The 57,671-nt window shown below is 69.8% G+C and carries 47 protein-coding genes and 2 pseudogenes (1 of these 49 running past the window's edge); 20 read left to right on the forward strand and 29 right to left on the reverse strand.

Features of this window, described 5'->3' with window-relative positions; translation table 11 throughout:
* Positions 1-119 precede the first annotated feature (119 nt).
* A complete protein-coding gene (locus FPZ41_RS07160; protein WP_152860244.1) occupies positions 120-1,283 on the forward strand; it encodes a serine hydrolase domain-containing protein in 1,164 nt (387 codons plus the stop codon).
* 143 nt (positions 1,284-1,426) lie between these two features.
* On the opposite strand, the gene FPZ41_RS07165 is transcribed toward FPZ41_RS07160, so the two are convergent.
* Positions 1,427-1,990 (reverse strand): snapalysin family zinc-dependent metalloprotease, encoded by a 564-nt coding sequence (locus FPZ41_RS07165; RefSeq protein ID WP_152860246.1) that lies wholly within the window; start codon positions 1,988-1,990, stop codon positions 1,427-1,429.
* A 156-nt stretch (positions 1,991-2,146) separates the two neighbouring features.
* Positions 2,147-2,518, reverse strand: a complete 372-nt coding sequence (locus FPZ41_RS07170) for an ArsR/SmtB family transcription factor (RefSeq protein WP_152860248.1) — start codon at positions 2,516-2,518, stop codon at positions 2,147-2,149.
* 274 nt (positions 2,519-2,792) lie between these two features.
* Here FPZ41_RS07170 and FPZ41_RS07175 point away from each other — a divergent pair, with 274 nt between their 5' ends.
* The 8 genes and pseudogenes from FPZ41_RS07175 (at position 2,793) to FPZ41_RS07210 (ending at position 8,086) form a co-directional block, all read left to right on the forward strand.
* Positions 2,793-4,043, forward strand: coding sequence for a sodium:proton exchanger (locus FPZ41_RS07175; protein ID WP_152860250.1), 1,251 nt, complete (start codon positions 2,793-2,795; stop codon positions 4,041-4,043).
* 114 nt (positions 4,044-4,157) lie between these two features.
* On the forward strand, positions 4,158-4,865 hold the full coding sequence (locus FPZ41_RS07180; RefSeq protein WP_322619914.1) for an inorganic diphosphatase: 708 nt from the start codon (positions 4,158-4,160) through the stop codon (positions 4,863-4,865).
* A 148-nt stretch (positions 4,866-5,013) separates the two neighbouring features.
* A complete protein-coding gene (locus FPZ41_RS07185; RefSeq protein ID WP_152860332.1) occupies positions 5,014-5,718 on the forward strand; it encodes a ThuA domain-containing protein in 705 nt (234 codons plus the stop codon).
* A 19-nt stretch (positions 5,719-5,737) separates the two neighbouring features.
* Positions 5,738-6,034 carry a hypothetical protein gene (locus FPZ41_RS07190; RefSeq protein ID WP_322619915.1) on the forward strand — a complete coding sequence of 99 codons (297 nt, stop codon included), beginning with the start codon at positions 5,738-5,740 and terminating at the stop codon, positions 6,032-6,034.
* A 185-nt stretch (positions 6,035-6,219) separates the two neighbouring features.
* The gene (locus tag FPZ41_RS07195) at positions 6,220-6,441 is read left to right on the forward strand and encodes a hypothetical protein (protein WP_152860252.1); all 222 of its coding nucleotides are present in this window, start codon (positions 6,220-6,222) and stop codon (positions 6,439-6,441) included.
* Between the two features lie 250 nt (positions 6,442-6,691).
* Positions 6,692-7,276 carry a short chain dehydrogenase gene (locus FPZ41_RS07200; RefSeq protein ID WP_152860336.1) on the forward strand — a complete coding sequence of 195 codons (585 nt, stop codon included), beginning with the start codon at positions 6,692-6,694 and terminating at the stop codon, positions 7,274-7,276.
* A 98-nt stretch (positions 7,277-7,374) separates the two neighbouring features.
* Positions 7,375-7,548, forward strand: a pseudogene (locus FPZ41_RS07205) (ThuA domain-containing protein); the annotation flags it as partial.
* Positions 7,549-7,627: 79 nt separating this feature from the next.
* Positions 7,628-8,086, forward strand: coding sequence for a PPOX class F420-dependent oxidoreductase (locus tag FPZ41_RS07210; RefSeq protein WP_152860254.1), 459 nt, complete (start codon positions 7,628-7,630; stop codon positions 8,084-8,086).
* A 22-nt stretch (positions 8,087-8,108) separates the two neighbouring features.
* On the opposite strand, the gene FPZ41_RS47990 is transcribed toward FPZ41_RS07210, so the two are convergent.
* Together FPZ41_RS47990 and FPZ41_RS47995 are read right to left on the reverse strand one after the other, a co-directional pair.
* On the reverse strand, positions 8,109-8,258 hold the full coding sequence (locus FPZ41_RS47990; RefSeq protein ID WP_228022553.1) for a hypothetical protein: 150 nt from the start codon (positions 8,256-8,258) through the stop codon (positions 8,109-8,111).
* A complete protein-coding gene (locus tag FPZ41_RS47995) occupies positions 8,255-8,545 on the reverse strand; it encodes a transposase (RefSeq protein WP_265584198.1) in 291 nt (96 codons plus the stop codon). The genes FPZ41_RS47990 and FPZ41_RS47995 overlap by 4 nt, the downstream gene beginning before the upstream one ends.
* A 37-nt stretch (positions 8,546-8,582) precedes the next feature.
* Between FPZ41_RS47995 and FPZ41_RS07220 the strand changes: the two are divergent.
* Positions 8,583-8,738, forward strand: a pseudogene (locus FPZ41_RS07220) (transposase); the annotation flags it as partial.
* Positions 8,739-8,740: 2 nt separating this feature from the next.
* On the opposite strand, the gene FPZ41_RS07225 reads toward FPZ41_RS07220, so the two are convergent.
* On the reverse strand, positions 8,741-9,409 hold the full coding sequence (locus FPZ41_RS07225; RefSeq protein ID WP_228022556.1) for a hypothetical protein: 669 nt from the start codon (positions 9,407-9,409) through the stop codon (positions 8,741-8,743).
* 691 nt (positions 9,410-10,100) lie between these two features.
* On the opposite strand from FPZ41_RS07225, the gene FPZ41_RS46930 reads away from it, so the two are divergent.
* A complete protein-coding gene (locus FPZ41_RS46930; protein ID WP_194236018.1) occupies positions 10,101-12,392 on the forward strand; it encodes a protein kinase domain-containing protein in 2,292 nt (763 codons plus the stop codon).
* 269 nt (positions 12,393-12,661) lie between these two features.
* Here the strand turns inward: FPZ41_RS46930 and FPZ41_RS07240 are convergent, their stop codons facing one another.
* The 8 genes from FPZ41_RS07240 to FPZ41_RS07275 form a co-directional block, all read right to left on the reverse strand.
* The gene (locus FPZ41_RS07240) at positions 12,662-14,851 is read right to left on the reverse strand and encodes a sulfatase (protein WP_228022558.1); all 2,190 of its coding nucleotides are present in this window, start codon (positions 14,849-14,851) and stop codon (positions 12,662-12,664) included.
* Between the two features lie 167 nt (positions 14,852-15,018).
* Positions 15,019-16,143 (reverse strand): LacI family DNA-binding transcriptional regulator, encoded by a 1,125-nt coding sequence (locus FPZ41_RS07245; RefSeq protein WP_152860260.1) that lies wholly within the window; start codon positions 16,141-16,143, stop codon positions 15,019-15,021.
* Positions 16,144-16,384: 241 nt separating this feature from the next.
* Positions 16,385-18,088: a family 43 glycosylhydrolase gene (locus FPZ41_RS07250; protein WP_152860262.1), complete on the reverse strand. Its 1,704-nt coding sequence runs from the start codon at positions 18,086-18,088 to the stop codon at positions 16,385-16,387.
* An 11-nt stretch (positions 18,089-18,099) separates the two neighbouring features.
* Positions 18,100-19,005, reverse strand: a complete 906-nt coding sequence (locus FPZ41_RS07255; RefSeq protein ID WP_152860264.1) for a carbohydrate ABC transporter permease — start codon at positions 19,003-19,005, stop codon at positions 18,100-18,102.
* 116 nt (positions 19,006-19,121) lie between these two features.
* Positions 19,122-20,006: a carbohydrate ABC transporter permease gene (locus FPZ41_RS07260; protein ID WP_152860266.1), complete on the reverse strand. Its 885-nt coding sequence runs from the start codon at positions 20,004-20,006 to the stop codon at positions 19,122-19,124.
* A gap of 10 nt (positions 20,007-20,016) precedes the next feature.
* The gene (locus FPZ41_RS07265) at positions 20,017-21,363 is read right to left on the reverse strand and encodes an extracellular solute-binding protein (protein ID WP_152860268.1); all 1,347 of its coding nucleotides are present in this window, start codon (positions 21,361-21,363) and stop codon (positions 20,017-20,019) included.
* Positions 21,364-21,741: 378 nt separating this feature from the next.
* On the reverse strand, positions 21,742-22,830 hold the full coding sequence (locus FPZ41_RS07270; protein ID WP_322619917.1) for a LacI family DNA-binding transcriptional regulator: 1,089 nt from the start codon (positions 22,828-22,830) through the stop codon (positions 21,742-21,744).
* Between the two features lie 141 nt (positions 22,831-22,971).
* Positions 22,972-23,985: a hydroxyacid dehydrogenase gene (locus tag FPZ41_RS07275; protein ID WP_152860270.1), complete on the reverse strand. Its 1,014-nt coding sequence runs from the start codon at positions 23,983-23,985 to the stop codon at positions 22,972-22,974.
* A 769-nt stretch (positions 23,986-24,754) separates the two neighbouring features.
* Here FPZ41_RS07275 and FPZ41_RS07280 point away from each other — a divergent pair.
* From FPZ41_RS07280 to FPZ41_RS07290, 3 genes are all read left to right on the forward strand, one after another.
* Entirely contained in the window at positions 24,755-26,134 is a 1,380-nt protein-coding gene (locus FPZ41_RS07280) for a glycosyl hydrolase family 28 protein (RefSeq protein WP_322619918.1), read from the forward strand.
* A 73-nt stretch (positions 26,135-26,207) separates the two neighbouring features.
* Positions 26,208-29,558, forward strand: a complete 3,351-nt coding sequence (locus FPZ41_RS07285) for an alginate lyase family protein (protein ID WP_322619919.1) — start codon at positions 26,208-26,210, stop codon at positions 29,556-29,558.
* 57 nt (positions 29,559-29,615) lie between these two features.
* Positions 29,616-30,866: an alginate lyase family protein gene (locus FPZ41_RS07290; RefSeq protein ID WP_152860274.1), complete on the forward strand. Its 1,251-nt coding sequence runs from the start codon at positions 29,616-29,618 to the stop codon at positions 30,864-30,866.
* 339 nt (positions 30,867-31,205) lie between these two features.
* Here FPZ41_RS07290 and FPZ41_RS07295 read toward each other — a convergent pair whose 3' ends face one another.
* The 4 genes from FPZ41_RS07295 to mmuM all read right to left on the reverse strand — a co-directional run bounded on the left by FPZ41_RS07295 (position 31,206) and on the right by mmuM (position 36,144).
* Entirely contained in the window at positions 31,206-32,777 is a 1,572-nt protein-coding gene (locus tag FPZ41_RS07295) for an apiosidase-like domain-containing protein (protein ID WP_152860276.1), read from the reverse strand.
* 500 nt (positions 32,778-33,277) lie between these two features.
* Positions 33,278-34,837, reverse strand: coding sequence for an amidase (locus tag FPZ41_RS07300; protein ID WP_152860278.1), 1,560 nt, complete (start codon positions 34,835-34,837; stop codon positions 33,278-33,280).
* On the reverse strand, positions 34,837-35,127 hold the full coding sequence (locus tag FPZ41_RS07305; RefSeq protein WP_152860280.1) for a hypothetical protein: 291 nt from the start codon (positions 35,125-35,127) through the stop codon (positions 34,837-34,839). The genes FPZ41_RS07300 and FPZ41_RS07305 overlap by 1 nt, the downstream gene beginning before the upstream one ends.
* Before the next feature lie 87 nt (positions 35,128-35,214).
* Complete coding sequence (gene mmuM / locus FPZ41_RS07310) at positions 35,215-36,144, reverse strand: homocysteine S-methyltransferase (protein ID WP_152860282.1); 930 nt, start codon at positions 36,142-36,144, stop codon at positions 35,215-35,217.
* Between the two features lie 299 nt (positions 36,145-36,443).
* Between mmuM and FPZ41_RS07320 the strand changes: the two genes are divergently transcribed.
* The 4 genes from FPZ41_RS07320 (at position 36,444) to FPZ41_RS07335 (ending at position 42,016) form a co-directional block, all read left to right on the forward strand.
* On the forward strand, positions 36,444-37,538 hold the full coding sequence (locus FPZ41_RS07320) for a glycoside hydrolase family 43 protein (RefSeq protein ID WP_152860284.1): 1,095 nt from the start codon (positions 36,444-36,446) through the stop codon (positions 37,536-37,538).
* A 4-nt stretch (positions 37,539-37,542) separates the two neighbouring features.
* Entirely contained in the window at positions 37,543-38,955 is a 1,413-nt protein-coding gene (locus tag FPZ41_RS07325) for an RICIN domain-containing protein (RefSeq protein WP_152860286.1), read from the forward strand.
* A gap of 117 nt (positions 38,956-39,072) precedes the next feature.
* Positions 39,073-40,116 carry a rhamnogalacturonan acetylesterase gene (locus tag FPZ41_RS07330; RefSeq protein WP_152860288.1) on the forward strand — a complete coding sequence of 348 codons (1,044 nt, stop codon included), beginning with the start codon at positions 39,073-39,075 and terminating at the stop codon, positions 40,114-40,116.
* 163 nt (positions 40,117-40,279) lie between these two features.
* On the forward strand, positions 40,280-42,016 hold the full coding sequence (locus FPZ41_RS07335; RefSeq protein WP_152860290.1) for a DUF2264 domain-containing protein: 1,737 nt from the start codon (positions 40,280-40,282) through the stop codon (positions 42,014-42,016).
* A 9-nt stretch (positions 42,017-42,025) separates the two neighbouring features.
* On the opposite strand, the gene FPZ41_RS07340 is transcribed toward FPZ41_RS07335, so the two are convergent.
* The 4 genes from FPZ41_RS07340 to FPZ41_RS07355 all read right to left on the reverse strand — a co-directional run bounded on the left by FPZ41_RS07340 (position 42,026) and on the right by FPZ41_RS07355 (position 45,237).
* Positions 42,026-42,448 carry a hypothetical protein gene (locus FPZ41_RS07340; protein ID WP_152860292.1) on the reverse strand — a complete coding sequence of 141 codons (423 nt, stop codon included), beginning with the start codon at positions 42,446-42,448 and terminating at the stop codon, positions 42,026-42,028.
* A 108-nt stretch (positions 42,449-42,556) separates the two neighbouring features.
* Positions 42,557-43,162 (reverse strand): TetR-like C-terminal domain-containing protein, encoded by a 606-nt coding sequence (locus tag FPZ41_RS07345; RefSeq protein ID WP_152860294.1) that lies wholly within the window; start codon positions 43,160-43,162, stop codon positions 42,557-42,559.
* A gap of 61 nt (positions 43,163-43,223) precedes the next feature.
* Positions 43,224-43,898 carry an alpha/beta fold hydrolase gene (locus tag FPZ41_RS07350; RefSeq protein ID WP_194236019.1) on the reverse strand — a complete coding sequence of 225 codons (675 nt, stop codon included), beginning with the start codon at positions 43,896-43,898 and terminating at the stop codon, positions 43,224-43,226.
* Positions 43,899-43,917: 19 nt separating this feature from the next.
* Positions 43,918-45,237, reverse strand: a complete 1,320-nt coding sequence (locus FPZ41_RS07355) for a jacalin-like lectin (protein WP_152860298.1) — start codon at positions 45,235-45,237, stop codon at positions 43,918-43,920.
* 260 nt (positions 45,238-45,497) lie between these two features.
* Between FPZ41_RS07355 and FPZ41_RS07360 the strand changes: the two genes are divergently transcribed.
* Together FPZ41_RS07360 and FPZ41_RS07365 are read left to right on the forward strand one after the other, a co-directional pair.
* The gene (locus FPZ41_RS07360; RefSeq protein ID WP_152860300.1) at positions 45,498-47,231 is read left to right on the forward strand and encodes a PHP domain-containing protein; all 1,734 of its coding nucleotides are present in this window, start codon (positions 45,498-45,500) and stop codon (positions 47,229-47,231) included.
* The gene (locus FPZ41_RS07365; protein ID WP_322619920.1) at positions 47,213-47,740 is read left to right on the forward strand and encodes a hypothetical protein; all 528 of its coding nucleotides are present in this window, start codon (positions 47,213-47,215) and stop codon (positions 47,738-47,740) included. Before FPZ41_RS07360 ends, FPZ41_RS07365 begins: the two co-directional genes overlap by 19 nt.
* A 25-nt stretch (positions 47,741-47,765) precedes the next feature.
* On the opposite strand, the gene FPZ41_RS07370 is transcribed toward FPZ41_RS07365, so the two are convergent.
* From FPZ41_RS07370 to FPZ41_RS07405, 8 genes are all read right to left on the reverse strand, one after another.
* On the reverse strand, positions 47,766-48,566 hold the full coding sequence (locus FPZ41_RS07370; protein ID WP_322619921.1) for an ABC transporter permease: 801 nt from the start codon (positions 48,564-48,566) through the stop codon (positions 47,766-47,768).
* A 5-nt stretch (positions 48,567-48,571) separates the two neighbouring features.
* Entirely contained in the window at positions 48,572-49,375 is an 804-nt protein-coding gene (locus FPZ41_RS07375; protein ID WP_152860302.1) for an ABC transporter permease, read from the reverse strand.
* A 1-nt stretch (position 49,376) separates the two neighbouring features.
* Complete coding sequence (locus FPZ41_RS07380) at positions 49,377-50,384, reverse strand: ABC transporter ATP-binding protein (RefSeq protein WP_322619922.1); 1,008 nt, start codon at positions 50,382-50,384, stop codon at positions 49,377-49,379.
* 130 nt (positions 50,385-50,514) lie between these two features.
* Complete coding sequence (locus FPZ41_RS07385) at positions 50,515-53,388, reverse strand: glycoside hydrolase family 2 TIM barrel-domain containing protein (protein ID WP_152860304.1); 2,874 nt, start codon at positions 53,386-53,388, stop codon at positions 50,515-50,517.
* Between the two features lie 12 nt (positions 53,389-53,400).
* Complete coding sequence (locus tag FPZ41_RS07390; RefSeq protein ID WP_322619923.1) at positions 53,401-54,294, reverse strand: carbohydrate ABC transporter permease; 894 nt, start codon at positions 54,292-54,294, stop codon at positions 53,401-53,403.
* Entirely contained in the window at positions 54,291-55,256 is a 966-nt protein-coding gene (locus tag FPZ41_RS07395; protein WP_152860306.1) for a carbohydrate ABC transporter permease, read from the reverse strand. Before FPZ41_RS07395 ends, FPZ41_RS07390 begins: the two co-directional genes overlap by 4 nt.
* Before the next feature lie 20 nt (positions 55,257-55,276).
* Positions 55,277-56,536, reverse strand: coding sequence for an ABC transporter substrate-binding protein (locus FPZ41_RS07400; RefSeq protein WP_152860308.1), 1,260 nt, complete (start codon positions 56,534-56,536; stop codon positions 55,277-55,279).
* A 205-nt stretch (positions 56,537-56,741) separates the two neighbouring features.
* Positions 56,742-57,671, reverse strand: partial view of an ROK family transcriptional regulator gene (locus FPZ41_RS07405; RefSeq protein WP_407698760.1) — the 3' portion only. 315 nt of this gene lie beyond the right edge of the window; only the last 930 of its 1,245 coding nucleotides appear in the window; the start codon falls outside the window, past its right edge; it ends in the stop codon at positions 56,742-56,744.

The following is a 57,671-nucleotide window of genomic DNA, read 5'->3' on the forward strand; positions in this document are numbered from 1 at the left end:
GGCCGGGCGGGCCGACCGATGATTTCGTGCCGTTTCGGGAGTCGTACTTCTGACAGCCGCTCGAATGGACGGATACGGGCGGATACGGATCGAGCGGGACCGAAGGGCTCAGGGGACCGATGACCAACCTGCACGACAACCTGCACCGCTTCCTGAAGAAACACGTCAGCGACGGATCAGCGCCGGGAGCGGTGGCCCTGGTGGCGCGCGGCGACCGGACCGAGGTGGAGGCGGTCGGGGTCGCCGATGTCGAGGGCACCGCCCTGATGGCGCGGGACTCGATCTTCCGTATCGCGTCGATCACCAAACCTGTCGTCGCCGCCGCGGTCATGATGCTTGTGGAGGACGGCCGGATGACGCTGGACGACCCGGTCGCGCGATGGCTGCCGGAGCTCGCGGCACCGGTCGTTGTCCGCACGCCGGCCGGTCCGGTCGACGACGTGGTCCCGGCGGCCCGGCAGATCACCGTCGCCGACCTGCTGACCTTCCGAGCGGGATACGGTTTCTCGTCCGACTTCTCACTGCCCGCGTTGCAGCCACTGTTCAGCGAGCTGAAACAGGCGCCGCCGCAGCCACAGGCCGTCGCGGCGCCGGACGAGTGGATGGCGAAGCTGTCGCGCATTCCGCTGCTGCACCAGCCGGGCGACGCGTGGCTGTACAACACCTGCTCCGACATCCAGGGCGTGCTGATCGCCAGGGTGTCGGGGCGCCCGCTGCCCGAGTTCCTGGCTGAGCGGCTGTTCGAGCCGCTTGGCATGGTCGACACCGGGTTCGAGGTACCGGCCGGGAAGCTGGACCGGTTCACCAGCTACTACCGAACCGATCCGCCGGGCGCGTTCCAACTGGTCGACGCCCCTGACGGGCAGTGGGCCCATATGCCGGCGTTTCCGTCCGGCGCGGGCGGGCTGGTGTCGACCGTCGACGACTGGTACGCGTTCGCGCGGATGCTGCTCGCCCAGGGCAGCGCCGCCGGGCGCCGTCTGCTGTCGCCCGCCTCGGTGGAGATGATGACCACCGACCATCTGACCCGGGCTCAGCGCGAGGCGGGCAGGCTGTTCCTGGAGGGGCAGGGCTGGGGTTTCGGCGGTTCGGTCGACATCGAGGCCGTCGATCCCTGGAACGTCCCGGGACGCTACGGCTGGGTCGGTGGCACAGGAACGGCGGCGCACATCACCCCGTCCACCGGCACGGTGTCCATCCTGCTCACCCAGGTCGCGATGACCGGCCCGACCCCACCGGCCCTGATGCGGGGGTTCTGGCGGTACGCGGACGGAGCGGCGTGAGCCGCCGTACGTGCTCGGCTCTCGGTGTACGCCGAAGGGGGGACTGCGGTAGGAGGCCCGCGGTAGGAGCCCGATGCGCGAACGCCCGCCTCAGGGGCGCAGGCGGGCGTTCGGTCTTCCTCATGTGTGGTGCGCGGTAGGCGTCAGTCCACGATCACCTCTGGAAGGGCCGCCGGGGCCCGGCCGACGAGCGCGCCGCCGAAGTTCCCCTCGACCTCTGCCTTTTCCGCCGCGTTCGGATAGGGGTTCGTGCACGTGGTGCCCGCGCTGGAACCGGACATCAGGCTTGTGCACGGTCCGGGCTTGCGGTCGGGGAGGCCCAGGATGTGCCCGAGTTCGTGGGACGAGATACGAATCGTGTTGTGCCCCTCGTCGACGGCCTGGCGTCCGATATAGACGGTTCCGTTGCCGAGGGTGGTGGGCAGTGCGCGCGGCCAGCCGTCGTCCGCGAGGACCCGTATGTTCGCGCGTTGCCCGGCGGCGACCGGCCGCAACTCGACGGCGTCGACACTCTCGTTCCAGATCGCCGCGCCCCGGTCGACGGCGCTCCTGAACTCCGCGGAGCCGCTGGCGTCGTAGGTGAACACACGGGCGGCCAGGGGGGTGTTCGCCGTGTCGGGGGGAGCGGCCACGGCCTGGCCGCTCGTCAGGGACAGGGACACCACGACAGCGGCTGCCAGGCCGCCGGTCAGCGTGCGGACGTACATGATCGACCTCCTTGTGGGGGAAGGGTAGTCGTGCTCATGACATTCTGGATCACTGCCCGGTGGGAGTGGTGGTGAATCCGTCAATCCGAGGTGGTTGCGGCCGTCCGGCCGGATGCCGCTCCGGCACTCACTGTCGCCTTTGCGGAGGGCGCCGTGTCACAGGGGCGGGTCGGGCGCGAGGGTGCCGTCCGGGGCGATGTGGTCGAAGATCTGGGCAATCAGCGTGAGGACGTGCGGGTCCTCGACGGTGTAGATGTGACGTCGGCCCTCCCGCCGCGCGGTGATCACTCCTGCCAGGCGGAGTTTGCTCAGGTGCTGGCTGGCGGTGGCGATGCTCAGGCCGACGCGCGTGGCGAGGGTGCCGACGTCGTAAGCGCCGTGAGTGATGAGCCATACCAGGTGGAGGCGCGGCGGACTGGCCAGGAGTGCGAAGGTTTCGGCCGCGGCGGCGAGTTGCGCTCCGGTCGGCTCGGAGTGTCGGCCGGGCAGGGGTTCAGGTGCGGCGTCGGGGGCGGGAAGGTTCGGCATGGTGACTCGTATTCTCTCTTTCTCCCTCGCCCGGGGTGCCCCTCCGGGTCTCATTTCGTTAATTGCGAAAGTATCGAATCCGTGTGATGATGGCGGCGTTCCGAAGGGGAGTAGTCCGCAAGTCCACCGGTCGACATACTGAGAACCCCAGCGTTCTCCGTCGGTGGGGCCCGCGCGCGGCGTGGGTGGGCGAGACCTTCGGCCAGTTGCTGTCTGCCTGGCCGAGACCCCTTCATCTCCGGACGAGGCAGGCCGCCGTTCGGAAGGAACGTCCATGCATGCGAAGCTGCTGCGCCCCCTGGCGCTGTGCGGCACGCTGACACTGCCCGCGCTGATCATGCGGTTCTCCGGTGTGTCCCCGGATCCTGTGGTGGGGCTGCTGCTGTTCGGTACGGCCGTCGTGGCCGCCTCGTTCGTGCTGGCCTGGGCCGCGGAGGCCGCGCAGGTCGACATCTCCGGCGGCCTGGCGATCGCGATCCTCGCGGTGATCGCCGTGCTGCCGGAGTACGCCATCGACCTCTACTTCGCCTACACCGCGGGCAGCAACCCGGACTATGTCGCGTACGCCGCGGCGAACATGACGGGCTCCAACCGTCTGCTGCTCGGTCTGGGCTGGTCGCTGGTCGTGCTCGTCGCCTTGGCAGTCGCCAGGCGCCGCACCGGCAAGACGGTCCGTGAGCTGACGCTGGAATCCGACTACAGGGTGGAACTCGGCTTCCTGGCCATCGCGTCGCTCGTCGCCTTCGTCATTCCGATGACCGGGCAGATCTCTCTGCTGCTGGGATTCGCACTGCTGGGCTTCTTCGGCTTCTATCTGTGGAAGGTCGCCCACAGTGAGGTCGAGGAGCCCGATCTGGTAGGGCCCGCGGCCGTCATCGGTGAGCTTCCCGCACGCACCCGCCGGACCCTCGTAGTGGGACTGTTCCTCTTCGCCGCCGCGGTGATTCTGGCCTGTGCGGAACCCTTCGCCCACAATCTCATCGCGACCGGGACCCGGTTGGGCATCGACGAGTTCCTGCTCGTGCAGTGGCTCGCACCGCTGGCCTCGGAGTCCCCCGAGTTCATCGTGGCGATTCTGTTCGCCGTGCGCGGCAACGGCGCCGCCGCGATCGGCACCCTGATCTCCAGCAAGGTCAACCAGTGGACCATGCTCGTCGGCAGCCTGCCTGTCGCCTACCTCCTCGGCGGAGGCGGCACGGCACTTCAGCTCGACGGACGCCAGGTGGAGGAATTCCTCCTCACCGCGACACAGACTCTGCTGGGGGTTGCGGCACTGCTCGCCCTGCGGTTCCCCCGCTGGGCGGCCTGGACGCTGCTGGGGCTGTTCGCCGTCCAGTTCGTTCTGCCCGGCCAACAGGCCCGCTACGTGCTGTGCGGCGTCTACGCGGCGATCGCCCTGGCCGCGTTCATCCGCAACCGCCGGCACATCCTGCCCACCCTGGCCGCCCCCTTCCGCGCCACACCACAAGGGGATGGCGACCAGCCACCCCGGGAGGTGACCGAACATGCCGGCGCGGCGCGTTAGCGCTGCGACGGGGAGGCGAGTTGCTGCGGGCAACTGTCATCGCATGGACGGTGATCGTTCACCACACCATGCGATGTTCCTGGATTGTCAACCATGCCGACTTAAGGACTTGTTGTGCGTAAAGCCTTTTCCCGTCCCGCAGCCCTGATCGCAGCGCCGGCAGCCGTAGCCGTCGCCCTGGGCGTGGTGGCCGTGACCGGTGCGACGGCCTCGTCGGGAGCCGCGTCGGCGGCCACGAAGGTCACGTGCTGGCCGTCGGCCGAGGGCGGGTACGTACATCCGCTGGCCTACCCGCAGCCCGCGGCCAAGGACATCCGCAAGGAGGGCTTCAACGTCGTCGTCGAAATACCCCAGGACAGCATCACCAAGTACGAGATCGATCCGGCCACCGGCCAGCTCGTCGCGGACCGCTTCATGTCGATGCCCGTGTCCTACCCCGCCAACTACGGTTCGCTGCCGCAGTCGGTGGGCGGCGACGGAGACCCGCTCGACGGGCTGGTCCTGACCCGCGAGCCCATGACACCGGGTTCGGTGATCAACGTACGGCCCATCGGCGTGCTGCGCATGGTCGACGGCGGTGAGGCCGACGAGAAGATCGTCTCCGTCCCGGTCGACGGCGTGGACCCCACCTACGCGGACATCAAGAACATCAAGGACCTGCCGAGCGCCGAACAGCAGCGCATCGAGGCGTTCTTCCGCGTCTACAAGCAGCTGCCCGAGGGCGGCAAGAAGGTCGAGCTGAACGGGTACGGCGACGCCGCCGAGGCGAGCCGCCTCGTACAGGACAGCGTGCGCAGCTACCAGTCCGAGTGCGCCGGCTGACAACTGGTGCTGGCCCCGCCCGCAGCCTGACGAGGGCAGCGGGCGGGCGTCGGCCGGGCGCCTGACTCAGCGTTCGTGCGGTCTTCGAAATTTTCGGTCCTTGGGGGTGGCAGGAGCACCGGAATAGGCTCTGCCCATGTCAGCGACCATGTCGGCCCGCATCCTGGTCTACACCCGCACGACCGCCTACCGGCACGACTCCATCCCGGCCGGCGTGGCCGCCGTAGGTGCTCTCGGCTTCGACGTCGACGCCACCGAGGACCCGGCCGCGCTGGAGGAGTTGGAGGGGCCCCTCGACCCGTACGCGGCCGTCGTCTTCCTCTCCACCAGTGGTGAGGTGCTGACCGATGAGGGGCGCGCACGGCTCTCGGCGTACGTCGAAGGGGGCGGTGGCTTCGTCGGGGTGCACGCGGCCGCCTGCACCGAGTACGACTGGCCGTACTACGGCGAGTTGCTCGGCGCGCGGTTCGCACGCCACCCCGAGTACCAGCCGGGCAAGGCCGTGATCGAGGACCGGGAACATCCCGCGACCCGGCACCTGCCCGCCGTATGGGAGTTCACCGACGAGTGGTACGACTTCCGGGCCAACCCACGCGGCGCGGTGCGTGTGCTGGCCCGCGCCGACGAGTCTTCGTACGACGGCGGTGGGATGGGCGCCGACCACCCGCTGGTCTGGTGCCGCGAGCAGGGCGCGGGCCGGGTCTTCTACACCGCCCTCGGACACGCCTCGGAGGCGTACGACGACCCGGACTTCCGCGCTCATCTGCTCGGCGGGATCAGCTGGGCGGCCCGTCTGTCCCAGGAGGGCCTGTCGCCGAACGTGGGCCGGTCGGCTCTCGTGAACGGACCTTGAGCAGATTGCGAGCCGCACCGTGATACGCGACCTTTACAACGTCCGGTTGCGGCCGGCGGAGGGCGCCGGTACACCACTGACCGACGAGGAAGAGCGGCGCTTCCGGTCTGTGTTGTTCAGCGAACTCGGCAACGAGATCGCTGACCAAGGCTGGGCGCGTTTCCCTGCGTACACGCGGGAAGACCGCCGTCGGCTGGTCGATGTCGCGCACCGCCTCACCGCCTACTGGGGGCAGCAGGTGCTCGTTGAAGCTGAGGACCAGTGCCGCTTGAGGCTCTGTCTCGCTGGATACGAAGTGCAGCCGCAACGCTCCTGAGTTCGTCCGTGCGTCCGGCTGCTGCTGCCCGAGTCGTTGCAGGGCCGGGGCCGTCCGTCCACCTTCCCCCGAACGCGGCACCCGGCATGCGCGCCCGCGGTCACGGGGGAACAGTGGAACGGACAGAGCCGGTCACAGGCCGGTTGCGGCGTCGTACGGGCGCCACACGAACCCTGGAGGGACCCATGCCCGTTCAGAGCAACCTCGACAAGGTCCTGGACAAGAAGTACGAGAACCTCTCACTCAACGAGGTCCTCGAAGCGCCGGTGGCCGCGCTGCAGGGACTGACGGACGCCCACGGTGAGGCGCTGTCCGCGTTGAGGATCAAAACCGTCGGTGACCTCGGCCGGAACAAGTACATCCGCCGGGCCGTCGCCCTGGCCGACCTCCAGGACCGCTCCAGCTGAACCGCATCCGGGCCCGGCGCCGTGTGACCGTATCCAGTGAGCCGCCCCCCTCAAGACCTGCCCGGCCCGTCTGTCCGACGACCTCCCGCCGCCGCGGCCCATGCCGCCACTGCGGCACCGGCCTGCCCCCGCCGAAGTGAGCTGTGAGGGTAGTCGTGCTCATGACATTGCTTTCGGTCGGTTCGGAGCGTCGGCGCCATGCCGAACCTTCCACCCCGGAAGGGGCGCCACCACTGACATGATCAGTGACATGAAAGTACTTGTGATCGGGGCGACGGGAACGGTCGGCAGTGCTGTCGCCGGCGCGTTGGAGGCTTCTCATCAGATCGTGAAGGCTTCGCGTAGAGGCCCGGTGACGGTGGATCTGGAAGATCCTGCCTCCCTGGATGCGCTCTTCGGCGAGGTGACGGACCTGGACGCGGTGGTGTGCTGTGCCGCCAATGGCCCGCTGGTGGACCTGGCGTCAGCGACGGATGACGAGATCACCGGCGGACTGCGGGGCAAGCTCTTGGGACAGGTCGCGCTGGCCCGGCGAGCCGTACGTCATCTCCGGGACGGCGGTTGCGTCACCCTGACCGGAGGCACCTTCTCCGCTCCGCTCGCGGGCGGCTCGCTGGGGGCCCTCATCAACTCTGGTCTGGAGGGCTTCGTCCGCAACGCGGCTGATGAGCTGCCGCGGGGTCTGCGTATCAACCTCATCAGTCCTGGGTGGATCAAGGAGACCCTGGAAAGCATGGGGGCGGACTCAACCGACGGTACTCCCGTCCGCGAGGTGGCCCGTGCGTATGTGGAGGCCGTGGAAGGCACTGCGCAGGGCCAGACCATACGTCCGTAACTGCCGGAGCTGCCCGTTGCCTTCGACGTAGACGCGACAGAGGACCTGGCCGCGTTGGAGGAGTTGGAGGGGCCCCTTGACCCGTACGCTGCTGTCGTGGCGAGTTGCTCGGTGCGCGGTTCCCGCGCCACCCCGAGCATCAGCCGGGCAAGGCCGTGATCGAGGATCGCGCCGCGCTCGGACACGCCTCGGAGGCGTACGACGACGCGGACTTCCGCGCCCACCTGCTCGGCGGGATCAACTGGGCGGCGCGCCTTGACGACAGGACCTAGGGCGTGATGTGGAAGTGGGCGTTGGGCTCATGGTGTGCATGAAAGAAATTGCTGGGCCGCCAAGGACGTTGACCATGTCATGACTCAAGGACCAGCGCCTCGCCCACTGTCCGAGGAAGCCATCTCCCACCTGCTGGGCAAGCATCAGTTCGGCACGCTCGCCACCGTCAAGCGCAGTGGGCACCCCCACCTGACCACCATGCTGTACAGCTGGGATTCCGGAGCCCGCATGGTGCGGTTCTCGACGACGGCCGACCGGGTCAAGGTCGGGCATCTGCGGCGTAACCCGCGCGCGGCGCTGCATGTGCAGGGCGGCGACGTGTGGTCGTTCGCGGTCGCCGAAGGCGAGGCCGAGGTTTCCGAGATCACGACGGTTCGCGGCGACGCGGTGGGGCGGGAACTGCTCGGCATGATCCCGAAGGCCGCGAAGCCCGAGGACGAAGAGGCTTTCCTGGAGCAACTGGTCGCCGAGCGCCGGGTGGTCATCCGGTTGAAGGTGGACCGGCTGTACGGCACAGCGCTCGACATCGACGGCTAGCAGCATGTCGGATCCGTGCTGGTCACAGCCACTCGTTGAGGGCTGCGACCAGCACGGTCGCCTCACAGCGGTCGGCGAGCTTGTCATACCTCGTGGCCACGACCGGGTGGCGCTTGAGACGGTTGATCCCGCACCCGACGGCGTGGCGCTCGCGGTAGTCGGTCGAGATCATGACCGGCCGGCTCGACGGCGATGCCGCCGGGTCGCTCCTTCTGCAGGCCCCCCTTTTTTTTGGAGGCCCCGGCCGCATGGTGGTGGGCCCGGCAGACGGTGGAGTCGACGTTGACCTCCCGGGTGATGAGGCCCCTTCGCGTCCGCCTGGGTCTGAAGCCGGGTGACGATCCTGGCCCAGGTACCGTCGCGCTGCCGGCGCCGGAACAGGTCGTAGATCCGATCCCACGGCCCATACCGCTCCGGCACATCACGCCAGGGAGCACCGGTCCGGGTCCGCCACCGCATGCCGTCTATCAATTGCCGCCGCGTCCACACCGCAGCCTTCCCGGAACGGCACTGGAAGAATGCTCAGTCGACCAACCCGCTGGAGCGGGTCAACCGCGAGATCAAGCGTCGCGTCGACGTTGTCCAGGACTTCCCCAACGACGACGCCCTCCTACGGCTGGTCACTGCCGTGCTCTTCGAGATGCACGATGAGAGTCATTGATCGCCGTCCTGGTTGGAGCTCTCGTAGGCCATGAACCAGTGGATGTCGAAGTAGCGAGCGGTCGAGTAAGGATGCAGCGGGTCGGTGAGCAGACGGTGGATGAACGCCGCGGTCGAGCCGTCGAAGCGGTCCCAATTGGTGTAGGCGTCGTCTGTGACGAGGATGGGCCACCGGTTGGGGTCAGCGTCCTCCGTGAGCCAATAGAAGGAGGTCCTCTGTTCGGTGCTCGCCCACTGCAGCAACCCACCGGGGGCCGGATACAGCCCGTACGGTTCCCACGGGCCGTCGCCGTCAGTTGCGGCGGTCCGCGCCCAGAACTCGTTGAACTCGACGATGTCGAGACTCCCGGGCGGCCCGCCGGCGAGCAGGAGTTGGAGGTAGTCGTCGAATGCTCCATACCCGAACAGCTCGACCAGCCTCTTGTAGTCACCGGGCAGGGCTGTTCCGAGCCGGGTCTCGACCGCAGTCCAGTCGACCACGTCGACCCGGTCTCGCGACCATCCGGTGACGGCGACGACAGCGTCCACCCAGGATGCGTCCTCCGGCAGCTCGTCCGGTTTCCACGTGGCCCTCTCGGCGACGAGCACAACAGGCCTCACATCGCTGTCGGTCCGTACCGCCCCGCAGCCGATCCATCGGTCGGCGTAGGTCCACGCGCGCATCTCAACGAGTCGATTCCCGAAGGGGGCGAGGAGCGGTTCTCCGGTGCGTTCGGTCAAGGTCGGATCGGCATTCCCGCCTTTGGCAAGGTTGCGTGGCAGCCCGTACCAGTCGCTGAGTACCTGACCGAAGGCGGGCGGGTCGATGCCTTCATCCAGCGTCAGGCATATGTGCCCTGTTCCATGACCGGCCTGGTTGCACACCAGGTTTCGTCGGCCCCGTGCAACCAGGGCATGAACAACCGCGAGCAACTCCTGTTCGTCCATGACCAGGCAGTCAAGCACGGGCCAGTGACACTGCCCGCCGGGCCGCGTCCGCCGGCCTGGAGGCGACCAGTTGGGTCGGACGGCTCCCCACGTGCGGTCACCCGGGGCAGATGACTGGGGCGACCGAGCGGTGCCGTTTGAGGCGATTGATGCCGCACTCCACCGCGTGGCGTTCTTTGTAGTCGGCCGGGTCGAACTTCAGCGGACGGTCCCCGCGAGAACCGCGCTTCTTGCGGTTGGCGATCTGATCGCGCCGGGCGCGCGGGTGGAGCCGAGCCGCGCAGACTCCGCGAGGGAATGTGTCTCGCCTGAGCCGCGTCAGCCGACCATGTCGAAGCAGGCCCGGGCCCGGGTGAAGCGGCCGTCGGCACGGTCTACGATCAACGCTGCCGAGTGAAAACCGCATGCCACCGGGGGACTTGGGGCTATGGACGACCGGGATCTGATACTCGCTGACCGCTACCGCCTGGTGCGCCCGCTGGGGCGCGGCGGGATGGGGGAGGTGTGGGAGGCACAGGACGGAAGTCTGCGGCGGCCGGTCGCGGTCAAGGTGATCTCGGTCCTTGCGGGTGGCGGCAGTCGGGCCGACGAGGCGCGCGCCCGGTTTCTGCGGGAGGCGCGGATCACCGCCGCGCTTCAGCATCCCCATATCGTGACCGTCCACGACCTCGGTGAGGCAACCACCGGCCAGGGCACGACGCCGTTCCTCGTGATGGAACTGCTCCGGGGCGAGGGCCTGGACGCCGTTGTCCGGCGCGGACCTGTCGGCGAGGAGGAGGTGGCGCGGTGGGGGGCGCAGGTGTGCGACGCGCTGGGTGAGGCGCATGCCGCCGGCATCCTCCACCGCGACATCAAGCCCGCAAATCTGTTCGTCACGGCCTCGGGCAGCCTGAAGGTGCTCGACTTCGGGATCGCCCGCGCCGCCGACCCCTCGGCCACCGGTGACCGGCTGACCCACACCGGGTTCATGGTGGGCACGGCCGCGTACATGGCACCGGAGCAGGCACGCGGGCGCCCCGAGCAGCGCAGCGACCTGTACTCCCTCGGGTGCGTGCTGTTCGAACTGCTCACCGGGCGGCTGCCGTTCGACTCCCCGGACACCCTCGGGTATGTCACGGCGCACCTTCACGATCCGCCCCCCGCGCCGAGCAGCCTCGTGCCCGGCGTCTCCGCTCCGTGGGACCGTCTGGTCGGTCGGCTGCTGGCCAAGGACCCGCGCGAGCGATACGAATCGGCCGCCATGCTCGCCGACGAGCTGCGGAGCTTCGGTGGTGAGCGGCAGGCCGTACCCGCGGCCCGTCGCTACACCCCCACCGTCGTCGACAGGGAGGAGCAAGGGGCGAGCTCACCGCCTCCGGCTGCCTCCGTGTCCGACGATCTCGCGGCGGCAGCTACGGTTCAGTCGCCCGCCGGGCCGTCCGGTGGTACAGGCATGAGCCGGCGCAGCCTGCTCCTGAGGGGCGCGGGCGTCGCCGCGGTCGCGGTCGCCGGAGGGGCGGCGGCGATGTACCTGACCGGCGCCCCTGAGCGGGACCCGGTCGCCTGGTCGCAGAAGATCGCAGACGTCGACTTGTTCAACTCCGACGGTCCGGACGTCGTCCTGGCCGACGGCCGGTGCCATGTGGCCGCCGGTCACTACTGGAAGGAGACCGCCGCGCTCCACACCTTCGACCTGGCCAGCGGTGAGCGTCTGTGGAAGGCGTCCCTCGACGTGGCCTGGTCCCGGGATACACGCTTCGCGGTCGTCGGCGGCACGGTACTCGCCCTGACCCAGGACTCCGAGGACAAAGGCGGACTGGTGCACGCCTTCGACGCTGCCACCGGCGAGCGCCGGTGGCAGCGGTCGGTCTCCTACGGCGCCTCCATGTCGCTGGATGTGCACCGGCCCAGCGGCCTGCTGATCACCGTAGAGGACGGTTACGTGACCGGAGTCGACCCGCGCACCGGCACCTCGCGATGGGGGTTCGACGCATCCTCCCCCTACCAATCCACACCGATCCTGGCCGGCGACCTGATCCTCTGCAGCGGCGGAACCGCAGTACTCGGCAAGACGGGCAAGGAGCTGTGGACACGCTCCGGCTTCCAGCCGCAGGGCGACCTGGCGCAGCCCCTGGGTGAGGGCCTGCTCTGCTACGAGGACGGCAGGACAGCCCCCGTCGACCTCGTCTGCCGCAAGGCGGACACAGGTGAGGTGATGTGGCGGAGCCCGTTTCAGAAGACCAAACCGGACACCCTCGTCGTCGGAGCCTTCCAGCCGCTCGACGAGCTGGTGTCGGGCACCACAGTGTTCCTTCCGCTGCCCGCGGGGTCCCGCCGGAAACCGGCCGCACTGAACGGACTCACCGGCGAGCAGACCTGGACCTACGGCAGTTCGTACCAAGAGGTTGACCTGAAGGAACAGGCGACGATCAGCGTGGCGGGCGGGTTCGTCCTGTCCACGGGATCGGGACCGGTGTGCCTGGCCGCCGACGACGGCACAAAACGGTGGCAAGCGGATACTCAGAGAGTGGAGACCACCGGCAAATACGCCCTGCTCTCCGGGACAGAGCAGGCACGAGTTTTCCAGCGCTGGACCAGCGCGCGGATCGTCGGAGTGGAGCACGGCCGCACGCTCTGGACAGGCCAGTTCGACAGCCCGGCCATCAGCGCGCCTGCCGCGAGCGGCGACTCGATCGTGATCCTCGACGGCAGCGGCACACTGTGGGCGATGCGCGTGTGACCTTCTGGGGCTGGCGGGAGAGGGGCCACTGCCGCTGGCTGACCTGTGTGTTCGGGCCGGGGTGGGTGCCACGCATCCCGAATCCGGGGCCGCGGCGTGTCCAACGTGCACCCGGCGGACGCGGTCCTTTCACCGCCCAGGGGGCCGGCACACGCTGGATGTCTCCGCGCATGCGCACCAGAACACGGCCGTGCACAGCCAATCGCCGGCAGCCCGATACCCCGGACCCGTGACGGGACCGCACCCGCACCGGACTTCGGCAGCTCCGCTCAGGAGGTCGTCCCGCCACCCTGCGGGCCGAACGCCGTCATGAAGCGATCGCGGAACTTGTCCATCCGCCATTCCGGGGCGTTGTCGCCGGGCTTGAGCCCGTCCGTCCAGCCCCAGTCGGAGATCTTGTCCAGCACCTTCGGGTCCTGCGCGACGATCGAGACAGGCACGTCGTAGTTCGGGTTCTCGCCGGTGACCGTCTTGTTGGGCTGGTGGTCGCCGAGGAAGACCAGAACGGTGTCCTTCGAGCCGTACTTCGCGACGTAGTCGACGAGGCTGGTCACCGAGTACTCGATGGACTTGCGGTACTCGTCGCGGACGTTCAAGGGGTCCTTCCAGACCTCCGTGGGGTCCTTGCCCTCCTTCTTCTGGAGGGAGTGGTAGACGGAGCCGTCGCCGACCTGGTCCTCGGGGATCGTCCTCGGGATGGGCGCCCAGGGGTTGTGGCTGGAGGTCAGGATGATCTCCGCCATCATCGGCTTCCGGTCCTTCTTTCCGTGCTCCAGCTCCTCGAAGGCCTTCAGGGTGTACTGGTCGGGCATGGTGGACCAGCTGAACTTCGGGCCCTTGTAGCCGAGTTCGTCGGAGTCGTAGATGTGGTCCAGGCCGAAGTACTTGCCCTCCGGCCACGCCTTCTGGGTGCCCGGCACGATACCGACCGTGCGCCATGCACCGGTGCGGCGGAAGGCCTCGGTGAGGGTGAGGCGGTCGCCCGAGACGAGGTTGCGGTAGCGCTGCTGGTTCTTGATCCACAGACCGGACAGGAACGTGGAGTGGCCCAGCCAGCTGCCGGCGCCCGTGATGGGGGAGCGCAGCCAGCCACTGCGGGACGCGTATCCGGCGTCCGTCAGCTCCTTCGTCTTCTGCTCCAGCGTCTTGCCCAGCGGCTCGCCCATCTGCGGGTCGTCGATCGCGGAGCGGCCGTAGCTCTCGATGAACGTGATCAGGACGTCCTTGCCGCGCAGGCCGGTCAGCAACTGGTCCGGCGGGACATCGGCGAAGGCGTCGTCGTCCGCCTGCTTCTGGAACGCCTTGCCGTCCCGCAGTCCCGAACGCACCGCCTCGACGCGGTTCTCGACGAGCGTGGCCGCGCTGTGGGAGGCGACCGGCACACCGGAGAACTCCAGCGTCAGCGTGGAGCAGGTGATCCAGGCCGTGCCGAGGACGAGCAGCGTACGGCCCGTGGTGTGACGGTTGCTCACCATGAGCCGGGTCAGCCGGAGCATGGACAGCACCAGGAGGACGACAAAGGTGGCCACGAGCACGATCAGCCCGATCGTCGCCGCGAGTGCGCCGCTCTCGCCGGCCAGGTCCTTCACGAACGACTGGGCGTCGTCCAGCAGGATCCAGTCCAGCACCAGGTCGAAGGGCCGGTCCAGGGTCCAGTAGAAGCCCATGTCGAGAAGTTTGAGGATGGTCAGCAGGCCGAGGCCCGCGCCCATGACCACCGCCATCAACTTCCGTGTCCTCGGCGGCAGGAGGAGCAACAGCCCGGCGCCGAGAATCCCCTCCGCCGGGATGCGGACGAACCTCGCCGGTTCGAACTTCGTGATGTCGTTCGGCACGATCAACGCGAACAGCACGAGCACGAGGGCGAGTCCGGTGACGGTCCAGGCCAGGGCGCGGGCCAGGCCGGGGCGTCGTTCGCGCCAGCCGTGGGGGGTGGGAGGTTCGGCGGACTGATCGAGGGTGCCGGACTGTTCGGGGGTGCGGGTCTGTTCGGGGGTGCTGGACTCTTCAGGGGTGCCGCCGTCGGCGGCGGTCTGCTGCTGGGTGGTGCTTGCGTCTGTCTCCTTGGCCGCGGCGACGTCGGCCTCATCGGTGACGCCCGTGCTCGGCTCGCGCGAGACCGCGGTGCCCTTGTCGTCCGTGTCACTCGTTTTCGTCTCGGCCGTCTTCGGGTCGCTCGTCTTCGCCTCGGCCGTCTTCGCCTCGGCCGTCTTCGCCTCGGCCGTCTTTGCTTCGGCCGTCTTTGCTTCGGTTGTCTTGGGGGCGCTCGGTTTCGTCTCGACCGACTCGGCCGTCAACGCGGCTTTCTCGTCAGCCGGTTCGGCCTTGCCGTCCGCCCGTGGCTCCTCCGAGGTGTCCCCGCCATCCACGGCTGCGGTGTCGTCGTCGGGTGATCGCTCCGGAACAGCGGCCGCCTCGTGGTCCGTTGCCGGAAGCTGCGGAGTGGGTGTGTGCGACAACCCGGAGGTCCTTCCATGGAAAACCGTGCGGTGGTACGACGGACCGGCCCGAAGGCGGGGACCGCCACTCACGGTACGGGCCGGCGACGCCTTCCGTTCACCGGGGTGCCATTCCCTTGTCCGGGAGGGACGAGAGCCGAGTCACCGCGAGGCCGCTCGGCGGCGCCTCACCCCCGCGGCGCCCCCGTACTCGCCCGCTCCACCAGCCGCGTCGACAACTCCGTGCGCGTGCCCTCGGGTTGTTCGCCCGCCATCAGCCGCACCAGCAGGCGCAGTGCCGTCGCCGCCATCTCCGACAGCGGCTGGCGGACCGTGGTGAGGCCGGGGGAGGCCCAGCGGGCCTCCGGCAGGTCGTCGAAGCCGACCACGCTCATGTCGTCCGGTACGCGGAGCCCCCGCTCGGCCAGCGCCCGGTACACCCCGAAGGCCATCTGGTCGGAGCACACGAACACGGCGGTCGGCGGTTCGGGGAGATCGAGGAGCTCCAGCATGCGGCGGTAGGCGGAGGTTTCGTCGAAGTTGCCGTGCCGGACGTACTCGGGGCGGTGCCGGATCCCGGCCGACGCGAGCGCCGAGCGGTAGCCCGCGATCCGCGCGCTGCTGCACATTTTGCGCCGGTACCCGCCGACGCACGCGATCCGCTCGTGGCCCAGCGCGAGCAGGTGCTCGGCGGCGCTGACCCCGCCCTGCCAGTTGGCGGCGCCCACCGACACGACGCCCGGCGGGGGTTCGACGGCGGGGTCGATCATCACGAACGGGATGCGGTGCTGGTCCAGCCAGGTGTACTGGGACGGGGTCAGCTCGGCCAGGTTGAGGAGGACCCCGGACGAACCGCGTGCGGTCAGCTTGTCGAGCCAGGCCCGCTCGGGGTGCCCGCCCCGGGTCCGGCTCAGCGAGGCCGACACCACGACCTCCAGGCCCGCGTTGTGCGCCGCCTCCTCCACCCCGTGCAGCACCGCGCCCGACCAGGAACTGTCCAGCGAGTGCACCACCAGGTCGACCAGGCCAGGTGCCTTCGCCGCCTCGACGCGGGGTCTGCGGACGTAGCCGAGCCGCTCCAGTGCCTCGGTCACCCGCCGCCGGGTCTCCGGCGCCACGTCCTCCCTCCCGTTGACCACCTTGGACGCGGTCGGCACCGACACCCCGGCCTCGCGCGCCACCACCGCCAGCGTCGGCCCCGTCGTCGCGCCGCCACCTGCCGTACGGGCGCCCGCACTTCCCGTGCGGGCCGCACCTCCCTCGCGGGACGTGCCCCCGGCAGGTACCACGGCCCCGCTTCCGGAACGGACCATCGAAGACCACCTCTCCGGCCCGCCCGAGGGCCATCGAAAGTTGGACCAGCGCTGTTTTCCGCCGTGATCGAAAACGGCCCGACAGAAAGCGCTTCCTACCCTAGATGTGCCACAAGGCGACGTGAAGACACCGGGAATCACGGCATCACGCGGGTCCTGAACTTTCGAAACGTCGAACAGTGAGGAGTTCGACGAGTACGAGGAGGATGAGTACGAGGAGCTTGACGAGTGCGAGGACTCCTCAGTCCGGCACACACGTCAGCCGGAAGCCGCTGAAGTCGGCGGTGAAGGACGCGTCGACGAGATCCCGTGCGTGGATGCCCGCCATCGCGCCGGTGAAGCGCAGCCGGGACCCGTAGTCGTCCGAGAGGCGACTGAAGTCCAGCGGCGGGCCGACCGGCACGCGCACCCCGTCCCCGTCCGCGTCCCGGTCCGGGTCCCGGACGAACCAGAAGCGGGCCTCGGCCCCCTCGACCGTCACTCCGAGCGTGACCGGCGTCCGAGCGTCGACCTCGACGACGGCCGCCTGCCGCGCCCCCTCCTCGTCGCGCTCCACGAGACTCAGCACCGTATGCCCGCCGCCCCGCCACTGCTGGCCGCGCTGTGCCTCCCCCTCGGGCTCCGCCCAGGTCAGGTCCAGGCTCAGATAGGACTTGGCGCAGTACCACAGCACCAGCCCCGCCGCCTGAGTGAAGGTGCGCGGCCGGGCCTCCACCGTGACCTGCGCCTTTGCGCGGTGTTCGGTGATCCGTTGGGCGAGCAGGCTCTGTGCCCACCGGGACTCCGGCCCGTGCCGGCCGCGCAGCCGGATCCAGCCGGGGCGGGTGGTGGTGTCGGCCCAGGAGGCGTCGGCGTACGAGCGCAGGGTGCTCCACGGCCACGCCAGGACCTCGGACGGTTCAGACGGTTCGGGGACGTACGGCTCGTGCGCCTCTTCGGGGGCCGGGACCCCGCCTCCGAGCCCGACCCCTTCCCTGCATCCGCCCCTGCCCCCGACCTCGACCTTGACCGCCGGGTGCCATCCCCCATGACCCAGCCTCGGCCAGCCGTCGGCGTCCCAGACCACCGTCTGGATCGCCGTCTCCCGACCGAGCGTGCAGCGCGGTCCGTGCGGTGTCCGCAGCGGACGCGCCGTCAGATGGCTGAGGACCCAGCCGCCGTCCGGCGTCTCGACCAGTTCCGCGTGCCCGGCCTTCTGCAAGGGCACCGACGGGTCGTCCCGGGAGGTCAGCAGGGGCCGGCTGTCCAGCTCGTACGGGCCGGTGAGGGTGCGGCTGCGCGCCACCCGCACGCCGTGCTCGAAGCCGGTGCCACCCTCCGCGAGCGCAAGGTGGTACCAGCCGCCGTGCCGCAGCAGCTTGGGGCCTTCGACGAGCCGTTCGTGCTGGAGCAGCAGGTGCGTGTCGCCGACGCGGCTCAGCGTCTCGCGGTTCAGTTCGGTCATGACGATCCCGGCGAAGCGCTGCCCGCCGGGGCGGTGGTCGCTCTGCATGTTGAGCAGCCACAGCCGTCCGTCCTCGTGGAACAGCGCGGGATCGAAGCCGTGGCTCGCGACCCTGCGCGGAGCCGTCCACTTCCCGGCCACGTGACTGGCCGTACTGACGTACGTGTCCAGGTCGAAGTACGGCGTGCCGACCGAGCGTACGACGGAGTAGACCACCCAGAACCGTTCGCCGTCCCAGCTCAGGGAGGGCGCCCAGACGCCGCCCGAGTCGGGCACCCCGGCGAGCGAGTCCCCGGGGACCGCGCCCCGGACGTGGCCCGCGTACTCCCAGTGGGCCAGATCACGGGAGCGGTGGACCGGGATCGTCGGGTACCACTCGAACGAACTCGTCGCCACGTAGTACCAGTCGCCCACCCGGACCATCGACGGGTCCGGGGCGAAGCCTCGGATGACGGGGTTGCGCAGCACGCGGGGCGTCACTGGAGACGTCACCTGAGACATTCCTTGAGACATCACTTGAGGGCTCCCAGCGTGACGCCGGTCCGCCAGTAGCGGCGCATCGCGACCATCATGATCGCCATGGGGATGATGGAGAGCAGGGCGCCGGTCAGGACCAGGCTGGTCACGTCGATGCCCGACTCCAGGCGTTTGCCGGACCAGTTGTACAGACCCAGGTTGAGCGTCCAGTTCTCCTCGCCCCGCAGCACGGTCAGCGGGAGGAAGAACGCGTTCCAGGTGTTGACGAAGGCGAGCAGGAACACCGTCGCGCCGCCCGTGGTCATCATCCGCAGCACGATGCTGAAGAAGATCCTGAGCTCCCCGGCGCCGTCGATCCGGGCCGCCTCCAGCAGCTCGAACGGGATCGTCGCCTCCGTGTAGACCTTGGCCAGATACACACTGAACGGGTTGATCAGGCAGGGGATCAGCATCGCCCAGGGGGTGTCGACCAGACCGATCGCCGAGAACAGCAGGTACAGCGGCAGGGTGAGCAGTGCGATCGGGATGAGGAAGGAGCCCACCACGGCCGCGAACACCACGCTCCGGCCGGGGAAGTCGAACCGGGCCAGCCCGTAGCCCGTGGCGAGGGCGATGAGAGTGCCGCCGAGAGAGCCGACGCCCGCGTACAGGAACGAGTTGGCGGTCCAGCGCAGGAAGATGCCGTCCTCGTACGTGAACACCTGGTGCAGGTTGTCCCACAGGTGCATGCCGGAGAACCACAGCCCGTTGCTCTGGTACAGCCCCACGCGGTCCTTGGTCGAGGCGACGATCAGCCACCACACGGGGAACAGGCTGTAGGCGCCGGCCAGGGCCAGACCGACGAGGAGGAAGCGCTGGCCGCCCCGGGAGCGCGCGGCCGGGTCCGGACGCGTGAGCCGCCGGAGGGTACGCCCGCGGGACTGCGCGGCGGTGCTTCCCATGCCGTTTTCCGCACCGCTTTCCGCACTGTTTTCCGCACCGCTTTCGGCACTGTTCTCCGCGCCGTTTGCCGCGTCGTTCTCTGTTCCGTTTTCCTTGCGGTTTTCCGTCAGCGCCATCAGTCCGCCTCCCGCGAGGTCAGCCGGTAGAAGAGGAAGGACGCGACGCCGAGGATCAGGGCGAGGAGCACGGACAGGGCTGCGGCGTAGTGGTAGTTGCCGGCGTTGAACGCCTGGTTGTAGATGATCATGATGGGGGTGAAGCTGTCGCTGATGGTCTGCGGGGTCACGTTCCGGAACAGCGCGGGCTCGTTGAAGATCTGCAGCATCTGGATGATCGACAGCAGTGCGGTCAGGACGAGCGCCCCGCGCACGAACGGGACCTTGATGCTCAACGCGATCCGCAGCTCCGACGCGCCGTCCAGCCGCGCGGCCTCGAACTGCTCACGAGGCACGCCCTGGAGCGCCGAGTAGATGATCACCATGTTGTAGCCGATGCCGTGCCAGGTCAGCAGGTTGCCGATGGCCGGCCACACCATCGAGGGGGCGAAGAAGTTCCAGTGGAACCCGAACAGTTCGCCGAGCGGCGTCAGGGGGCCCACCTCGGGGCTGTACAGGTTGACCCACACGATGGCCGCGACCACGCCGGGGATCATGTACGGAATCAGCAGCAGAATCCGGAACCGGCCGGCCACCTTCGAGGTGACCGCGTCGAGGGCGAGCGCCAGCACCAGGCTGACGAGCAGCATGAACGGGATCTGGACACAGGCGAACAGCACCACCCTCAGGATGGAGGTCATGAACGCCGAGTCGGTCAGGCCCTGACCGTAGTTCTCCAGCCCGACGAACTCCCTGGTCGCGCCGCCGAGACCGAGTCCGGACTGCTTCTGCAGGAACATCGACTGGTAGATCGCGTAGCCGATCGGAAGCAGGTAGAGGAAGACGAAGCCGAGCTGGAAAGGCACCGTGAAGGCGGCGCCTTTCCAGCGCTGCGAGTGAATCATGGAGTCCGCCTCAGCCCTTGACGCTGATGCCGCGGCGCTTCAGGTCGTCGACCGTCCACTTCTGCATGTGCGCGAGCAGGTCGGTCACCGTCTGCTTCTTGCTGACAACCGCGGCCCACTGGTCCTGCATCTCCGTGAACATCGCGGTCCAGTTCGGGCCGAAGGTCCAGTCGGTGGTGACGGTGCCCAGGCTGTCCGTGACGATCTTCTTGGCCGGCTCGTAGTTCTTGCCGAGCAGCTTCTCGGAGATCGCCTCGGAGACGTAGGCATCGCTGTCGGCCAGTGCCGGCATCACACCGCTGCCGGTCTCCGGGCTCGCCATGGTCTCGACGGCTCCGCTGTCGGTGGACATCCACAGGGCGGCCTGGGCGGCCTGCTCCTTGTTCTTGCACTGCTCGGACACCAGGGTGAGGTTGCCGCTCTGGTTGGTGCCGGCGGGGGTCTTGGGCGCCTCACCCTTGAAGGCCGGCCAGGGGGACAGCGCCCAGTCGCCGAAGGACTTGGTGAAGTTCTGCACCATGCCGGACATCTGCCAGGTGGAGATCTGCCGGGTGGCGGTGCCACCGTTGTCGTAGTTGCGCTGCACGGCCGCGTAGTCGGCGAAGGAGAGCTTGGAGTTCAGGTCGTCGTCGATGATCTCCTGGATCACCTTCGCGGCCTTGAGGGTGCCCTCGTCCTGGAAGTCCACCTTCCAGGAGCCGCCGTCGATGCTGTACCAGTGCGCCCCGGCCTGCATGGCGAGGATCTCCAGGGTGCTCGGGTCCTCCCCGGCGTAGTTGGTGATCTTGATGCCGTGCTTCTTCAGCACCTTGCCCGCGGCGATGAAGTCGTCCCAGGTCGCGGGCGGCTGAAGGCCGTACTTCTCGAAGATGTCGGTGCGGTAGATCGTGAAGGCGGGCGCCGAGCTGGTGGGGACGCCGTAGACCTTGTCCTGGACCTGGCCGGTGGCCCACGAGCCGGGGTTGAACTTGTCCTTGTCGGCCTCGACGTACGGGGTGATGTCGGCGAGCGCGCCCTGGGCGACCCAGCTCGTCACGTACTCGCCGGTGTTCTGCAGCAGGCAGGGCGCGTTGCCGGCCTTGACCGCGTTGGTCAGCTGCTTCTGCATGGTCAGCTGGTCGGTGACCTTGGTGTACTTCAGCTTGACGTCCTTGTGGCTCGCGTTGAACGCCTTGACGACGGCCTCCTGGCCGTTCGCCCAGCCCCAGAAGTCGAGGGTGACGGGACCGGAGGCCTTGGACCCGGAGTCCGAGGAGTCGGAACCGCCGCAGGCGGAGAGCAGACCTGTCAGTCCTGTCAGTGCGAGGCTCGCGACTGCGGCGCGAGCGAACCTTCTCCGGGGGCTGGTGAAGTTCATCTGACCGTGATCCTTTGGAATTCAGGCGTCTCAGAACGAGAACGGCGGCTCAGTGGTGCCGGCCAGGAACGGCGGCCGCGTTCCGTCGGCTCGCGATTGCGGCGACCGGCCAAGCAGAAGCTGTAGTAAGCGGTTGCAGGGAAGGTAGGCCGAGGCTGGGATGCATAGCAAGAGGCGCGGGCCAATTTGTTACGCCGGTTTGTCCGTCGGGTGAGGGCTGGACGGGGTGCGCCCGAGGCGCCATCCTGGCGGGATTCGTGCAGGTGGAGGGGATTTTGAAGCGTGGGCAGGGGTGGAGGCGGGGGTTGCTGACTGCCTCGTGACGGCGTGGAAAAAGTTCGAGAAACCGTTTACGAAACGATCTCCCAAAACGGTGGGTCAGTCGCGCCGCGCCGGGGGCGCGACCGAGTTCCGCACGACGACATGGGTGCCCAGCACCAGGTGCTCGCCGTCCGTGCCCCTGCGCCGGCCCGGTCCGCCCTCGCGGCGGTCGGCGACGGCCCGCAGCGCGACGCGGCCCATCTCCTCGTACGGCACGTGCACGGTGGTCAGTTGAGGGGTGAGCTGGGAGGCCAGGGGGATGTCGTCGTAGCCGACGATCGAGACGTCCTCGGGCACGCGCAGCCCGGCCGCGCGCAGGGCCTGCATGGCGCCCGCGGCGACCACGTCGGTCCCGGCGAGCACCGCGGTGAAGTCCGCGCCCTCCCGCAGACTCGTCTCTACCGCCTCGTACCCGTGCTCGTAGTCGTACGGCCCGTGGCGCACCATGCCCGGGTCGAAGGGCACGCCGTACGCCTCGAAGGCGCGCCGGGCACCGTTCAACCGGCTGCGGGCGGTGGTGAGTTCGGCGTGCCCCGGCAGCACCAGGATCTTGCGGTGGCCGGCGGACAGCAGGTGGCTGGCCATCGCGTAGGCGCCGCTCTCGTTGTCGTAGTCGACCGTCGTCGCCGGGACGTCGCCCTCCAGGGGCGGCCTGCCGACCAGGACGAGGTGCGAGCCGGCCGCGTCGAGGGAGCGGGCGAAGCGGGCCATGCGCAGCTGGTACTCGTCGTAGTCGTACGCGCCGCCGAGCAGGACCACCGCGGCGACGCCCTGCTGGCGCATCAGGTTCACCAGGGCGAGCTCCCGCTCGGGGTCGTCGCCCGTCGTGCCGACCAGGGACAGCCAGCCGCGCAGCGTGGCCGCGCCCTCGACGCCCTTGGCCACGTGGGCGAAGGCGGCGCCGGTGATGTTGTTGATGAGGATGGCCACCGTCGGTGTGCCGCCGCCCGCGAGCGAGCGGGCGTGGGCGTTGGTGACGTAGTCCAGGTCCCGGACGACCTTCATCACCCGACGGCGCAGCTCGTCCGAGACCGGGTAGTTGCCCGACAGGACGCGGGACACGCTCGCCACGGACACGCCCGCGCGTTCCGCGACGTCGCGGATGGTCGCCCGTCCGGCGTCACTGGGCGCCTTGCGCTGACTCACCGTTGCGGCTCCTTCACCGTAGTGTCCCGTGCACCGGAGAAGCCGGGTTCCCGTCCCCCGCCGGTGGCGAAACCGTATCCCATGGTTACTCCTGGCCGGACGGCTTGTGGAAGCGGCAGGACGCGTCGTGGGCCGTGCGCATCAGGCGACCCTGGCCAGATCCGCGTGCCGTACCTCGTGGGCCAGCGGCAGGCCCGCGGCCAGGTGTTCCAGCTCGTCTACGACGATGCGGCCGAGCCGCTCCAGTTCGTTGCCGAGCGAGCCCGCGATGTGGGGGGTGAGGTACACGTTGGGGAGCCGGTAGAGCGGGGAGGCGGCGGGCAGTGGCTCCGGGTCGGTGACGTCGAGGATCGCGCTGAGCCGGCCCGTGACCAGCTCGTCGGTGAGGGCGCCGTGGTCGACGAGGGCGCCCCGCGAGGTGTTGATCAGCACGCCGCCGTCGCGGATCAGCGCGAGCCGGCCGCGGTCGAGCATGCGCTGGGTCTCGGGGATGTCCGGGGCGTGCAGGCTCACGATGTCGCTGTGGCTCAGCAGGTCCTCCAGCGACACCAGCCGGGCACCGAGCGCGGCGGCCTCGGCGGCGTCCACGTAGGGGTCGTGGAGGAGGACCTCGAAGTCGTACGGGCGCAGCAGTTCGAGGAGACGGCGGCCCACGCGTGAGGCGCCGATGACGCCGACACGGCGGCCGAGGTTGCCGGTCGCCGCGGTCTCGGCGGTGGTCGGATAGGTGTGGGTGGCGCGGTAGCGCTCGCGGTGCGTGAAGGTGTCCTTCCCGGCCAGGAGGATCATGGCGAGCGTGTACTCCGCGACCGGCAGGGCGTTTCCGGTGACCGCGCTGGAGACGGCGACCCCGCGCTTCCACAGGGTGTCGCCGACCAGCGAGCGGACGGAGCCCGCCGCGTGCAGCACGGCGCGCAGTTTCGGTGCCGCGGCCAGGGCGTCCGCGTCGAGGCGCGGGCAGCCCCAGCCGGTGACGAGCACCTCGGCGCGGGCCAGCGCCGGGGCGGCGGCCGGGGCGGTGAAGTCCCGTACGACGAGGGTGGGGTCGATCTCGGCCGTCTGCCGCAGCCGCGCCATGAGGGGCTCGGGGAAGAGCAGGGGGAGGTGCACCGGATCCATGGCGAACACGGCCCTCGGCAGGTGGGCGCTGGGCATGGCTCTCCTGAGGTGGGGAAACATTTTCTGAAAGCGTCTTCTACCGTAAGTCTCGCCCGGTGAGGGGTCAATCAGCGGGAGTGGTGACCGGGGACGGGAAGCGTTTCGCGGCTTGGGGGCTCGTCGGCCGGATGCTGTCGGTGGCCTTGTGTGTCGTGAGCAGGGTTTGAACGCCCCTCATACGACCGTGCGGTCACCCGGACTTTTCGAAAGTCGGCGCAGACCCTTGACGTGCTTTCCGGACGGGCAGAAGCTCTGGCCACTCGGTCTTAGCAACCGGTTCCTACCTGTTACTACCGCCGGGAGCCCCGTGCCCAGCCGCCGCTTCCTCGAAGGAACTGCTCGATGAACGACACCCAGAGCACCACCCTGTCCCGGCGCACCCTCCTCCAGGCCGCGGGCGCCTCCGCCGCCGCGTACTCCCTGGTCGGCGCCACGGCCGGCACCGCGAGAGCCGACGACGCGTCCGGAGCAGCCGACACGTCCGGAGCGGCCGACCGGCTCGTGGTGTACCCGATCCCCCAGCGGGGTCCCGACCAATGCGAGCTTCTCCGTCAAGGCCCGCAAGCCGGACGGTGCATGGCAGACGGTCCCGGTCCACCGCGCCAGAGCGAAGCAGATCGACGCGAACACGGGCAGCGGTCCCGTCTTCAACTCCTCCGTCGCCACCTTCGACTTCAGGGGCACCGTCGAGGTCGCCGTCACCTCGTCCAGGGGCGCCATCGGCTCCGCACGGATACGCCCTCTGTCCCACGGCACCCAATTCACGGTGGACGGCGACACGGTGAGCTTCACCCTCACCGAGCCGCGCAACCTCTCCATCGAGATCGACGGCGAGATCTTCAACAACCTGCAGCTGCACGCCAACCCGATCGAGTCGCAGCGGCCCGACCCGGACGACCCGGACGTCATCTACTTCGGCCCGGGTCTGCACAAGACCGCCGACAACGTGGTGAAGGTGCCCAGCGGCAAGACGCTCTACCTGGCCGGAGGCGCCGTACTGACGTCCCGGGTGGAGTTCCACAAGGTCGAGAACGCCCGGCTGCTCGGCCGCGGCGTGCTGTACAACTCGCCGAGCGGCGTCCTCGTCGAGTACTCCAGGAACATCGAGATCGACGGCGTGACGGTGCTCAACCCGAGCAGCGGTTACGCCTGCACCATCGGTCAGTCGAAGCAGGTCACCGTGCGCGACCTGCACGCCTACAGCCACGGCCAGTGGGGCGACGGCATCGACGTCTTCTCCAGCGAGGACGTCCTCATCGACGGCGTCTACATGCGCAACGCGGACGACTGCATCGCCATCTACGCCCACCGCTGGGACTACTACGGCGACTGCCGCAACATCACCGTCCGCAACTCCACCCTGTGGGCGGACGTCGCGCACCCGGTCAACGTCGGCACGCACGGCAACACGGACAAGCCGGAGACCATCGAGAACCTCGTCCTCAGCAACATCGACATCCTCGACCACCGCGAACCGCAGATGGACTACCAGGGCTGCATCGCGCTCAACCCGGGCGACAGCAACCTGCTGCGCAACGTGCGCGCCCAGGACATCCGGGTGGAGGACTTCCGCTGGGGCCAGCTGATCAACATGCGGGTCATGTTCAACAAGAGCTACAACACATCGGTCGGACGGGGCATCGACGGGGTCTTCATCCGCAACCTGACCTACACCGGGACGCACGCCAACCCGTCCGTCATGGTCGGCCATGACGCGGACCACGCCATCCAGAACGTGACCTTCCAGAACCTCGTCATCAACGGCAGGTTCATCGGCAACGGGATGAAGAAGCCCGGCTGGTACAAGTTCACGGACATGGTGCCGGCGTACGCCAACGAGCATGTGCTGAACACACGGTTCCTGAACTCCACCGAGGCGACGTCGAGCGACGCGCCCAGGATCACCAGCCCGGACGCGGCCACGGCCACCAAGCACCAGGTCTTCAACCACCTCGTCACGGCCGACGGTCTGCCGACGAAGTTCAGCGCCGAAGGGCTGCCGAAGGGGCTGGACATCGACACCGACACCGGTCTGATCTCCGGGAAGGCCAGGGACAGCATCGGCACCTTCACGGTCAGGGTCTCGGCCACCAACACCGCGGGCACCGCGACGCAGGACGTCACGCTCACCATCGAGCACCCGTGATCCGGCCCCACCGAACCAGCGGCCCCACTGAACCAACGGCCCCCCAGCGGCACCACTGAACCAGGAGACATCCGTGCATTCCCTCAGTCGACGGTCGTTCCTCGGCACGGCTGGGCTCACGGCCGTGGCCGCGGGCGGGCTGCTGTCCGTCTCCGCCATGGCCGCCGGAGCCCGGACGGCCGCCGAAGCGGCGTTCACCTTTCGACACCCCGGCCTGCTCCACTCCTCGGAGGACCTGGACCGGATGAAGGCCGCGGTCGCCGCGCAGGAGTCCCCGGTCCACGACGGCTACCTCGCGCTCGCCGCCCACGCCCGGTCGAAGTCCACGTACACGATCCAGAACACCGGCCAGATCACCTCCTGGGGCCGCGGCCCCACCAACTTCCAGAACCAGGCGGTCGCCGACTCGGCCGCCGCCTACCAGAACGCGCTGATGTGGTGCGTCACCGGCGACCGCGCCCACGCGGACAAGGCGCGGGACATCTTGAACGCCTGGTCGGCGTCGCTCACCGCGATCACCGGGGCCGACGGCCCGCTCGGCGCCGGGCTCCAGGCGTTCAAGTTCGTCAACGCGGCCGAACTGCTGCGGCACACCGGCTACGACGGCTGGGACGCGGACGGCATCGCCCGCTGCGAGCGGTCGTTCCTGGACGTCTGGTATCCGGCCGTGTCCGGCTACATGCTCTACGCCAACGGCAACTGGGACCTGACGGCCATTCAGACAGTGCTCGCCATCGGCGTGTTCTGCGAGGAGCCCACGCTCTTCGAGGACGCCCTGAGGTTCGCCGCCGCCGGCGCGGGCAACGGCAGCGTCCCGGGCCGCGTCGTCACCGACGCCGGACAGGGCCAGGAGAGCGGCCGCGACCAGGGCCACGAACAGCTCGCCGTCGGCCTGATGGGCGACGCCGCGCAGGTCGCCTGGAACCAGGGCGTCGACCTGTGGGGCTTCGACGGCAACCGCATCCTCGCGAACGCCGAGTACGCCGCCCGCTACAACCTCGGCGGCGACGTCCCCTTCACCCCCGACCTCGACCGCACCGGCAAGTACATCAAGGCGACCGTCTCCGACAAGGTCCGCGGCAACCTGCCCCCGATCTACGAGATGTACTACGCCCACTACGCCGGCGTCCGCGGCCTCGACACTCCGCACACGAAGGCCGCCGTCTTCCGCGGCACGGGCGGCGCCCGCGTCGTCGAGGGCAGCAACGACGACCTGCCGAGCTTCGGCACCTTCGCCTACGCGGGCGCCAAGGCACCCGCACGGACGGCGCCCACGCCTCCGGCGGGCGTCACGGCCGTGGGGCAGGACAAGGCCGTCACCGTCAGCTGGCTGCCGTCCGCGTGGGCGAGCGCGTACACCGTCCAGCGGGCGACCAGGCCCGTCGGCCCGTACGAGGAGATCGCCTCCGGTATCGACAGGCCCACGTACACCGATGACGACGTACGCGCGGGACGCACCTACTACTACAAGGTCGCTGCCTCCAACTCGCAGGGCGCGAGCAGCAGTTCAGCGTGGATTGCGGCCACCGCCGGCCTGCCCGAGCCCTGGGCTACCCAGGACGTCGGGGACGTGGGGCGCGCCGGAGCCGCCCTCTTCGACGGTGAGCGGTTCGTGCTGGAGGCGGGCGGCACCGCCGACTCGTACCGGGTGGTGCACCTGCCGCTGCGCGGCGACGGTTCCGTCACCGCGCGCATCGTGTTCCCGCTCAGCTCGCAGTACTCCAAGATCGGCGTCACCCTCCGCGGCTCCCTCGATGCCGACGCCGATGCCGATGCCGCGCACGCCTCGATGCTGATCCAGGGCCTGCCGCTGCACACCTGGAGCGGCGTGTGGACCGTACGCCCGAAGACCGGCGCACCCGTCTCCGCCACCGGCAGCACCCCCGTACCGCCCACCCAGCAGCAGGCCATCACCACCGGCGCCTCCTTCCCGATCTCCGACCTCGGGAAGCTGCCGGAGTCGGCGACCCCGCTTCAGGCCCCGTACGTGGAGGGCGCGGGCGACGGCTACCGGCTGCGCATGCCGTACTGGGTGCGCGTCACCCGCAAGGGCCGGCGCTGCACCGGAGCCATCTCCCCGGACGGCATACGCTGGACCGAGGTCGGTTCCACCGAGGTCGACCTCGGCCGCACCGCGTACGCCGGGCTCGCCCTCACCTCCTGCCTGGGCGTCGACGAGGAGTACGCCGAGACCGGCACCGGCGCCTTCGACAACGTCACCGTGACGTCGTCGGCCACCGGCGAGGTGTGGGCCACACCGCGCCCCGGACGTGCCGCCACCGACCTGCGGGCGAGGGCCGGCGCGGACGCGGTGGAGCTGGCCTGGACCGACCCGGACCTCTCGGCCCGGTACACGGTGCTGCGGGCAACCGGCGCGCACGGCCGGTACGAGACGCTCGCGACCGGCGTCGGGCCGGTCGGGTTCGGCACCCGCATCACGTACGCGGACGCCACGGGCACACCCGGCACGACGTACCACTACGCCGTCGCCAAGTCGAACGGCGCCGGACGCGGTCCGCTGTCGGCGCCCGCCTCCGCGCAGATGCCGGCCCCGTCGGTGCCGGAACTCACCTCCGCGACCATCGTGTTCGCGAACAGGGGCGTCCCCTTCCGGCACGTGCTGCGGGCCTCGCACGAGCCCGTGCGGTTCACCGCCGACGGACTGCCGGACGGCCTGCGCCTGGACAAGTGCACCGGTGTCGTCCACGGAACGCCCACCCGGACGGGCGAGTTCACCGTTACCACCATCGCGGGCAACGCCGCTGGTGACGGGAGCGGCACGCTCCAGCTCTCCGTCGGCATGCCCCCGCCCGACCCGTGGACGTACGGCGACCTCGGTGACGTGGTCCTCGACGACCGTCCCTTCGGGACCTTCGGCGTGGTGGCCGTCAGAACCCCCGGCAGCACGGCGTACGAGGACGGGACCTTCGTCGTCCGCGGTGCGGGGGTCGACGTGAACGTCAACGGCCAGGGGATGACGGGGCAGTTCGTACGGCAGCCGGTCACCGGTGACTGCGAGATCACCGCACGGCTCGTCTCCCGCGAGGGAGCGAGCGGCGACCGGGTCGGACTGCTCATGGCAAAGTCGCTGGCGCCGTTCGACCAGGCGGCCGGAGCGATCGTCACCGGCGGCAGCACCGCGCAGCTCATGCTGCGCAGGACCGTGGCCGGCGCCTCCGCCTTCTCCGGCAACGGCACGGTCGGCCTGCCCGCGCTGCCCGCCCTGCTGCGGCTGAAGCGTACCGGCACATCCTTCAGCGCGGCCTTCTCCACCGACGACGGCGTCAGCTGGACCCCCCTCGCCGCGGGAGAGATCCCCGGCTTCGGCGACGCCCCCTACTACGTGGGCCTCGTGGTCTGCTCCCGCAGTCCTCTGGCCCGCAGCACCACCCGCTTCAGCGAAGTGAGCATCACCGCCACCTAGATCAACCACCTGGATCCACCCGCTGGATCCACCCGCACGGGATTGGAGATGCCCCAAATGAGCCGCACTTCCCCCCACCCGCAGCACGTGGAAGTGAGCCGCCGCGGTCTGCTGAAGAACGCCGGTGGTCTCACCGCCGCCCTCACCGCCGCCCTCGCCGTCGGTGCCTCGGCCACCGCCCTCACGGGCACGGCCGAGGCCGCCCCCGCCACCTTCACCCACCCCGGCATGCTGCACGCCTACGGAGAGCTCAACCGCGCCAAGGTACGGGTCGCCGCGGGCGACGACCCGTGGCTGTCCGGTTGGAACCGCCTCACCGCCAACTCCCACTCCGCCAGCACGTGGACACCGAGGCCGCAGGCCACGATCATCCGAGGCGGCACGGGCGAGAACTACGGCATCCTCTACAACGACATCCACGCCGCCTACCAGAACGCCCTGCGCTGGAAGATCGCGGGCACCACCGCCAACGGCGACGCCGCCGTCCGCATCCTCAACGCCTGGTCCTCCACCCTCACCACCGTCACCGGAAACGCCGACCGGTTCCTCGCCGCCGGGATCTACGGCTACCAGTTCGCGAACGCCGCCGAACTCATGCGGGACTACAGCGGATTCGACCTCAACAGGTTCAAGACGATGATGCTCAACGTCTTCTACCCGCTGAACAACCAGTTCCTGAACAACCACAATGACGCCTGCATCACCAACTACTGGGCCAACTGGGACCTGTGCACCATGAACTCGATCCTCGCGATCGGGATCCTGTGCGACGACGGGACCAAGTACGACCAGGCGGTCAACTACTTCAAGAACGGCGCGGGCAACGGCGCGATCCGCAACGCCGTGCCGTTCGTGTACGAGGACCAGGGCCTCGCGCAGTGGCAGGAGTCCGGCCGCGACCAGGGCCACACCGTGATGGGCATGGGCATGATGGGCGCCTTCTGCGAGATGGCCTGGAGCCAGGGCGAGGACCTGTACGGCTACGACAACAACCGCTTCATGAAGTCCGCCCAGTACGTCGCCAAGTACAACCTCGGCGAGGACGTGCCCTTCACCACCTACCGGTGGGGCAGCGGCCAGAACTGCGCCCAGCAGACCCACACGGTGATCTCCTCCGCCAGCCGCGGGCAGCTCCGCCCGGTGTGGGACATCCTGCACTACCACTACGCACGGCGACGCGGCCTGTCCGTCCCGTACATCACCCGCATGGCCGAGAGCGTCCGCCCCGAGGGCGGTGGCGGCGACTACGGCCCCAACAGCGGCGGCTTCGACCAGCTGGGCTTCGGCACACTCATGTACGCGAAGTAGCGGGACGACCCCCGAGGGATTGCGAGGCCCTGGCCCGCTTCCTCATGGCCACCGCCGAGGGCCTCGCCGTCCACGCCACCTCTGGCGCCTCCCGGGGAGAACTGATGGCCGCAGCCACCCTCGCCGCACACGTGATGCCGGCCGGTTGACTGCCGACACCGGGCTCTCCGCTTCACCGATCAGGAGTGCCTGTTTCCTGTTCCTGATCCAGGCAGGTTTTGTTGCTTCTCGAAGCCGAGCAGATCGATGCGGCTGGGGGCGGGGCCGGTTGCGCCAGGTGCGGGGTGCGTGCGGAGCCGCCGGATCTTCCGTCCCGGCGGGTGGGGTGAGGGCTGTCCGTTACGTCGGGCTTCCGGGTGTGTCCGCTGCCCAGCCGTCGTAGCAGATGAAGACGCGTGCGGCTCCTCCGTCGTCGGGTATGACGAGGTCTCCTTGGTGGCGGTGGCCCTTGCCGGTGATCTCGCCGGTGAGTGGGTCGTAGACGCGGTAGGGGCGTGGGACGGCGTGATCCGTGTCGGGGTGGATCCTGAGTGGGCCCCCGTGTTCGGCGTAGGTCACGTAGAGCCGGCCGGGCACGGACAAGCCGCGTGGTGCGAAGGTGAGTTGCCAGTCGGGGACCATGTCCGCCAGGGGTAGACCCGCGAGGATGTGGGCGATCATGCCGACGTGGCGTGATCCTGCGAAGTCCAGTGCCTCGCGCCAGCCGGCATCCGGGGCGAGGAAGAACGGCTGGTGGCCGGGTTCGGCCGCGTGAAGGCGCCATTGCCACAGACCGGCGGCGCCGTAGATCACTCCCATCGTGCCTCCGGCACACAGGTTGGACCAGGCTTCGTGGCCCTGCCACCAGCCGTCGGCCCTGCCGTGTTCCCCGGTGTTCTCGTAGGTCGGCTCGCCGTTGGCGACAGCCTTGGCCGGGAGGTTACGCCACATGTCGGCGACCCGTTCGGGGACGTGCTCGCCGCGGTGGCCGGTCTGGCACCACTGGAAGTCCAGCCAGGGCGCGTCCTGGTGGGCGTCGTTGCGGGCGTGGGGACGGTAGTGGACGCCGGTCGGCTGCCCGTACGCGTCCCACGCCTCGATCTCGCGGCCGCCGGCCGAGACCTGCGGCTCGCTGCCGCTGCCGTCCGCGCCCACCAGCCAGACGGCCGGGGCGGCACCGTAGCGGGCCAGCAGATAACGGCAGTAGCGCGCGTACTCGACGGGCGGAATGGCCGCGCCGGCCGTGCGCAACCCCTTCCACCCGAAGCCCTGGAAGACCGGCTGCAGGACCGGAGCGATCCCGTGCTCCAGCAGCACGGCGTGCAGACGGTCGAAGTACTGGAAGTAGGAGGGGCGCATTCGGTTGAGGTGACCGTCCGGCAGATCCTCGAAGGCGACGTCGAAGCCCTCGTCGGCGGTCCGGTCCTGCGGACCGCGGGCGTCCATGTCGGGCTGCAGAGTCATCAGCAGTACGGCGTTGAAGCCCTTGGACGCGCGGTCGGCCGCGTAGACACGTACGTCGCCCTCGGTGGCCCGCCAGGGCAGAGCCCACGCGGTGTCCGCGACGAGCAGCGCGGGCGTGGCGTCGGCGTGCACCAGGTTCCGCCCGCCCGGGGACATCCGCCAGAAGCCGTGGCGCAGGAAGGGGTTCGGCGACTCCACCGCCCCTGACCGCACCTCAAGCTCGCCCATCCGACCGCCCAGCCCCGGATCCTCGACGGAACTGTGGGTGCGCCAGATCCAGCGTCCGCCGGACAGCGGTGGTGCGAAGCGGACCCGCCACACACGGCCGCCGTCCCAGAACGCCGGGCGGCGCACCGTCATCCCCGTGTCGTGGGTGAAGTCGGCCCAGACCTCCACGTCCGTATAGGGATTGGCATAGTCAAACCCCGCGCCAAGCGTGATCTCGGCCTGTTGCCACGCGACGGTCAACGCTGTGCTCCTTCGATCAGTCCGCACCCGGCCATTGATTGCGCGTCGGCATGGAGGCGGTGGCGGACGGGACCGCAGTGTTCTGCCGCTTGACTCGCCGGCCCGGAACCGGCACGCACCACTAAAGCAGAAAGCGCTTACCGTCGCGACAGTGAGCGACGAAACAGCAACCGGCTCCGAGACGGTCCGTATGCACGAGGAATTCCACGCCGCCGTCGTCCTGCTGGGCAGCGGCCTGCCCACCACGGACGTCCCCGATCGAGACCGTCCGCCGTCTCAGGCGAATCCGCACCCCCGGCTCCGAACCACCGCGCGTCACCCCCGGCTCCGAACCACCGCGCGTCCTCGTCCTGAGCTCCGCACACCGCAACGAGCACGCCTACGACGTCCTGCGCGCGTGAGCCGACGGATTCCTCTCCGCGGCAGCCACCCCCGACGAGCTGATCGCTGCCCTGTTCAGCGTGGTCGCCGGAGACGCCGCCACCCCCGTTGCTGGAGTACTACGCCGACGTGGCCGCCGCCTCCTCGGCCGACAGGCGCGGGCGGGCCGGTGCCGCCATGAGCCGCGACCGGTTCGTCTCCGGGTCCGCCGGGCGGCGTGTGTGCCAGTCGGTGACCGCCTGATAGGCCGCCGCGACCTCCAGGAGCCGATCCTCCTCGTACGGCTGGCCGCCGAGGATGGCGCCCACGGGGACACCGTCGCCGTCGAAGCCGATGGGGAAGGCGATCTCGGGCAGACCGAGGATGTCGAAGGGGACGGGGCCGGTCTGGAGGAGCACGTCGCACCGGTTCAGCACGCCGTCCAGCACCTCCCGCAGCAGGTGGTTCTTGGCGCGCTGCGCCGTGATCCACTCGTCGCCCGACAGCATCAGCCCCTGCAGCCAGCTCAGCAGCGAGACGCCGAACCTGGTCGGATCGGCGCGCAGCCAGTGCCGGAAGGGTTCGGTGCGCTCGGCGAGCCGCGCCGCGTTGAAGGTTCCGGTGAGGAGGTTCCAGTCGTCCGGGTACGTGACGTCCACGAGCGTGATGCCAGGGATGGCGTCGAGCCGGTCGAGGAAGGCGCTCCGCAACTCCTGTCGGGTGGCGAGGAAGTCGGCCGGCACGCCGATCTTCGTGGCCCTGCGCATCCGGACAGCGCCCTTCGCGGCCACGGGCGTTGCCGCGCCGATGAGGTCCGGCACGTCCGGCAGCCCCAGTGTGCGCGGGTCCCGGGAGTCCGGCCCGGCCATCACCTGGAGCATGATCGCCGCGTCCATGGCGTCCCGCGCCAGCGGGCCCGCGTGGTCGCGGGTGAACGACAGCGGGATGACACCGTGGAGGGAGACCCGTCCCATCGTGGGCTTCAGCCCCGTCAGGTTCTGCTGGTTGGACGGCAGCACGATCGAACCGCCGGTCTGGGTCCCGATCGACGAGGACGCGAGCCGCGCCGCCACCGCGCACGCGGGACCCGTGGAGGAGCCGCCCGGGTCGACGGAGGGGTCGTCGGGTGTCCAGGCGTTGACCGTGGTCACGGTGCCGTTCGGCGCCGTGGCCCGCGTGGTCGCCAGCGGGCCCATCTGCCCCTTCCCGAGGACGATCCCGCCGGCCGCCCGCAGCCGGGCCACGGCGGTCGCGTCCTCGTCCGGTACGAAGTCCTCGAAGACCAGGGAGTTGCAGCGCGTCGGCACGCCGTCGGTGAAGTAGTTGTCCTTGACGCACAGGGGTATCCCGCGCAGCACACCCCGTGGGCCCTGGCCCCGGTCCGCCCTGCGCGCGGCGGCGAGCGCGCTGTCGCCAGTCACCTCGGCGTACGCCTGATACACCGCGTCGTACCGCTCGATCCGCTCCAGGTACGCCTCGGTCAGCTCCGTCGCCGTGAGCTTCCCGCGCCGCATGAGCACGACGGCCTCGGCGAGGGTGGCCTCGGAGGGGTCGTTCCGGGCGGCCTGCGGTATGTCGACGTCGGGTATCCGGGGCGTGGCGGCGCGGGCGAGGGCGGGCGTCGCCGCGAGGGCCACCCCGCCCGCCGCGGCAGCCGAACCGGCCAGGAAGACCCTCCTGTTGAGCGCTCTGTCCGCCATCACTCGCCCGCCTTTCCGGTCCAGGCCTCCGTGACGGACGGGTAGAGGAGGGGCGGCGACGCCTGTTGCGCGTACGCGGGGGTCGGTGCCGGTGGCGTCCAGCCCGAGATCGCCCCGGGCGTCGACGCCACGAATGCCCTCAGGGAGGCGAGCACTTGGGACCGGGTCGGCACGCCCGTCGCGGGATCGGCCTTCTCCGGCAGCAGCGTCAGGTCGAAACCGGCGAGCTTCAGACGGGTTCGTACGAACGCGTCCAACTCCTCCTGGGTGGGTGGCTGCACCTCGCTCAAGGCGGACCTCCATGATCGGCGTACTGGCTCTCCGGGGACCTCATCATCGGCCCGTGAAGTCCCCGTTTAGCCCACGCTTCACAGGTGTTACACCGTGGAGCCCCCGTGCACCGCCTCCGCGATCGCGGTGATCGCCTCCGGCCCCACCCGGCAGCACCCGCCGATCAGCCGTGCCCCGGCCCGCTCCCAGCCGGTCACCTGCTCGGCGGTGAAGGTGGCGCGGCCCGTCCACATGCGGGCCCCGGCGTCCCAGGCCTCCCCGCTGTTCGGGTACACCACGACGGGCTTGCCCGTCACGCGGGCCGCCGTCGCGGCGGCGCCCTTCACGTCCTCGGGGGCGCAGCAGTTCACGCCGACCGCGACGATCTCGTCCACGTCGGTGGCGAGGGCGAACGCCTCCTCCAGCGGCTGGCCGGCGCGGGTGCGGTCGCCGGCGACCGTGTACGACAGCCACGCGGGCACGCCCAGGCCGCGTACCGCCCGCAGCAGCGCCTCGGCCTCCTCGGTGTCGGGGACGGTCTCCAGGGCGAGGGCGTCCGGCCCGGCCGCGGCCAGGGCCTCCAGCCGCGGACGGTGGAAGGCCTCCAGCTCGGCCACCGTGAGGCCGTAGCGGCCCCGGTACTCGGAGCCGTCCGCGAGCATCGCCCCGTACGGGCCCGCGGACGCGGCCACCCAGAGGTGCCGTGAGACGTCCTTGACCCGTCGGGTCGCCTCGCGCGCCAGCTCCACGCTCAGAGCGAGGAGCTCGGCCGCCCGCTCGCGGGAGATTCCGTGCCTGGCGAAGCCTTCGAACGTCGCCTGGTAGCTCGCGGTGATCGCCATGTCCGCGCCCGCCTCGTAGTAGGCGAGGTGGGCCTCGGTGACCGCCTCGGGGCGCTCGGCGAGGAGCCGGGCCGACCAGAGCTCGTCGCTCAGGTCGTGACCGGCGGACTCCAGCTGGTTGGACATGCCGCCGTCGAGGACGAGCGGGCCCGAGGCGAGCGCGTCGGCGAGGGTGGGGGCGGTGTCGCTGGTCATGTCTCGACGCTAGCCGAAGCGGGGCTTGGCGTCGGAACGTCTCCACCGCGCTCGCAGTCGCGAGCCGTATCGCCGGCACCGGCACCGGCACCGGCACCGGCACCGGCACCGGCAACACCGGCACCAGCCCGCGCTCGACGCGTCTTTGTCCCGTCCGACCCGTTGACCTCGCCGTAACACGCCCTTACCTTTTCGGCGTTCGGAATGACAGATCTTGTGCGATATGCCGAACCAGCTCGAACGTTTCTGTTCTCTTTTGTGTCTGCTGGGTTCCCCACTCCGCGAGAGGCAGTGTGCACATGAGCCGCGAGGACGACCTGTCCGTACTCCCCGACCGACGACTGCTACTGAAGGGCGCCCTCGCCGCGGGCGCCCTCACCGCGATACCGACCGTGGCGCAGGCCGCGACATCGACGGCGGGCGCCGGGGCGGCCGCGCCGTACGCCAACCCGCTCGTCCGCAACCGAGCCGACCCGTACATCCACCGCCACACCGACGGCCGTTACTACTTCACGGCCACGTCCCCCGAGTACGACCGGATCATCCTGCGCAGATCCCGCACCCTGCGCGGCATCGCGACCGCCGACGAGACGGTCGTCTGGCGCAAGCACGCCACCGGAGTCATGGGCGCGCACATCTGGGCGCCGGAGATCCACCACATCGACGGCAAGTGGTACATCTACTTCGCCTCCGCGCCCGCCGAGGACATCTGGGCGATCCGCATCTGGGTCCTGGAGAACTCCCACCCGGACCCCTTCAGGGGCGCCTGGGTCGAGCGTGGCCGGCTCAGTACGGCCTGGGAGACCTTCTCCCTCGACGCCACCACCTTCACCCACCGCGGCACCCGCTACCTCGCCTGGGCCCAGCACGAACCCGGCATGGACAACAACACCGCGATCTGGCTGTCGGAGATGGCCGACCCGCTGACCCTGACGGGCCCCCAAGTCCGGCTCACCACACCGGAGTACGACTGGGAGACCATCGGCTTCAAGGTCAACGAGGGCCCCTCGGTCATCAAGCGGAACGGTCGCCTCTTCATGTCGTACTCGGCGAGCGCGACCGACTTCAACTACTGCATGGGCCTGCTCACCGTCGACGCCGACGCCGACCTCATGAACCCCGCGAACTGGTCGAAGTCACCGACCCCGGTGTTCACCAGCAACGACACCACCAAGCAGTACGGCCCCGGCCACAACTGCTTCACGGTCGCCGAGGACGGCCGCACCGACGTCCTCGTCTACCACGCCCGCCAGTACAAGGAGATCGACGGCGACCCGCTGAACGACCCCAACCGCCACACCCGCATCCAGCGCCTCGGCTGGAAGGCCGACGGCACACCGGACTTCGGCATCCCGGTCGCCGACACCCCCACCCACGAATCGCAGGGAGCGTGACCACATGAGACGTGCGTACGCGATCCTCCTCGCCCTCGCTCTGGCGCTGGCAGGGGCGCTCGTCACCGCCGGCCCGGCCCAGGCCGCGCCTCAGACCCTCACCAACGGCACGCAGTTCACCGACACTTCGGGCAACCCCGTGCAGGCCCATGGCGGCGGGGTCATCAAGGTCGGCTCCTACTACTACTGGTTCGGCGAGAACCGCAACGCCGACAACACCTTCCGGTACGTGGACGCCTACCGCTCCACCGACCTGAAGAACTGGGAGTTCCGCAACCACGTCCTGACCCAGTCCAGCGCCTCCGAGCTGGCCAGGGCCAACATCGAGCGGCCGAAGGTCATGTACAACGCGTCCACCGGCAAGTTCGTGATGTGGATGCACAAGGAGAACGGCACCGACTACAGCGAGGCCCGCGCCGCCGTCGCCGTCTCGGACACCGTCGACGGCAACTACACCTGGCAGGGCAGCTTCCGCCCGCTCGGTCAGCACATGTCCCGTGACATCACGGTCTTCGTGGACACCGACGGCGCCGGCTACATGATCTCCGCCGCCCGTGAGAACTACGACCTGCAGATCTACCGGCTCACCGCCGACTACACCGGCATCGCGAGCCTGGTCGCCAATCCCTGGCCAGGCGGCCATCGCGAGGCCCCGGCGTTGTTCAAGCGGGGCGGTGTCTACTTCATGCTGACGTCGGGCGCGACCGGCTGGAGCCCCAACCAGCAGCAGTACGCCACCGCCACCAGCATCGCGGGCCCGTGGACCGCCATGGCGAACGTCGGTGACTCGACGACGTACGGTTCGCAGACCGCGTACGTCCTTCCCGTGCAGGGCAGTTCGGGCACCTCGTACCTCTACATGGGCGACCGCTGGGGCAACTCCTTCGGCGGGACCGTCAACGACTCCCGTTATGTGTGGCTGCCGCTGACCTTCCCGAGCTCGACCACGATGTCCATGTCCTGGTCGCCGGAGGTCACCGTCGACACGGCCGCGGGGACGATCACCGGCACGAGCGCCACGTACAACACGCTGATCGCCCGCCACTCCTCCAAGTGCGCCGACGTGACCAGCCAGTCCCTGTGGGCGGGCGCCCAGATCAAGCAGTACACCTGCAACGGCGGCAACAACCAGAAGTACTGGTTCAAGTCCGCCGGCAGCGGCTACTACCAGCTGATGGTGCGGAACAGCTCCCTGTGCGTGCAGGAGAACGCCTCCACCGTCACCCAGGAGAACTGCGACTCCTCGGCCACGGGCCAGCAGTGGTCGCTCACCACCACCGGCTCCTACGTGAACATCAAGTCCCGCGCGACAGGGGAGTGCCTGGACGTGAATGGTGCGTCCACCGCCGACTCAGCCGCCCTCATCACGTATGCGTGCAACAGCGGCACGAACCAGCAGTGGACACGGGGTACGTGATCCGACGCCAGGTACGAGGTCGGCGGTCAGGTGCAAGACCGCCGACCTCTATGAAAGCGCTTGCCGGACGGTGTACGGTCCTCCGCCGGGACTGGCCGTCCGTCGTGAGGAGCCGCAATGAGACGTTTCACCGTCGCCGCGCTGACGGCGGCGACCCTGGGCACCGTCCTGTCGGCCGTACCGGCGCAGGCGCTCCCGGGGAGTCCCACCTCGGGTCCGGAGAACTGCACCGCCACCGCCTGCCACTTCGACGTCGCGCCCGGCACGTACGACGTGACGGTCCTCCTCGGCGGCGAGAGCGCGGCGAGCACCGGCATCGCCGGTGAGACCCGGCGTTCGCTCCTGCCCGAGACGGTCACCGCGGCGGGGGAGCGCGTGGCCCGCAGCTTCACCGTGAACGTCCGCACCCCCGAGGGCGAGCCCACCGGCGTCGAGGGCACGCCGGGCTTGGACCTGGTGCTCGGCGGCTCGGCGCCCGCACTCGCCGACATCCGCGTAGCCCCCGCCCGGCACGCCCGCCAGATCTTCCTCGTCGGCGACTCCACCTCCTGCGACCAGCCCGGCGACCCGTACTCCGGCTGGGGCCAGCAGCTCCCCCAGTACCTCCGCAAGGGCCTGTCCGTCGCCAACTACGCGGACTCCGGCGAGAGCACGGTCTCCTACCTCGCGGACCCCCGGCTGTGGGGCACCGTCCAGCCGCTGATCCGCCCCGGTGACCTGGTCCTCGTCCAACTCGCCCACAACGACAAGCAGACCGACGAGGCGACGTACCGGGCGAACCTGGAGACACTGGTGGCGGGTGTCCGCGAGAAGGGCGGCGAGCCGGTCCTTCTCACCCCGATCGTCCGTCGCTGGTTCAACGCGGACGGCACACTGAACAACGACACCGCGCTGCTCGTGAACGGCCTCGGCGTGAACCACCCTGCGGTCACCCGCTCGGTCGCGGCGGACAAGGGCGTCCCCCTGATCGACCTGACCGCCAGGACGAAGGCGCTCGTCGAATCGCTGGGTGTGGAAGCCTCCAAGTCGGTGTACTTGTACAACGAGAAGCGCGACAACACGCACACCTCCGTCCACGGCGCGACGCTCTACGCGGGCCTCGTCCGCGACGAACTCGTGGCCCAGCACCTGGTGCCCGAGGGCAGGGTGCGGCTGCGATAAGCCCCTGGGGCGCCCCGACCGGAACCGGGGCGCCCCAGGTCTGTGCCCGGACGCCTGGACGCAGGCCTGAGTGAGGGCCTGAATGCAGGCCAGGACACAGGCTAGGAAACAGGCCAGGACAGAGACCAGGACGCCTGGACCGACGCAAGACAGGAAGCCCCCGATGCCCCCCGTGTCCTCCGAGCCCCATGACCACGAGCCCCACGAGCCCCACGCCGACCGGACCCTCAGCCCGTACACCGGCTTCACCCGCGCCCACTGGGAGGCAGCCGCCGACTCCCTGCTCGCCGCGGTGGAGCCGTACGCGACCGCCGACGGTGCCCTGTACCACCTGCCCGGCGACCGCACGAGCTGGTCCGGCCGGCTCTCCGACGGCCTGGAGGGCTACGCCCGCACCCTGCTGCTGGCCGCCTTCCGCCGGGACGAGAAGGCACTCCAGCGGTACGGGGACGGCCTCGCGGCCGGAGTCTCCGGCGTCTGGCCGCGCATCGAGGACCGTGGCCAGCCCCTCGTGGAGGCGGCGTCGATCGCCCTCGCGCTGCGCCTGACCCGGCCCCTGCTGTGGGACCGCCTCGACGACGCCGTGCAGCAGCGTGCGGCGGACTGGCTGGGCGACGCCCTCACGGCCGAACCCTGGCCCTGCAACTGGGAGTTGTTCCCAGTGACGGTCGGCGGGTTCCTCGCCGACATCGGCCACGAGACGGACGCGTCCCACCGGGCGGTCGACCGCGGCCTGGAGCGCATCGAGCAGTGGTACGTCGGCGACGGCTGGTACACGGACGGCGACGGCCGGAAGTTCGACTACTACAACGGCTGGGCGATGCACCTGTACCCGGTGCTGCACGCCTGGCTGGCGGACGACGAACGCCTCCTGGACCTGTACGGCGGCAGGCTCTCGACCCATCTCGCGGACTACGCCCGCCTGTTCGGCGGCGACGGCGCGCCCATGCATCAGGGCCGCTCCCTGACGTACCGCTTCGCGACAACGGCACCGCTGTGGCTGGGCGCCCTCACGGGCCGTACGCCGATGCCGCCGGGGCAGACGCGGCGGCTGGCGTCGGGCACGCTGAAGTACTTCCTCGACGGCGGAGCCGTGGACGACCGCGGCCTGCTGACGCTGGGCTGGCGCGGGCCCGACTCCGCCGTCCTGCAGGGCTATTCGGGACCGGCCTCCCCGTACTGGGCGAGCAAGGGGTTCCTGGGCCTGCTGCTGCCCGAGGACCACGAGGTGTGGACGGCGACGGAGGAGCCCGGTCCGGTGGAGCGGGCGGACGAGGTGCGGCCGGTCGGCCCGCCCAACTGGCTGCTCCAGGCGACCCGTTCCGACGGCCTGGTCCGCCTCCACAACCACGGCAGCGAGGACGTCCGCTACGACCCGTACTACACGCGGCTCGCGTACTCGACGGTGACGGAGCCGTCGGGGGAGTACGACAACAGCGTGTTCGTGAGCGAGGACCCGAGCCGCACCGGTATCGAGCCGCTGGGGGTGGGCGACGGCTGGGTGGCCTCGCTCCACACGGCGGCCCACGGCGCCCGGATCACGAGCCTCGTGCTGGCCGAGGGCGCGGTGGAGGTACGGGCGTTCCGTGTGTCGGGGGCGCCCGAAGGAACGTCGGTGCGCGTCACGGGATGGGCGGCGAGGGGTGGCGCGCGGGCCGAACTACGGTCCGCCCACGGCCTGTTGGACTCACCCGACGGTCTGACGGGTGTCACGGCGGGCGCACACACCGTCTTCGTGGCCCTCGCCCGCCTCACCGCGGAGCCGGACCCCGTACCGCTGGAGGAGTCGGTCTCGGTACACGTGGACGGGACGACGGACGAGATCCACGTCCGTTGGAGTGGGGGGCCGGAGGTGCGGGCCCGGTTCGAGGACGGCACGGTCGTGGTCGCGGGCGCGTGAGCGCGCCGGTCACGACCGCCGGGGCCACGGCAGACGCGTGACGCCGACGAACGTGGCCAGAGCCACCGCCGTCGCGGGAGCGAAGACGGCGAACTCGCCCCACAGGGACTCCGTGACGGCGGGCACCGCGGCAGACGCGAGCAGGGCGAAGCCCCCGAGCACCAGCCACGCGGCCACGAACGCGGGCCAGCGGTTCCGCACCCCCTTGATCACCAAATCGAGCATGGGCATCCACACGAAGACCGTCATCAGCACCGGCCGCGCGGCCTCCTCGTCCCAGGTGAACTGCGCGAGAAAGGCCCCCACGACCAGGCACCGCAGCCACGCCCTCAGCAGGGGCGGCGCGGGCGCGGGGTCGCGTGGCGTCCCCCGGGGCAGCCAGAAGAACCGCCGTACGTGCCCGACAACACCGTGCTTCCCCTCGTCGGCCACAGCACCGACCTCCCCCCTCCGTGCCTGCACTGTCCCGGAGGTGAGACGCACCGACCACGGTCGGCGGTTCGGGACGGTTTCTGCCGGAACCGGGCATGAGTGCACGGGTCACTCACTCCGCGACTCCTCACCCTCCTCCCCGTGGTCGTTCCGGGGCCAGTGCTCCAGTGCCACGTGCAGGGCGGCGACGGCCCGGTCCCAGGAGGCCTGTACGTCACGGGGGGCACCGAAGCCGCCGCTCGCCTCCAGCGCGCAGTAGCCGTGGAAGGTGCTCCGCAGCAGGCGCACGGCGTCCGTGAGGTCGGGCTCGTCGAGGCCGTAGGCGCGCAGCATGCCGTAGGTGATCTCGGCGGTGCGGCGGAGAGCGGGGGAGTCGGCCACCAGGGCCTGGTCGATCCGGATCTGGGTTGCCGCGTACCGTCCCGGCCGCTCCAGCGCGTACGCGCGGTAGGCATCGGCGAAGGCGGACAGGGCGTCCTTGCCCGCGCGCCCGGCCACCGCCGCGGCGATACGGTCGATCATCTCGCCCCCGGCCAGGAACGCGACCCGCGTACGCAGGTCCTGCAGATTCCTGACATGCGCGTATAGGCTCGCGTCCTTCACCCCGAACCGCCGCGCCAGCGCGGACAGCGTGACGTTCTCGAACCCGACCTCATCGGCGAGGTCCGCCGCTGCCGCGACGAGGCGGTCGACGGTGAGTCCTGCGCGCGCCATGGGTGGTGACCTCCGGACCGAACCTAGGGTGCCTAGGACGCACCCTAGTGCAGACAGGAGGCTAGGAGGCCGGTGGTGTCGGCTGGGACGTGGACAGGAACTCCTCCACCGCCGCGCAGAACTCCCGTGGACGGAGCACGTGGACCCGGTGGCCCGCCGGGATCGTGACGAGCCGCCCCGCCGGGAAACGGTCGGCCATTGCCGCGATCGCCTGCTGTGGCAGGTGGCTCTCCTCTCCGCCCGCGACGACCAGCGTCGGGACCGTGATGCCCGGTAGAGCGTCCCACCACGCCGGGTCCGGAGCGTTGAGCCGGTGGACGATCGCGGGGCGGGCCGCCCAGTCGTAGCCGAGCGGGCCCGAAGGGCGTTGCGGGGAAGGGAGGTCGAGGGGGATCGGTGGTGGGGTCTCCTCCAGGACGAGACGGGTGACCCGGGCAGGATGGCGGGACGCCAGGAGGTAGGCCACCACCCCGCCCAGGCTGTGTCCGATCAACCCGACGCTCGGCAGGGCGAGTTCGTCGAGGAGGGCGAGGACGTCGTCTCGCATCAGCTCGAAGGAGTACGTGCCCGGATGCGGGCTGCGGCCGTGGCCGCGCAGGTCCGGTACGAGGACGCGGTGGCGGGTCGCGAAGTGTGCCGCCACCGCGTCCCAGGCCGTGCCGTCCGATGTGAGGCCGTGCAGCAGGACCAGCGGGGGAGCCTCGGGGCTGCCCGATTCCCGGTGGGCCAGTCGCATGGTGCGCACCGTACAGGGCTCAGCCGATCGGCGCGTACAGCACGCCCAGCTTGTCGATCTCATCGCCCCCGCGACCCGTGAAGCCGACGATCTGCCAGCCGGAGGGGGCGGTGAAGGTCCTGGCGTCGGAGGTGACCGTTCCGGAGGAGAGGGAACGGCCCTTGTCGGTCGTGAAGGCCGCGGAGAAGATCCTCGTACGGCCGTCCTTCTGGCCCTGCGTCAGCTTCACGGACGTCAGGTGCTCACCGGAGGCGAGGGTCAGTGAGCCGGCCGTGCCGCCCGTACCGCCGTGCGACAGGACCGTGCCGCCGTCGTGCGTGAGCGACACCGCGTCCAGGCGTGAGGAGCCGCGCAGGGTGAGGGTGCGCGGGGACACGGTGGACGGCAGGTCGTCCGCGTCGTTGAACGCGATGCCGTGCGGGCCGCCGAAGAAGTCGCTCGCCCGCAGGGATGCGTCGAGGGTGTAGGAGAAGTCGACCGCGTGCGGGTAGTGGTCGGAGAGGTGCTTGCCGTCGGAGCGGAGGAACGACTTCCAGTCGTTGTTGTAGCGGGTGGCGTTGAGAGTGACGAGGTCGCTGCCGCGGTACAGGACCTTGTCGACGACCTCGCAGCCGTTCGTCGGGGCCGTCGCGTCGCAGACCAGTGCGTCGCTGCCCTGGGCCGGGGGTGTGCCCCCCTTGACCAGCTTCACCCAGGGGTCCGTGAGGCCGTTCTCGTTGACGAGCGTGCGGATGTTGTCGCCGGAGCGCGTGTAGCGGGTGTTCGTGTCGCCCATGACGATCACGGCGTTGCCCGCGGAGTTCGCCTGGATGAAGTCCGACAGCTGCTCGATGTTGGCGCGGCGGGCGGCGAGGGCGTCGTCCGTGTCGTCCGCGTTGGTGTGCACGTTGTAGAGGTCGACGAAGACGCCCTCGGCAAGGCGCACCCGGGCGAGTGTGAATCCCTTGGGGGTCAGGCAGTTCGTGCCCGTGCAGTTGTTCCACTTGACCCGCTCGAAGTCCTCGAAGGAGTAGTCCGAGAGAGTGTTGAGCCCGTCGCCGAACGCGGCTCCGCCGCTGGTCGCCGTGCGGTACGGGTGGGAGTCGTTCGCGTACAGCGACGCGTGGTAGTTGAAGTCCTCCTGCACGTTCACGATGTCGTACGGGCCGAGCCGCTGGCCGATCAGCGGGGTGTTCGTCTCCGGGTCGCTGTCGCCGAGGCCGAGGGGGAGGCCCGCGATGTTGTACGTGAGGACGTTGAACGTGCCCGAATCGGCTGCGGCCGCGGGCGTCGAGCCGGTGGTGGCGAGTCCGGTGAGGGCCAGGGCGGCTGCCGCGAGGCTGCCGATGAGTCGTCTCATGGTGGGGGGTCTCCGGTCGTGGGAGCAAGGAATGGACGAGCCGTGAAGATGAACGGTGCTCAGGTTCTTCGTCAACCAGTGTGACCTGCAAGGGCAGTTGAGGAAACTGTGAGAGGTGGTGAGAGTTGCCGTACCTGGGACGCCTGCCGATCATCCGCCATTCGGTCAAGGTTCATGTTTCGCCCTGATTCTCCTCACGCGGCGCACCTGTGCCGCGGAAGGCAGCCGCGACGAAGGCAGCGGCAACCAGGAGGCGCTTCATGGGACACGGACACACGCACGGGCCGCACCACCACGGACACCACCACGGACACGACCACGAGCACGGTACGGCGCCGCTGCCCGCCGCCTTCGACACCACCGTGCCCGACGAGGCACTCAGCCCCGAGCAGCGTTCGCGCCGCTCGCTGCTCCGCGGCGCGGGCCTCCTCGGTGCGGGCCTGGCGGCCGGGAGCGTGCTCTCCGGCCCGGCGGCCGGTTCCGCCGCTGCCGCCACCGCCGCCGCACCCGCCGCCACGAGCGGTCGCAGGACGAACGGCTTCCTGTGGCTGGCCGGTGACCACCACATCCACACCCAGTACAGCAGCGACGGCAAGTACCGCGTCGTCGACCAGGTCCGCCAGGGCGCCAGGCACGGCATGGACTGGATGGTCATCACCGACCACGGCAGCGCCACCCACGCCAAGATCGGCGTGGAGAAGGTCAACCCGGACATCAAGGAGGCCCGGGCCGCGTACGAGGACACCCTCGTCTTCCAGGGCCTGGAGTGGAACATCCCGGCCGCCGAGCACGGCACCGTGTTCGTGCACCCCGGTGCCAACGAGGTCGCCGTCCTCAAGCAGTTCGAGACCGACTACGACGGCAGCGTGAAGGGCGCCTCCGACGCGACGCCCGCCAACGAGGCCCTCGCCGTCGCGGGCCTGAGCTTCCTGGCCGAGCAGGTCAAGCGGCGCAAGGTCAAGGACGCCCTGATGCTCGCCAACCACCCCGCGCGGCGCGGTGTCGACTCGCCGCACGAGATCCGTGCCTGGCGCGACGCGACGCCCGTGGAGAACCAGATCGCCGTCGGCTTCGAGGGCGCCCCGGGACACCAGGCCGCCGGCCTGCCCGCCCCCCTCGGCCCCGGCCGCGCCCGCGGCATCTACGACAACAACCCCAGCGCCGCCTCCTTCCCCGGCTACCCGCTGGAGAGCTACCGCACCTGGGGCGGCTTCGACTGGATGACCGCCACTGTGGGCGGCCTGTGGGACAGCCTCCTCGCCGAGGGCAAGCCCTGGTGGATCACGGCCAACTCCGACTCGCACCAGGTCTACGCGGACACGGCCGTGCGCGGCGGCCCGACCAGCGACTTCAACCTCAACGGCAAGCACACGGACCCGGTCTACGGCGGCAAGATCGACATCACTGAGGGCGACTTCTGGCCCGGCCAGTACAGCCGCACCCACGTCGGCGCCGACGGCTTCACCTACGCCGCCGTCATGGACGGCATCCGCGCCGGCCGTATCTGGGTGGACCACGGACAGCTCATCGGCGGCCTCGACGTCCGTGTGTCGGGCGGCAGCCGCTGGGCCACGCTCGGCGGCGCCCTGCACGTCAAGGAGGGCACGTCGGTCACGCTGACGGTCGACATCACGCCGGCCGGCGGCGCCAACTGGGCCGGTTTCGTCCCGAAGGTGGCCCGCGTGGACGTCATCCAGGGCGACATGACCGGCCCGGTCGCGGACAAGGACACGTTCACCGCGCCGACGGCGAAGGTCGTCAAGTCGTACGACGTGGACAAGGCCACCGGCACCATCCGGCTCACGTACCAGCTGGGCCGCGTCGACCGCCCGCTGTACGTCCGGCTGCGCGGCAGCGACGGCAACCGGTCCGCCGTCGGCGCGATGGGCGCGGCGGTCGACCCGGCGGGCCCGGCCCTCGATGTCGTCGGTGACGCCGACCCGTGGCGCGACCTGTGGTTCTACACGAACCCGGTGTGGGTCCTGCCCTCGTGACGCTGTACGCCCTCACTCTGGACCCCGGGGTCCGGGAGCTGCGCGCGGCCGATCACCTGCTGCACTCGCTTGCGGCCGAACTCGCCCTTCCCGAGGGCGCGTTCGGCTGCACGCACCTGGTGCACGGGGACCGGCCGCGGGTGGCCCTCTCCCTCACCCTCCCGTCGGAGCCGCACCTTCGCACCACCGAGGAGCGGCTCACGGCCCAGGGGCACGAGGTGTCACACGGCGCCCCGGACGCGGCGGGACGTGCGGTTCTCTACCCGGGTGTCTCGTCACTCACCGGCACACTGACGGTCGGGGAGCTGCTGTCGCGGTCCGCGATCGACCGTGTGACCGTGCTGGGAGGCGCCGGCGAACCCGCCCCGGACGCACGGATCGTGACACGTGATCACGTACGCCCGCTGTGGACCGGTGGCGAACTGGTCCTGACCGTCATGCCCGCCGTCGGCGGCACGCTCGTCCCCTTCGAGGTGCCGGACCCGACCCCTTGCTGCGCCGACCACTGACACGGGCCGGCGGGCACCGTGCCCGTCACCCGTTCACCCCCGCGTAAGCCGAGAGGCTCCGCCGCCACAGCAGCCGTGCTCCCAGGTACGCCAGCCCGCCCAGCAGCGGGGAGGCCGCCGCCAGCCAGTACGGCACACCGGTGTCGTGGCCGTGGCCGGTGAGGACCGCGGCCGGGAAGTACGCGACGAACGCGAGCGGAAGCCCGTACGTCAGGAAGCCGCCCACCGCGTTCGGCAGGACGTTCAGCGGGTAGCTGCCGAACGTGCCGAGCAGCTCCTCCAGCCAGCGGCTCCAGTAGTCGGCGGCCGGGAAGCGCAGGGCGGCCGAGGCCACCGCCGTGAACAGGGCCGCCTCCAGCAGCATGCCGCCGATCACCGCGGCGACCAGGTACGAGATCCGGCCCGCCGTCCAGTCCAGGTCGCTGCGGCTGAGCGCGCCCGCCATCAGCCCCGCCGCCACCGTCAGATCGCCGATCGCGTTCGTGGGGAAGAAGGCCAACTGGACCTGGCGGTGCACCGGCATGGGGCGCACCAGATAGATGTCGATCCTCCCTTCCTGGATCTGCCGGCCGATGAAGTGCACACGCCCCAGCAGCAGCACGAACAACCCGTGCGCGAGCATCCGCGTCGCCGGGATCAGCAGCACCTCCGAACTGTCCCAGCCGCCCATCCCGGTGAACCGGGACAGCAGCACCGTCGCGAACACGATCACCGACACCTGCCAGATCGCGCCGATCGCGATCATCAACAGGAACTCGGTGCGGTACTCCAGTTGCGCACGGAAGTTGAGAACCGTGATGCGCCACGCGATCCGGACGGCCTTCACAGCCCTCAGCCTCCCTGGGAGATGACACGGCGGGCGGCCCGCCGCCACAGGAAACGGGTGAACAGGGCGAGCAGGACCACCCAGACAGCCTGGACCGCCAGCTGCCCACCGGCGTCCGACAGCGGGATGCGGCCGATGTAGAGGGACAGCGGCACGCTCAGCGTGGCCTGGAAGGGCAGGAACCCGCTCATCGTGATGAACCAGTCCGGGAAGAACCACAGCGGCGCGTACACCCCGGACAGCAGGTTCTGCGCGAAGATCAGGATGAGCATCGCGGCGTTGTTGCGCACCGTCCAGAAGCACAGCTGGTCCAGCACGAGCATCACGAAGTACAGGACCAGCTGGCCGAGCACCAGGCTGACCGCGAACACCCCCGCCACCGCGGCCGACACCGGCGGCTCCACCACCCCGGCCGCGAGACAGACCCCGTATCCGGCCAGCGCCCACACGAACCCGTACAACTGCTCGCCGAGGGCGCGCCAGGCGTGGTAGCGCTGGGGTGGCAGCGGCCGCAGGTACCAGTAGACGATCGTGCCGAAGTGCATGTGCTGCAGCACGGTGTCCCGGCCCGCGCTCTGGTCCAGCTCCCGCAGGCGCGAGGCGAGTACGGCCAGCACGGCGTAGGTGACGGCCTGGTCGGCGTCGAGTCCGGCGGTGGTGCCGGTGTTCGCGTACAGGCCGTGCCACAGGGACGCCACCAGCACCACCTGCACCGTCAGCCGGAGCAGGACGGCGGTCATCCGGGGCGGCGTGTGCAGTTCGCCGAGCGGGGTGACGCGGGCGGTGCGCCACGCGTGCAGAACGGCCATCTCAAGCCTCTTCCGCGGCGGGCCCCGCCTGGACGTAGGCGGCCCGCATCACGTCCTCGAGGTCCGCCTCGTCGATGGATATGCCCGTCACCTCGTACCGTTCGATGACCGCCTTCAGCGCCTGGTGCACGGTGGGCGCGTCGGACCCGTCGGGGCCGAACACGACCTGCGGCCCGTCCTGCCGCAGCACCGCTATGCCCGGCAGCGCCATGACGTCGGCGTGCGCGTCGGCGAGGGTCGCCCGCACCTGCCAGGTCGAGCCGAACCTGCGGCGGATCTCGTCGAGGGAGCCGTCCAGCACGAGCCGCCCGTGGTTGATGAGGACGACCCGCTCGGCCAGCCGCTCGACCTCCGTCATGTCGTGCGTGGTGAGCAGCACCGTCCGGCCCCGCTCGGTCACCTGGTACCGCAGGAACTCACGCACCTGCTCCTTGACCACCACGTCCATGCCGATGGTCGGCTCGTCGAGGAACACCACGGGCGGGTCGTGCAGCAGCGCGGCGGCCAGATCGCTGCGCACCCGCTGTCCGAGGGACAGGTGGCGTACCCGTGTGTCCCAGAAGGAGGACAGGTCGAGCAGCTCGTCGAACTCCTTCAGCCGCGCCGCGTGTTCGGCCTTCGGCACCTCGTAGATGTCCCGCAGGATCGCGAACGACTCACGCACCGGCAGGTCCCACCACAACTGGGTGCGCTGCCCGAACACCGCACCGATGTTGCGGGCGTTGCGCTCCCGCTCCTCGTACGGCACCACGCCCGCGACCCGGGCCTCGCCGGCCGTGGGGGTGAGGATGCCGGTGAGCATCTTGATGGTGGTGGACTTGCCCGCGCCGTTCGGCCCGAGCAGGGCGAGGAGTTCACCGGCCGCGACCTCGAAGCTGATGTCGCGCACCGCGTCCTTGGCCACCCGCTCCGGATTGACGAGGGATCGGACCGCGCCCAGGAAGCCGGGACGGCGGACGGTGGTGAGGAAGGTCCGGGACAGGCCGCGGACCTCGATGCTTGCGGACACTCGACGAACCTCCGTGACACGTGAATCGCGGCCGACCGGCGGGGAGCCGGTCGGCCGCGGAGGATCTGATGCACCCTTGCGGAATGTCGGTCAGCCGGTCAACGGATCAATCCGTCAACCGGTCGATCCGTCAACCGATCTTCGAGAAGACGAAGGAGAACTCCGTCGGCTCGGCCCGCAGGTAGTACTGCGGCAGCGGGCCCGGACCGCACGACTGCGAACCGATGCCGTGCTGGCCGTGGTCGAGGTTGACCCACACGGTGTCGCCGGACCGGAGGTCCGTCAGGTGCCGGGCCGTGTCGAGCTGTTCGCTGGTCCAGCGCCGGGCGCTGAACCAGAACTCCGGGTCGCCCTCGATCCGCAGTCCGCCGATCCGCGCCCAGCGGACGTCGGCGCGGGCGCCGTTCTCCTGCGGGCGCACATACGGGGTCTGCAGCTCGTCCACCGAGGACTCCCAGCGGCCCAGCACGGAGGCCGACCTGGTGTCCGGGTACGCCTCGCCGGGACCGCCGCCGAACCACTCCACCCGCTCGGCCCGCGCGAGCCCGAAGCGGATGCCGAGCCTCGGCAGCGGCACCTTCCAGTCCCCCTCGGGCGCCACGGACACCGTCAGCTTCAGCCGCGTACCGTCGGACGTCCAGCGGTACACCGTGCGCAGGCCGATCTCCCGGGCGGCGGGCGCCACCCGCGTCCGTACGGTCAGCGCGTCGTCGTCCCGTTCCACCGCGTCCAGCCGGTGGCGCATCCGGTGCAGGCCGTACTTGCGCCACAGCACGCCCCAGCGCGTGTCGTCCTGCCAGGACGCGCCGTCGTCGTTGTCCGTCGGAGCCCGCCACACATCCAGCCGCAGCCCGGCCACGTCGACCCCGCCGATGGACCGCAGCGCACCCGTGCGGGCGTCGAAGGCGCCGGGGCCGAGCGTGATCAGCCGCTCGCCGGCCACGGGGGCGGCCGAGGCGGCCACCGACACCGACTGACGTTCGCCGGCCGGGAGCTGGGCCCAGGCCACCACGTGGTCCTTCGGCCCCCACGCGGTCTCCTCGGCCAGCAGCGCCCGTACCGTCCACAGCGACTCGCCGCTCCGGCCGGTCGCCGGCGGCTCCGGCAGCTTCACCTCCGCCGACTCGCCCGGCGCGAGCGCGGGCACCGGCAGCGCACCCGTCCCGACCGTCTCACCGTCGACCTGGTACGCCCACACGAAGGCCAGCGCGGACAGGTCGGCGAAGTCGTACCCGTTCGTGATCCGTACGGTGCCGTCGGCGCCGTCACCCTCCATACGAACCGGCTCGATCACCTTCTTGTACTCGACGAGCCCCGGAGACGGCGTCCGGTCCGGGAAGATCAGCCCGTCGCAGACGAAGTTCCCGTCGTGCAGTTCCTCGCCGAAGTCGCCTCCGTAGGCGTAGCCCAGCTCCGGGTGCTTGATCCCGTGGTCGATCCACTCCCAGATGAAGCCGCCCTGGAGCCGCTCGTGGGCCTCGAAGATCCGCTGGTAGTCGGCGAGTCCGCCGGGCCCGTTGCCCATCGCGTGTCCGTACTCGCACTGGATGAAGGGCAGCCCGCGCCGCAGACGCGTGCCACCGTCCAGGCCGCGGCCGATGCGCTCGACCTCGGCGTGGTCGGCGTACATCCGCGAGTACACGTCGGTGTCACGGCAGTTCCAGTCGCCCTCGTAGTGCACGAGCCGCGAGCCGTCGCGGCCGTGGATCCACTCTGACATGGCTGTCAGACCGCGCCCGGTGCCGGCCTCGTTGCCGAGGGACCACATGACGACGGAGGGGTGGTTCTTGTCGCGCTCGACCATGCGGGCCGCGCGGTCCAGCAGGGCCGGGGTCCAGCGGTCGTCGTCGACGGGGTTGTCGCGCCAGGCCTGCTCGGTGAAGCCGTGGGTCTCCAGGTCGCACTCGTCGATGACCCACAGCCCGTACTCGTCGCACAGGTCGAGGAAGGCCGGGTGCGGCGGGTAGTGCGAGGTGCGGACGGAGTTGAGGTTGTGCCGCTTCATCAGCAGCACGTCCTCGCGCATGGTCTGAAGGTCCAGGGCGCGGCCCCGCTCCGGGTGCCACTCGTGCCGGTTGACGCCCTTGAACAGGATCGCCCTGCCGTTGACCTTGATCAGGCCGTCCTCCAGGGCGACGGTCCGGAAACCGATCCGCAGCGGCACCCGCTCGCCCTCGGTGGCCAGCACGCCGTCGTACAGGCGCGGGGTCTCCGCGGTCCACGGCTCGACCGGCACGGTCACCGGCTCGCCCGTCGCGACATCGATGTCGAGCTCGGGCACGGTGACCCTGCCATCGACATCGGAGTCGACGCGCAGGGTCCCCAGACCCTCGACGTGGTCGTACGACGCGTGCACGAAGAAGTCGGCCGCGCAGCCCGTCGGACGATGCAGCAGCGTCACATCACGGAAGATGCCCGGCAGCCACCACTGGTCCTGGTCCTCCAGGTACGAGCCCGCCGACCACTGGTGCACACGGACCGCGAGCACGTTCCCGGCCGGCTTCAGCAGGTGCCCGACCGCGAACTCGTGCGGCAGCCGGGACCCCTTGAACTCGCCGATGTCCGTGCCGTTCAGCCACACCCGGGCACAGGACTCCACCCCGTCGAAGCGCAGCACCGCGCCGCCGTCCGTCAGGGCGGGCCAGTCCTCCGGCAGGTCGAACACCCGCAGGTGGTCACCGGTCGGGTTCTCGGTCGGCACGCGGGGAGGGTCCACCGGGAACGGGTACAGATGGTTCGTGTAGATCGGCGCCCCGAACGCTCCGTCGCCCTGGAGGACCCAGTGGCCCGGAACCGCCACCTCCGCCCAGTCCCCGGCGTCGTACCCGTCCGCGGCGAAGGAGTCGTCCTCGGCGTCCGCGGTCGGTGACAGACGGAACCGCCAGGTGCCGTTCAACGACAGGGACGTGGCGTCGGAGGACGCGTACCAGGCGCGCGGCGGCAGGGCCCCGCTGCCGGGCGAGACGTCCTCGACGTAGTCGGTGGAGGTGGTGCGGAATGACATCGGTCTCCTTGCTCAGCCCTTGATGCCGGTCTGTGCGATGCCCTGGACCAGCCAGCGCTGGAGGAACAGGAACACGAGCAGCAGAGGCAGGATCGAGATGGCGGTGGCCATGAAGATCAGGTGGTAGTTCACGGTCTGGTTGGTCATGTAGGCGGAGAGCGCGACCTGGACGGTCCACGCGCTCGGGTCCTGGCCGATGACCAGCGGCCACAGGAAGGAGTTCCAGCCGTTGATGAAGGTGATCGTCGCGATCGCCGCGAAGAAGTTCAGCGAGTTGGGCACGACGACGCGCCAGTACGCGCCCCAGTAGCCGAGCCCGTCCACCCGCGCCGCCTCCTCCAGCTCCTTCGGAAACCCTAGGAAGTACTGCCGGAACAGGAAGCAGGTGAAACCACTGAACAGCCCCGGGATGATGAGACCTCGGTAACTGTCGATCCAGCCGAGCGACGAGACCATCACGAAGCCCGGGACGAACGTGACGGCGGTCGGCACCATCAGCGTGAACAGGACGGCGTAGAACACCTTGTTGGCGTGCCGGTACGGGATGCGGGCCAGGCCGTAGCCGGCCAGCGAACACACCAGCAGGGTGCCGACGGTGTGCAGGACGCCGACGATCAGCGAGTTCACCATCGACTGGCCGAAGTCGACCATCGTGTCCTCGAACGGCGCGGTGATGTTGCCCCACTGGATGTCCGTGGGGAAGAGCCTCCACTCCTCTCCGGTGATCTCGGCGTCCGTGGAGAGGGCGTTGCGGACCAGGACGTAGAACGGGATCAGGAAGAGGAGCGCGGCGACGCCGACGGAGACGTACAGGCCAGTGGAGCCCATCGCCCCCCGGCCCCGCGAGGCCCGGCGCGGCCCGCCGGCCGGGGCGGCCTTGGTCATTTCAGGTGCGGTCGTGGTCACTTGGACTCGTCACCCCTTCCAAAGCCCATGATCTTGCCCTGGAACAGGGTCACGATGACGATCAGCAGGGTCAGGATCACCGCGCCCGCGCTGCCCGCGCCGTAGTCCTGGTTGTCGCCGAGGGCGGTGTAGTACAGCTCGACGAGCGGCGGCCGTCCCCAGGTGGTTTTCGACAGCAGGTTGAAGAACTCGTCGAAGGCCTGGTACGCGGCGATCAGGAGCAGCAGGATCACGGCCGTCGAGGTCGCCCGCAGCTGCGGCAGCGTGATGTGGCGGAACGTCTGCCAGCCCGGCTTGGCGCCGTCGATCGCGGCGGCCTCGTACAGCTCGCCCGGGATGTTCTGCAGCGCGGCCAGGAACAGGATCATGTAGAAGCCGGACTGCAGCCACAGGCGCGCGGTGAGGATGACCAGCCAGTACCAGGGCGGGTTGGGGTTGTCGAGCCAGGCGATGTTCTCGACGCCGAACCAGCCCAGCACGGTGTTCGCCAGACCGAAGCGGACACCGTTGAAGATGGACATCTTCCAGATGAGGGACGCGGCGACGTAACTGCACGCCGTCGGCAGGAAGAACACCGACCGGAAGAACGCCCGCATGAACCGCAGCCGGTTCACCAGCAGGGCGAGCCCGAGCGAGAGCGCCCAGGTGGTGGGCACGATGATCGCGGCGAAGACGGTGAAGGTGCCGAGGGCGCCGATGAAGTTGTCGTTCTCCAGCATGAACCGGTAGTTGTCGAAACCGACGAACGTGCTGGGTGTGACGGTGAAGCGGGCCTCGTAGAAGCTGAGCCAGATGCTCCAGCCGATGGGGACGTAGACGAAGATCAGCAGGCCGATGAGGAACGGCCCGGTGAACAGCCAGAAGTTGAAGGTGCCGCTGCCCCGCAGCCCCCGCCTCGGCCCGGCCTTGGAAGGCTTTGCCGGGGCGGGGCGCGCGAGGTCGCGCGTGGTGGTCGTCGACATGTCGTGGTCCGCCCGCCGGCCTATCCGAAGAGCTTCTTGAGCTCGGCGTTGACCACCTTGTCGCACTTGTCGAGCGCGGCCTCCGGGTCAGCGTCCTTGCGGACGGCGTCGGCGAAGACGTCCTCCGTCGCCTTGATCATGGCCTGCGTCCAGCCGATGTTGTCGAAGTGGCCGAACTCGTTGAAGAGCTTGACGCCCTCGGCCGGCAGACCCGACTTGAGCTTGTCCGCGGACTCGGCGATGGAGGTGCGCGGCGGGATGTGGAAGCCGTACGAGAGGGCCCAGTCCTCCTGGTACTCCTTGTTGTCGATCCACAGCCACTTCACGTACTCCTTGGCCTCGTCGACCCGGTCGCCCTTGGCGTTGACGAACATCGACCAGCCGCCGTTGTAGACCGAGGGCTTGCCGGCGTCGCCGACCTTCGGGAAGGGGAAGATGCCGAGGTCGTCGCCGAGCGCCTCCTGCATCACCGGCATGGCCCACATACCGCAGAACTGCATGGCGGTGAGGCCCTGGACGAGCGCGGAGGGGTCCCAGTAGTCCGCCGGGGCGCCGAGGAGCAGATCGCCGCTGGTGAACAGCTTGCGCATCTGCTTGATGCCGTCGACGACGGCGTCCGTGTGGTAGGCGGGCTCGTTCTTGTCGTTGAGCGTGTCGGCGCCCGCCGCCCAGATCATCGGGCGGATGACGGCCTGGAGGGTGTTGCCGAGGTAGACACCCTTGACCTTGTCCGTGGTGAGCTTGGCGGCGGCCTCCAGCAGCTCGTCGAGCGTCTGCGGCACCTCGACGTTCGCCTTCTCCAGCATCGACTTGCGGTAGAAGAAGAACTGCGGGTCGTCGATCATCCGGACGCCGTATATCTTGCCGTCCACCGTGTGCGACGCGATGTCGGCCTGGTTGAAGTCGTCCTTGACCGGCTCGACGATGTCGGTCAGATCCGCCACCTGACCGCTCTTGATGAGCTGGATCTGCGGGTGGAACTCGAAGAGGTCGGGTGCCTCCTTGGTGAGCAGGGACGCGAAGAGCTTGCTCTCGAAGTTCGAGCCGGTGATCCACTGCGTGGCGACGTTGGCGTCCTTGTAGGCCTTCGCGTACCGCTTGATGGCCTGCTCGGTGCCGGCCTCCCCGTAGGCGTGGAAGTACTGGACCAGAGCGTCGCCGCCGCCACTTCCGCGGCCGGTGTTGCTGCCGCACGCGGCCAGTCCGCCGGCGGCGGCGAGGCCCATGGCGGCCCGCAGAACGGTGCGGCGGTCCCAGTTGCTGTTGCTCAATGCCGACATGCTGACGTCCTTGTCTCGATATGCGGCTGCGGCTCTGTCGCTGAGCGCCAGATGGCTCAAAGGGAGTTGCGGAGCCGGACGTTAACCTTCGGCTAAGGCTTCGGCAAGGGGTTGAACGAAGTCTGTTCGAAGCGTTGCATCCGGTTCGGTATGCCGAACCGCCCCGCCCGTTGCCGTGAAGGTGCCGTGCTGCTGCGGTGCGCCGTCAGGCAGGCGGCGCGGTACGGCTCCGTGAGGGGCCGGAGCGCCGGGTGGAGCGCTGACTGATCGACGAGAGCGCGCCCTCCAGGGCGAAGGTCGCGGCTCCCAGACACACCGGATCGGAGGGGATGGGGGAGAGCACGATCTCGGTCGCCGCGAACGGCCGGCGCAGCGCGTGCCGGGCCACGGCCTCGCGCACCTCGTGCAGCAGCGGCTCGCCGAGCGTGGCCGCGACCCAACTGCTGAGCACGACCACCTGGGGATTGAGGAGGTTGACGAGGTCGGCGATGCCCGCGCCGAGGTAACGGGCCGTGTCGCGGACGACCTTGAGGGCCACCGGGTCCTGTGCGGCGACCCCGCGGGCGAGCGCGTCGATGGTGGCGGTCTGGTCCTCGGGGTGGAGCAACGTGCTTTTCGGGCTCAGCTCCCTCAGGTTGAGCATGATCCCGGGCGCGCCGACATACGTCTCCACGCAGCCGTGGTTGCCGCAGTGGCACAGCCGCCCGTCGAGCACGAGGGTCGTGTGCCCCCACTCGCCCGCGCTGTTGCTGACACCCCGGTGCAGCCCGCCGCCGAGCACCAGTCCGGCACCGACTCCGGTGCCCAGATTGACGACCACGGCGTCCCCGCGCCCACGGGCCGCGCCGAACCACTGCTCGGCCACCGCGCAGGCGCGCAGCGGATTGTCCAGGTGCAGCGGGTAGGCGATGTGCTCGGCGAGCAGGTCGAGCAGCGGCACCTCGTGCCAGTCCCAGTTCGGGGCGTACTCCGAGATGCCGGTGTCGCGGTCGACCTGCCCCGGCACGCTCACTCCGACGCCCAGCACCCGGGCGCCCTCGACCCCGGCCTGCGCGACCACCGAGCCGACCGCCGCCGCGACATGGGCGACGACCTGCTCCGGGCGGCCCTCGCCCGGGCGCATGTCCTCGTCGGC

Origin of the sequence: Streptomyces acidicola (assembly GCF_009377235.1) — a bacterium.
Lineage (GTDB): Bacteria > Actinomycetota > Actinomycetes > Streptomycetales > Streptomycetaceae > Streptomyces > Streptomyces acidicola.

Excerpts from the sequence above, each read along its gene's own strand:
- FPZ41_RS07245 (WP_152860260.1), bottom strand. The coding sequence starts at position 16,143 with ATGGTCCGTTCCGGAAGCGGGGCCGTGGTACCTGCCGGGGGCACGTCC.
- FPZ41_RS07345 (WP_152860294.1), bottom strand. The coding sequence starts at position 43,162 with ATGGCGCGCGCAGGACTCACCGTCGACCGCCTCGTCGCGGCAGCGGCG.
- mmuM (WP_152860282.1), bottom strand. The coding sequence starts at position 36,144 with ATGACCAGCGACACCGCCCCCACCCTCGCCGACGCGCTCGCCTCGGGC.
- FPZ41_RS07265 (WP_152860268.1), bottom strand. The coding sequence starts at position 21,363 with ATGAACTTCACCAGCCCCCGGAGAAGGTTCGCTCGCGCCGCAGTCGCG.
- FPZ41_RS07375 (WP_152860302.1), bottom strand. The coding sequence starts at position 49,375 with ATGGCCGTTCTGCACGCGTGGCGCACCGCCCGCGTCACCCCGCTCGGC.
- FPZ41_RS07360 (WP_152860300.1), top strand. The coding sequence starts at position 45,498 with ATGGGACACGGACACACGCACGGGCCGCACCACCACGGACACCACCAC.
- FPZ41_RS07325 (WP_152860286.1), top strand. The coding sequence starts at position 37,543 with ATGAGACGTGCGTACGCGATCCTCCTCGCCCTCGCTCTGGCGCTGGCA.
- FPZ41_RS07320 (WP_152860284.1), top strand. The coding sequence starts at position 36,444 with ATGAGCCGCGAGGACGACCTGTCCGTACTCCCCGACCGACGACTGCTA.
- FPZ41_RS46930 (WP_194236018.1), top strand. The coding sequence starts at position 10,101 with ATGGACGACCGGGATCTGATACTCGCTGACCGCTACCGCCTGGTGCGC.
- FPZ41_RS07185 (WP_152860332.1), top strand. The coding sequence starts at position 5,014 with ATGTCGGCCCGCATCCTGGTCTACACCCGCACGACCGCCTACCGGCAC.
- FPZ41_RS07170 (WP_152860248.1), bottom strand. The coding sequence starts at position 2,518 with ATGCCGAACCTTCCCGCCCCCGACGCCGCACCTGAACCCCTGCCCGGC.
- FPZ41_RS07335 (WP_152860290.1), top strand. The coding sequence starts at position 40,280 with ATGCCCCCCGTGTCCTCCGAGCCCCATGACCACGAGCCCCACGAGCCC.
- FPZ41_RS07175 (WP_152860250.1), top strand. The coding sequence starts at position 2,793 with ATGCATGCGAAGCTGCTGCGCCCCCTGGCGCTGTGCGGCACGCTGACA.
- FPZ41_RS07160 (WP_152860244.1), top strand. The coding sequence starts at position 120 with ATGACCAACCTGCACGACAACCTGCACCGCTTCCTGAAGAAACACGTC.
- FPZ41_RS07385 (WP_152860304.1), bottom strand. The coding sequence starts at position 53,388 with ATGTCATTCCGCACCACCTCCACCGACTACGTCGAGGACGTCTCGCCC.
- FPZ41_RS07225 (WP_228022556.1), bottom strand. The coding sequence starts at position 9,409 with ATGCGCGCGTGGACCTACGCCGACCGATGGATCGGCTGCGGGGCGGTA.
- FPZ41_RS07395 (WP_152860306.1), bottom strand. The coding sequence starts at position 55,256 with ATGTCGACGACCACCACGCGCGACCTCGCGCGCCCCGCCCCGGCAAAG.
- FPZ41_RS07330 (WP_152860288.1), top strand. The coding sequence starts at position 39,073 with ATGAGACGTTTCACCGTCGCCGCGCTGACGGCGGCGACCCTGGGCACC.
- FPZ41_RS07200 (WP_152860336.1), top strand. The coding sequence starts at position 6,692 with ATGAAAGTACTTGTGATCGGGGCGACGGGAACGGTCGGCAGTGCTGTC.
- FPZ41_RS07260 (WP_152860266.1), bottom strand. The coding sequence starts at position 20,006 with ATGATTCACTCGCAGCGCTGGAAAGGCGCCGCCTTCACGGTGCCTTTC.
- FPZ41_RS07300 (WP_152860278.1), bottom strand. The coding sequence starts at position 34,837 with ATGGCGGACAGAGCGCTCAACAGGAGGGTCTTCCTGGCCGGTTCGGCT.
- FPZ41_RS07255 (WP_152860264.1), bottom strand. The coding sequence starts at position 19,005 with ATGGGAAGCACCGCCGCGCAGTCCCGCGGGCGTACCCTCCGGCGGCTC.
- FPZ41_RS07400 (WP_152860308.1), bottom strand. The coding sequence starts at position 56,536 with ATGTCGGCATTGAGCAACAGCAACTGGGACCGCCGCACCGTTCTGCGG.
- FPZ41_RS47990 (WP_228022553.1), bottom strand. The coding sequence starts at position 8,258 with ATGATCTCGACCGACTACCGCGAGCGCCACGCCGTCGGGTGCGGGATC.
- FPZ41_RS07195 (WP_152860252.1), top strand. The coding sequence starts at position 6,220 with ATGCCCGTTCAGAGCAACCTCGACAAGGTCCTGGACAAGAAGTACGAG.
- FPZ41_RS07355 (WP_152860298.1), bottom strand. The coding sequence starts at position 45,237 with ATGAGACGACTCATCGGCAGCCTCGCGGCAGCCGCCCTGGCCCTCACC.
- FPZ41_RS07165 (WP_152860246.1), bottom strand. The coding sequence starts at position 1,990 with ATGTACGTCCGCACGCTGACCGGCGGCCTGGCAGCCGCTGTCGTGGTG.
- FPZ41_RS47995 (WP_265584198.1), bottom strand. The coding sequence starts at position 8,545 with ATGCGGTGGCGGACCCGGACCGGTGCTCCCTGGCGTGATGTGCCGGAG.
- FPZ41_RS07210 (WP_152860254.1), top strand. The coding sequence starts at position 7,628 with ATGACTCAAGGACCAGCGCCTCGCCCACTGTCCGAGGAAGCCATCTCC.
- FPZ41_RS07290 (WP_152860274.1), top strand. The coding sequence starts at position 29,616 with ATGAGCCGCACTTCCCCCCACCCGCAGCACGTGGAAGTGAGCCGCCGC.
- FPZ41_RS07250 (WP_152860262.1), bottom strand. The coding sequence starts at position 18,088 with ATGTCTCAGGTGACGTCTCCAGTGACGCCCCGCGTGCTGCGCAACCCC.
- FPZ41_RS07350 (WP_194236019.1), bottom strand. The coding sequence starts at position 43,898 with ATGCGACTGGCCCACCGGGAATCGGGCAGCCCCGAGGCTCCCCCGCTG.
- FPZ41_RS07275 (WP_152860270.1), bottom strand. The coding sequence starts at position 23,985 with ATGCCCAGCGCCCACCTGCCGAGGGCCGTGTTCGCCATGGATCCGGTG.